General features: G+C 42.6%; 43 protein-coding genes, 3 tRNA genes and 2 rRNA genes (1 of these 48 running past the window's edge). 23 read left to right on the plus strand and 25 right to left on the minus strand.

The features are described from left to right. The 7 genes from ACZ41C_RS03875 to ACZ41C_RS03905 form a co-directional block, all read right to left on the minus strand. Positions 1–1,675 (minus strand): 23S ribosomal RNA (locus ACZ41C_RS03875) (it extends 2,587 nt beyond the left edge of the window). A gap of 143 nt (positions 1,676–1,818) precedes the next feature. Beyond that, a tRNA-Ala gene (locus ACZ41C_RS03880) sits at positions 1,819–1,892 on the minus strand. A 181-nt stretch (positions 1,893–2,073) separates the two neighbouring features. After that, positions 2,074–2,147, minus strand: a tRNA-Ile gene (locus ACZ41C_RS03885). 155 nt (positions 2,148–2,302) lie between these two features. After that, positions 2,303–3,827 (minus strand): 16S ribosomal RNA (locus ACZ41C_RS03890). Together the 16S and 23S rRNA genes with 2 tRNA genes alongside form the textbook arrangement of a ribosomal RNA operon. Before the next feature lie 423 nt (positions 3,828–4,250). Beyond that, complete coding sequence (locus ACZ41C_RS03895; RefSeq protein WP_464564467.1) at positions 4,251–6,257, minus strand: putative porin; 2,007 nt, start codon at positions 6,255–6,257, stop codon at positions 4,251–4,253. 111 nt (positions 6,258–6,368) lie between these two features. Beyond that, entirely contained in the window at positions 6,369–7,787 is a 1,419-nt protein-coding gene (locus ACZ41C_RS03900; RefSeq protein WP_464564469.1) for a hypothetical protein, read from the minus strand. A gap of 15 nt (positions 7,788–7,802) precedes the next feature. Continuing rightward, positions 7,803–10,616: a TonB-dependent receptor domain-containing protein gene (locus ACZ41C_RS03905; RefSeq protein ID WP_138257299.1), complete on the minus strand. Its 2,814-nt coding sequence runs from the start codon at positions 10,614–10,616 to the stop codon at positions 7,803–7,805. Between the two features lie 213 nt (positions 10,617–10,829). Here ACZ41C_RS03905 and ACZ41C_RS03910 point away from each other — a divergent pair, with 213 nt between their 5' ends. The 4 genes from ACZ41C_RS03910 (at position 10,830) to ACZ41C_RS03925 (ending at position 16,101) form a co-directional block, all read left to right on the plus strand. Further along, on the plus strand, positions 10,830–11,423 hold the full coding sequence (locus ACZ41C_RS03910; RefSeq protein ID WP_464564472.1) for a ribonuclease HII: 594 nt from the start codon (positions 10,830–10,832) through the stop codon (positions 11,421–11,423). 28 nt (positions 11,424–11,451) lie between these two features. Continuing rightward, a complete protein-coding gene (locus tag ACZ41C_RS03915) occupies positions 11,452–13,920 on the plus strand; it encodes a ribonuclease HII (protein ID WP_464564474.1) in 2,469 nt (822 codons plus the stop codon). 137 nt (positions 13,921–14,057) lie between these two features. Further along, a complete protein-coding gene (locus tag ACZ41C_RS03920) occupies positions 14,058–15,389 on the plus strand; it encodes an OmpA family protein (RefSeq protein ID WP_464564476.1) in 1,332 nt (443 codons plus the stop codon). 13 nt (positions 15,390–15,402) lie between these two features. Then, positions 15,403–16,101, plus strand: coding sequence for a TapB family protein (locus ACZ41C_RS03925; protein WP_464564478.1), 699 nt, complete (start codon positions 15,403–15,405; stop codon positions 16,099–16,101). 141 nt (positions 16,102–16,242) lie between these two features. Here ACZ41C_RS03925 and lipB read toward each other — a convergent pair whose 3' ends face one another. From lipB to ACZ41C_RS03940, 3 genes are read right to left on the minus strand one after another with little or no spacing between them, the layout of a single operon-like run. Next, positions 16,243–16,956, minus strand: a complete 714-nt coding sequence (gene lipB / locus ACZ41C_RS03930) for a lipoyl(octanoyl) transferase LipB (protein ID WP_272636626.1) — start codon at positions 16,954–16,956, stop codon at positions 16,243–16,245. Positions 16,957–16,989: 33 nt separating this feature from the next. Next, positions 16,990–17,727, minus strand: a complete 738-nt coding sequence (locus tag ACZ41C_RS03935; protein ID WP_464564480.1) for a hypothetical protein — start codon at positions 17,725–17,727, stop codon at positions 16,990–16,992. A 12-nt stretch (positions 17,728–17,739) separates the two neighbouring features. Continuing rightward, positions 17,740–17,895 carry a YqaE/Pmp3 family membrane protein gene (locus tag ACZ41C_RS03940; protein WP_138257293.1) on the minus strand — a complete coding sequence of 52 codons (156 nt, stop codon included), beginning with the start codon at positions 17,893–17,895 and terminating at the stop codon, positions 17,740–17,742. A gap of 187 nt (positions 17,896–18,082) precedes the next feature. Between ACZ41C_RS03940 and ACZ41C_RS03945 the strand changes: the two genes are divergently transcribed. From ACZ41C_RS03945 to ACZ41C_RS03990, 10 genes are all read left to right on the plus strand, one after another. Then, positions 18,083–18,793, plus strand: a complete 711-nt coding sequence (locus tag ACZ41C_RS03945) for an SGNH/GDSL hydrolase family protein (RefSeq protein WP_464564483.1) — start codon at positions 18,083–18,085, stop codon at positions 18,791–18,793. A 39-nt stretch (positions 18,794–18,832) separates the two neighbouring features. Further along, positions 18,833–20,524, plus strand: coding sequence for a lysine--tRNA ligase (gene lysS, locus ACZ41C_RS03950; RefSeq protein WP_464564485.1), 1,692 nt, complete (start codon positions 18,833–18,835; stop codon positions 20,522–20,524). A gap of 92 nt (positions 20,525–20,616) precedes the next feature. After that, positions 20,617–22,047, plus strand: coding sequence for an SLC13 family permease (locus ACZ41C_RS03955; protein ID WP_464564487.1), 1,431 nt, complete (start codon positions 20,617–20,619; stop codon positions 22,045–22,047). 402 nt (positions 22,048–22,449) lie between these two features. Beyond that, positions 22,450–24,939 carry a zinc-dependent metalloprotease gene (locus ACZ41C_RS03960; RefSeq protein ID WP_464564489.1) on the plus strand — a complete coding sequence of 830 codons (2,490 nt, stop codon included), beginning with the start codon at positions 22,450–22,452 and terminating at the stop codon, positions 24,937–24,939. Positions 24,940–25,112: 173 nt separating this feature from the next. Continuing rightward, the gene (locus ACZ41C_RS03965; protein ID WP_464564491.1) at positions 25,113–25,292 is read left to right on the plus strand and encodes a hypothetical protein; all 180 of its coding nucleotides are present in this window, start codon (positions 25,113–25,115) and stop codon (positions 25,290–25,292) included. Positions 25,293–25,451: 159 nt separating this feature from the next. Next, positions 25,452–25,892 (plus strand): hypothetical protein, encoded by a 441-nt coding sequence (locus ACZ41C_RS03970; protein ID WP_464564493.1) that lies wholly within the window; start codon positions 25,452–25,454, stop codon positions 25,890–25,892. A gap of 240 nt (positions 25,893–26,132) precedes the next feature. Continuing rightward, a complete protein-coding gene (locus ACZ41C_RS03975) occupies positions 26,133–26,642 on the plus strand; it encodes a hypothetical protein (RefSeq protein WP_464564495.1) in 510 nt (169 codons plus the stop codon). A 44-nt stretch (positions 26,643–26,686) separates the two neighbouring features. After that, positions 26,687–27,625 (plus strand): NAD(P)-dependent alcohol dehydrogenase, encoded by a 939-nt coding sequence (locus ACZ41C_RS03980; RefSeq protein ID WP_464564497.1) that lies wholly within the window; start codon positions 26,687–26,689, stop codon positions 27,623–27,625. Positions 27,626–27,713: 88 nt separating this feature from the next. Then, positions 27,714–28,823, plus strand: coding sequence for an adenylate/guanylate cyclase domain-containing protein (locus tag ACZ41C_RS03985; RefSeq protein WP_464564499.1), 1,110 nt, complete (start codon positions 27,714–27,716; stop codon positions 28,821–28,823). Positions 28,824–28,895: 72 nt separating this feature from the next. Continuing rightward, positions 28,896–29,666 (plus strand): DUF6090 family protein, encoded by a 771-nt coding sequence (locus tag ACZ41C_RS03990; protein ID WP_154918435.1) that lies wholly within the window; start codon positions 28,896–28,898, stop codon positions 29,664–29,666. A gap of 4 nt (positions 29,667–29,670) precedes the next feature. Here ACZ41C_RS03990 and hemL read toward each other — a convergent pair whose 3' ends face one another. From hemL to ACZ41C_RS04010, 4 genes are all read right to left on the minus strand, one after another. Next, positions 29,671–30,954 (minus strand): glutamate-1-semialdehyde 2,1-aminomutase, encoded by a 1,284-nt coding sequence (hemL, locus tag ACZ41C_RS03995; RefSeq protein WP_464564501.1) that lies wholly within the window; start codon positions 30,952–30,954, stop codon positions 29,671–29,673. 3 nt (positions 30,955–30,957) lie between these two features. Then, complete coding sequence (locus ACZ41C_RS04000; protein WP_464564503.1) at positions 30,958–31,734, minus strand: glucosaminidase domain-containing protein; 777 nt, start codon at positions 31,732–31,734, stop codon at positions 30,958–30,960. A gap of 155 nt (positions 31,735–31,889) precedes the next feature. Beyond that, positions 31,890–32,795: a 1-aminocyclopropane-1-carboxylate deaminase/D-cysteine desulfhydrase gene (locus ACZ41C_RS04005; protein ID WP_464564505.1), complete on the minus strand. Its 906-nt coding sequence runs from the start codon at positions 32,793–32,795 to the stop codon at positions 31,890–31,892. Between the two features lie 9 nt (positions 32,796–32,804). Further along, positions 32,805–33,137, minus strand: a complete 333-nt coding sequence (locus ACZ41C_RS04010) for a hypothetical protein (RefSeq protein WP_138257281.1) — start codon at positions 33,135–33,137, stop codon at positions 32,805–32,807. Positions 33,138–33,366: 229 nt separating this feature from the next. On the opposite strand from ACZ41C_RS04010, the gene ACZ41C_RS04015 reads away from it, so the two are divergent. Together ACZ41C_RS04015 and ACZ41C_RS04020 are read left to right on the plus strand one after the other, a co-directional pair. Next, positions 33,367–33,525 carry a DUF5522 domain-containing protein gene (locus tag ACZ41C_RS04015; protein ID WP_161595316.1) on the plus strand — a complete coding sequence of 53 codons (159 nt, stop codon included), beginning with the start codon at positions 33,367–33,369 and terminating at the stop codon, positions 33,523–33,525. A gap of 71 nt (positions 33,526–33,596) precedes the next feature. Further along, complete coding sequence (locus ACZ41C_RS04020) at positions 33,597–34,181, plus strand: DUF4136 domain-containing protein (protein ID WP_272636640.1); 585 nt, start codon at positions 33,597–33,599, stop codon at positions 34,179–34,181. Between the two features lie 112 nt (positions 34,182–34,293). Here the strand turns inward: ACZ41C_RS04020 and ACZ41C_RS04025 are convergent, their stop codons facing one another. Beyond that, complete coding sequence (locus ACZ41C_RS04025; RefSeq protein WP_240042661.1) at positions 34,294–34,758, minus strand: Lrp/AsnC family transcriptional regulator; 465 nt, start codon at positions 34,756–34,758, stop codon at positions 34,294–34,296. A gap of 172 nt (positions 34,759–34,930) precedes the next feature. Here ACZ41C_RS04025 and ACZ41C_RS04030 point away from each other — a divergent pair, with 172 nt between their 5' ends. Beyond that, positions 34,931–36,682 (plus strand): aromatic amino acid hydroxylase, encoded by a 1,752-nt coding sequence (locus tag ACZ41C_RS04030; RefSeq protein WP_464564509.1) that lies wholly within the window; start codon positions 34,931–34,933, stop codon positions 36,680–36,682. 147 nt (positions 36,683–36,829) lie between these two features. Here ACZ41C_RS04030 and ACZ41C_RS04035 read toward each other — a convergent pair whose 3' ends face one another. From ACZ41C_RS04035 to alaS, 6 genes are all read right to left on the minus strand, one after another. Beyond that, positions 36,830–37,720, minus strand: a complete 891-nt coding sequence (locus ACZ41C_RS04035) for a PorP/SprF family type IX secretion system membrane protein (RefSeq protein ID WP_138257277.1) — start codon at positions 37,718–37,720, stop codon at positions 36,830–36,832. Positions 37,721–37,738: 18 nt separating this feature from the next. Continuing rightward, entirely contained in the window at positions 37,739–43,054 is a 5,316-nt protein-coding gene (locus ACZ41C_RS04040; RefSeq protein ID WP_464564512.1) for a T9SS type B sorting domain-containing protein, read from the minus strand. Between the two features lie 850 nt (positions 43,055–43,904). Beyond that, positions 43,905–44,516, minus strand: coding sequence for a DUF4230 domain-containing protein (locus ACZ41C_RS04045; RefSeq protein WP_464564514.1), 612 nt, complete (start codon positions 44,514–44,516; stop codon positions 43,905–43,907). Continuing rightward, positions 44,513–45,484, minus strand: coding sequence for a GSCFA domain-containing protein (locus ACZ41C_RS04050; protein ID WP_464564516.1), 972 nt, complete (start codon positions 45,482–45,484; stop codon positions 44,513–44,515). Before ACZ41C_RS04050 ends, ACZ41C_RS04045 begins: the two co-directional genes overlap by 4 nt. A gap of 77 nt (positions 45,485–45,561) precedes the next feature. Beyond that, complete coding sequence (locus tag ACZ41C_RS04055; RefSeq protein ID WP_138257273.1) at positions 45,562–46,419, minus strand: tetratricopeptide repeat protein; 858 nt, start codon at positions 46,417–46,419, stop codon at positions 45,562–45,564. 161 nt (positions 46,420–46,580) lie between these two features. Continuing rightward, positions 46,581–49,196: an alanine--tRNA ligase gene (gene alaS / locus ACZ41C_RS04060; RefSeq protein WP_464564518.1), complete on the minus strand. Its 2,616-nt coding sequence runs from the start codon at positions 49,194–49,196 to the stop codon at positions 46,581–46,583. A 103-nt stretch (positions 49,197–49,299) separates the two neighbouring features. On the opposite strand from alaS, the gene ACZ41C_RS04065 reads away from it, so the two are divergent. The 5 genes from ACZ41C_RS04065 to ACZ41C_RS04085 all read left to right on the plus strand — a co-directional run bounded on the left by ACZ41C_RS04065 (position 49,300) and on the right by ACZ41C_RS04085 (position 52,568). Further along, positions 49,300–50,277 (plus strand): M23 family metallopeptidase, encoded by a 978-nt coding sequence (locus ACZ41C_RS04065; protein ID WP_138257271.1) that lies wholly within the window; start codon positions 49,300–49,302, stop codon positions 50,275–50,277. After that, positions 50,277–50,606 (plus strand): MerR family transcriptional regulator, encoded by a 330-nt coding sequence (locus ACZ41C_RS04070; protein ID WP_125222500.1) that lies wholly within the window; start codon positions 50,277–50,279, stop codon positions 50,604–50,606. Before ACZ41C_RS04065 ends, ACZ41C_RS04070 begins: the two co-directional genes overlap by 1 nt. Before the next feature lie 68 nt (positions 50,607–50,674). After that, a complete protein-coding gene (locus ACZ41C_RS04075) occupies positions 50,675–51,274 on the plus strand; it encodes a LemA family protein (protein WP_138257270.1) in 600 nt (199 codons plus the stop codon). Between the two features lie 6 nt (positions 51,275–51,280). After that, positions 51,281–51,718, plus strand: coding sequence for a TPM domain-containing protein (locus ACZ41C_RS04080; RefSeq protein WP_464564522.1), 438 nt, complete (start codon positions 51,281–51,283; stop codon positions 51,716–51,718). Next, entirely contained in the window at positions 51,699–52,568 is an 870-nt protein-coding gene (locus tag ACZ41C_RS04085; protein WP_464564524.1) for a TPM domain-containing protein, read from the plus strand. The genes ACZ41C_RS04080 and ACZ41C_RS04085 overlap by 20 nt, the downstream gene beginning before the upstream one ends. Before the next feature lie 254 nt (positions 52,569–52,822). Here the strand turns inward: ACZ41C_RS04085 and der are convergent, their stop codons facing one another. The 4 genes from der to ACZ41C_RS04105 all read right to left on the minus strand — a co-directional run bounded on the left by der (position 52,823) and on the right by ACZ41C_RS04105 (position 57,323). Next, positions 52,823–54,127: a ribosome biogenesis GTPase Der gene (gene der / locus ACZ41C_RS04090; protein WP_464564526.1), complete on the minus strand. Its 1,305-nt coding sequence runs from the start codon at positions 54,125–54,127 to the stop codon at positions 52,823–52,825. Between the two features lie 55 nt (positions 54,128–54,182). Beyond that, complete coding sequence (locus ACZ41C_RS04095; protein ID WP_154918418.1) at positions 54,183–54,896, minus strand: NeuD/PglB/VioB family sugar acetyltransferase; 714 nt, start codon at positions 54,894–54,896, stop codon at positions 54,183–54,185. Positions 54,897–55,087: 191 nt separating this feature from the next. Further along, positions 55,088–55,972 (minus strand): GTPase Era, encoded by an 885-nt coding sequence (era, locus tag ACZ41C_RS04100; RefSeq protein ID WP_464564528.1) that lies wholly within the window; start codon positions 55,970–55,972, stop codon positions 55,088–55,090. Next, a complete protein-coding gene (locus tag ACZ41C_RS04105; protein WP_154918417.1) occupies positions 55,959–57,323 on the minus strand; it encodes an alanine/glycine:cation symporter family protein in 1,365 nt (454 codons plus the stop codon). The genes era and ACZ41C_RS04105 overlap by 14 nt, the downstream gene beginning before the upstream one ends. A gap of 156 nt (positions 57,324–57,479) precedes the next feature. On the opposite strand from ACZ41C_RS04105, the gene ACZ41C_RS04110 reads away from it, so the two are divergent. After that, positions 57,480–57,552: transfer RNA gene (locus ACZ41C_RS04110), tRNA-Met, on the plus strand. The last annotated feature ends 119 nt before the right edge of the window (positions 57,553–57,671 follow it).

Raw genomic sequence — 57,671 nt, forward strand, 5'->3', positions numbered from 1 at the left:
TTCTCCCGAAGTTACGGGTCTATTTTGCCTAGTTCCTTAGCCATGAATCTCTCGAGCGCCTTAGAATACTCATCCCGACCACCTGTGTCGGTTTACGGTACGGGCCGCACATCTCGCTTTTCTTGGAAGTCGATACGCTGGATTATCGCCTTGGCCGTGGCCTCGGCGTACTATCGGGGCGTTGCCGCTCCCTTCAACGTGCAATTCCGTCTGCACGCACCAACTTCTCGCCTCCGTCGCTTTCGGCGATGTGCGGGTAGCGGAATATTAACCGCTTGTCCATCCACTGCCCCTTTCGGGTTCGCGTTAGGTCCCGACTGACCCCCAGCTGATTAGCATAGCTGGGGAAACCTTGGTCTTTCGGCGTGCGGGTTTCTCGCCCGCATTATCGTTACTTATGCCTACATTTTCTTTCGTGCACGCTCCAGCGCCCCTCACGGGTACACCTTCGGCGCGGGCACGATGCTCCCCTACCACTCCTATGGAGTCCATGGCTTCGGTAATATGCTTATGCCCGATCATTATCCATGCGGAACCGCTCGACCAGTGAGCTGTTACGCACTCTTTAAATGAATGGCTGCTTCCAAGCCAACATCCTGGCTGTCAATGCAGTTCCACCGCGTTTTGTCAACTTAGCATATATTTGGGGACCTTAGCCGATGGTCCGGGTTCTTTCCCTCTCGGACATGGACCTTAGCACCCATGCCCTCACTGCGTCACATCGTTTCATAGCATTCGGAGTTTGTCAGGAATTGGTAGGCGGTGAAGCCCCCGCATCCAATCAGTAGCTCTACCTCTATGAAACTAATAACACGCTGCACCTAAATGCATTTCGGGGAGTACGAGCTATTTCCGAGCTTGATTGGCCTTTCACCCCTACCCACAGGTCATCCCAAGACTTTTCAACGTCAACGGGTTCGGCCCTCCACTATGTGTTACCACAGCTTCAGCCTGCCCATGGGTAGATCGCACGGTTTCGCGTCTACTACTACCGACTAAAGCGCCCTATTAAGACTCGCTTTCGCTACGGCTCCGCCCCTGAAGGGCTTAACCTTGCCGGTAAAAGTAACTCGTAGGCTCATTATGCAAAAGGCACGCCGTCACCCCGAAGGGCTCCGACCGCTTGTAGGCGTATGGTTTCAGGATCTCTTTCACTCCCTTGTTCAGGGTTCTTTTCACCTTTCCCTCACGGTACTGGTCCACTATCGGTCTCTCAGGAGTATTTAGCCTTGGCGGATGGTCCCGCCGGATTCATACAGGGTTTCACGTGCCCCGCACTACTCAGGATACCACTATCTGAATGTTCTTTGCCTATACCGGGCTATCACCGTCTATGGCCGCTCTTTCCAAAGCGTTCTAGTTCATCACATCTCGAACAGCGTGGTCCTACAACCCCGTTATTGCCGAAACAACAACGGTTTGGGCTAATCCGGTTTCGCTCGCCGCTACTCCCGGAATCACTTTTGTTTTCTCTTCCTCCGGCTACTTAGATGTTTCAGTTCACCGGGTTCGCTTCCTTGCGGATGACATGTCTTCAACATGCCGGGTTGCCCCATTCGGATATCCGCGGATCATATCGTATGTGCCGATCCCCGCGGCTTTTCGCAGCTTATCACGTCCTTCGTCGCCTCTGAGAGCCTAGGCATTCCCCATACGCCCTTTTCCAGCTTGTCGCCTTTCCTTTTGTTCTATTCTACTTGTACTCTTTACTTTATAAAGATTCGTGTTTCTTTCTTTTTAGGTATATACAACAACATCACATGCCGTTGTATTCCCTGTTCCAATATGTCAATGAACCTGTCGCCCCTAAAGGGCATGTGGAGAATATCGGAGTCGAACCGATGACCTCCTGCGTGCAAGGCAGGCGCTCTAGCCAGCTGAGCTAATCCCCCATATACCAGTAGTTGGCACATAGTAGTTAGTAGTTAGACCATAACCACTACTCAACTTCCAGAATTTCCAATACTTCATACTCAATGAACGTTCCCCCAAAAAACGGGGCTCGTAGTCCCAGGCAGACTTGCTTCGACTGCGCTCAGCACAGGCTTCTCGTCGGACCTTTGGCCTACTTTGTAGTCCCAGGCAGACTCGAACTGCCGACCTCTACATTATCAGTGTAGCGCTCTAACCAGCTGAGCTATGGGACTGTCCCTACTTCAACGCCAGTTAAGGCGCTTCCGTATTTGTTATATATCATGATTGCGGAGATTTTTTTTTCAAAGAACATAAATAAATCGAAAAAACGGGACCGAAGGACCTTCGAAGGCCGCCGGGGACCGTCCCTTGAAGGGACAATCTCTAGAAAGGAGGTGTTCCAGCCGCACCTTCCGGTACGGCTACCTTGTTACGACTTAGCCCTAGTTACCGATCTTGCCCTAGGCCGCTCCTTGCGGTGACGGACTTCAGGCACTCCCGGCTTCCATGGCTTGACGGGCGGTGTGTACAAGGCCCGGGAACGTATTCACCGGATCATGGCTGATATCCGATTACTAGCGATTCCAGCTTCACGGGGTCGAGTTGCAGACCCCGATCCGAACTGTGACAGGTTTTATAGATTCGCTCCGCCTTGCGACGTGGCCGCTCTCTGTACCTGCCATTGTAGCACGTGTGTGGCCCAGGACGTAAGGGCCGTGATGATTTGACGTCATCCCCACCTTCCTCACGGTTTGCACCGGCAGTCCCGTTAGAGTCCCCATCATGACATGCTGGCAACTAACGGTAGGGGTTGCGCTCGTTATAGGACTTAACCTGACACCTCACGGCACGAGCTGACGACAACCATGCAGCACCTTGCAATCCGTCCGAAGAAAAGTCCATCTCTGGACCTGTCGAACTGCATTTAAGCCCTGGTAAGGTTCCTCGCGTATCATCGAATTAAACCACATGCTCCACCGCTTGTGCGGGCCCCCGTCAATTCCTTTGAGTTTCATTCTTGCGAACGTACTCCCCAGGTGGGATACTTATCACTTTCGCTTGGCCGCCCAGGCCTCAAGGGCCCGGACAGCTAGTATCCATCGTTTACGGCGTGGACTACCAGGGTATCTAATCCTGTTCGCTCCCCACGCTTTCGTCCATCAGCGTCAGTACATGGTTAGTCACCTGCCTTCGCAATCGGTGTTCTATGTGATATCTATGCATTTCACCGCTACACCACATATTCCGGCAACTTCACCATGACTCAAGACCGGCAGTATCAAAGGCAGTTCTATAGTTGAGCTACAGACTTTCACCCCTGACTTACCGGCCCGCCTACGGACCCTTTAAACCCAATAATTCCGGATAACGCTCGGACCCTCCGTATTACCGCGGCTGCTGGCACGGAGTTAGCCGGTCCTTATTCTTACGGTACCGTCAACAGGGCACACGTGCCCCTTTTTCTTCCCGTATAAAAGCAGTTTACTACCCATAGGGCATTCTTCCTGCACGCGGCATGGCTGGATCAGGCCCTCGCCCATTGTCCAATATTCCTCACTGCTGCCTCCCGTAGGAGTCTGGTCCGTGTCTCAGTACCAGTGTGGGGGATCCCCCTCTCAGGGCCCCTACCCATCGCGGTCTTGGTAGGCCGTTACCCTACCAACTAACTAATGGGACGCATGGCCATCCTCTACCGCCCGAAGGCTTTAACCATCAAACGATGCCGTTAAATGGTACCACGGGGCATTAATCCAAGTTTCCCTGGGCTATTCCCCTGTAGAGGGCAGGTTCCATACGCGGTGCGCACCCGTGCGCCGGTCGTCGGCGGAGCAAGCTCCCCGTTACCCCTCGACTTGCATGTGTTAGGCCTGCCGCTAGCGTTCATCCTGAGCCAGGATCAAACTCTTCATCGTTGTTCTTTGTTTACTCGTCCCAACGACCTCCGAAATATGACTCCCCGGCCCCGATTCTCTCGATCTAATTCTTTATATTCTCTACCATCGCATCCCCTTAAAAGGACGCGATTCTCTCCACAATATTTCAATGAACCAATTAATAAAAGCGCCGGTCGCCCGACCCCTTCATCGCCCAGTGCCTCACTAAGCGGGTGCAAATATACGCACCGTTTTCGTTTCTGCAATAGCTAAAGCAAAAAAAAGTGAAAAATTTTTATTTTATTTTTTAAGTATCTATTATTCAATCATTTAAATTAGAAATAATTTTCAAAACAATGGCCAAAAACAGTAAGGCACTGTATATCAAATAGCTATTGAAAAGGCCTCAAAACTGAAAAAAAGTCAAGTGCCTATCTAAGAGCTACTTAAAATTGTCGTTTTTTATGAAAAGAAGTTCCAAACGAGGCCAAATCGAATCACAAAATCGCGATAGGGATAATTTGGTGCCGCGTAAAAATTGTATCCACTAAAGGATGAATTGAAATGTTCAGCCTTTAAAAAAATCCTGGTCTGCTGGATCCGGGCATTTATAAAGAAATCCAATAACGGAAAACCACCGAGCTCCTCGGTATCCTGAACAAAAAATTCACCTAGAACAGGGTTGTAACCGTTCATGGTATATTTTGAAAAATACTTCAAGGTGATGCCGGTTTGCAAATACATGGCCTTCTTGAAAACATCTGAGGAAAAATAGAGACTGTTCCTGGTAACCAATTGGGGAAGGTTTAGGACATTGGATTCCTGGGATACGGTTTGATACATGACCGTATTGTTCAATGCAAACTTGCCAAGCCTAAATTCCTTGGTATACTTTAGCTTTATATAGGAAATGCCCGTGTCTTCCTGAAAGGGCCTGATGGTAGCTTGCTCCGCTCCTTCCGTCACTTCTAATAGGGGGTCTGCTGCGAAATATGCGTAATTGTCCAAGTTTGTGTATTTGGCCGATAAACTTCCTATCAATTCCGAATCAAAGCTTGCTTCCAAACTATTGACCCTTTCCTTTTTAAAACTGGCCGTATTCTGCCAGTTATAATTAAGGTATTCGCTTTGATACAAAAGAAAATTAAAATCGGGCATCCTAGAAGATGAATGCAAATGAACTTTGAACCGATTCTTATCGTTGAATCTGTAGCCCGCCGAAGCATCCAGAATATTACCCGATAATTCACCGGATAGATTGTATCTGAATGCACCTTCGAGTTCAAAACCACCGATTGTCTTTTCATAATCGGCACCCAAGGCCAATTCCGTTCCATTAAGTCGACTGACGATTTCCTGTCCGCTTTCGGTAAAAAAAACACTGTTAAAAAAATAGTTGTAATGGAAAATGTTCACATTGCCCTGCAACCTGCCCAAAGTCCTATTATAAAATTCAAGGCTCAACTGGTTGTAAGCTGTCTTTAAATTGGCCTTGTCATTTACCGGTGTCAGGATAAGATCACCAAAATAGGCATCCCCAGAGGTATGCAAAAACTGGTAGTATTTGGTCTCATATCCAAAAGTGTGGCCCAAGGACAGGGAAGTCTTTTCCACATAACTGGAATCCCTGTTCCTTCGGATCAATTTATAGGCGTGTTCCAAATAATAGCGCTTACCGAGTACGACGTTATCGGCATCGTCAAACCGAACGTCAACTTTTGGCCTATCACGAAATTCTGGATCACCGGCCTCAAACTGGAGCTCCTTTTCCAAAAGCCCACCGTTTTCTTGGGATTTGATATCCTGTGCGGCAATATGCGCCCTCAAAGTATACCTTCCGTTCCTAGATTGGTAATTTGTTGTGGTGGTAAAATTACCGGAACGAATCTGATTGGAGTTGTATTTGCCCAAGGAGCGATGTCCTTTGTATCCAATGGAGAAATTCAGTCTTCTAGAGGTATTGAAGGTAAGCATGGCATCCAATAACTGCCCCTGTTCCAAGGTTGTCTTAAACAGGATATCGGTCATGGGAGTGGCTACATTATAATAAGGTATATCCTCCACCTCCCAATAGTTAAAATGTTTTGCCTTGGCGCCTAGGTTTGGATACATAGTGGCCCTGTCAAAATCCATTCCGAGGCTATTGTAGGTTTGCCCAATATTCGAAAACGGCATCAACTCAAAATCATCCCTTCTTAAATAGTTGTATTTGTACTCCTTTTGAATTGTCAGGGTGGTATCCAAAAAGGTCGTGTCCCTTTCAAAGGATATGATTTTATAGTTCTTTATGGTAATTTCATTGATGCTATCCCTTTTGGGTTTTTCCTTCGGCAGGGGCTTTTCCTTTTTTTTTATCGAAAGGGAATCGGTTTGGGAAATGGAATCCTTGACTTTTACGGTGCTATCCTCTTGTTGGGCACGTAGGGAAAAGGTAAGACAGCCAAAGAATACTATGAGGAAATACTTCATGCGTACTTATATCAGGCACAAAGTTAATTTTTTTGTTCCTAACTAAATGTGAAAGTTTTGGGCAATAAAAAAGCCCCATTTCATGGGGCTTTTCCAAAAAGTTATTTTCCTTTATTCAAAAGGAACTACCTGATCGGAACTTTTGTTTGCTATTAAAACTTCATTTAAATCAATGACAGTTGTTGCAACACTCGAGCCAGGCTCATAATTAATGGCATCCAAATCACTAACTACAGCCGCTATAAAAGAAGGAATTACAGCAACCGTTCCAGGATCACCTTCATTGATGTTTTCGTTAAGCAAAATTTCATTTTCATCAATGACTAATTTTACTCCCATATCTACTAATCTGATTCCTTCTGCGATAAAGACCTCCTGACGTGTCCTATAAAGAAGTTCTAATCCTGCATCATCATCTTGCATAGCCGCAATGTCATCTGCCGTTAAAGAGGTTCCGGATACGGATGGAATATCAACATTGCCATCCTGACGGCTTAACACCAGTCCAGACCTACCATTAACAACGATTGAGGAATCATCGGGCCTAGATCCTTCATCCACCTGACTTCTCTGCTCAATTGAGTCATCAATACTACGTACCTCTCTTGTTGCAATCAAATCCAACAATGAAGTTAAATTAGTTCTTGCAGATGCGATATCATTATCCGCTAAAGCCGCTTCAGCCAGAATAAGATATGCCTCTTCCGCTTTCATATAATGTACGGGTGCATCTTCATTTGGACTCAAAAAAGAATATTTCGGATCTAAAAAATCCAAAGTTGGAAGCGGTTGTAAATCATCAAAAGTTGCCCTTTCATACAATGCATCTTCAAATGTATTACTCGGTCCATTAGATTCATCGAACCTTACAGTTCTATCAAAGGAATTATCCAAGGCCAGCGCCGCCGTGGCAGCAGTAACAGCACCCGATTGATTTCCTAAATAGTAATTTGCCCGTGCTTTTGCTAAATGATATTCCGGCTTAGCATTAATAGCAATGGCGGTATCAAAAGAGGATATTGCATTTAAATAATGCTGCTCAGACGTGACGGGTACACCTACAGGTTCAGCTGGAAGAGCGGAAAAATACATTCCAGAAAACAAATAGGCCAGACCCTCAAAGTAATTGAATTCTGCCTCAGTCTCCGCATCATAATTTGGATCACCAGGACCAACCTCATTGATACCAAAAATAGCTAATTCTCTTAATCTTTGAATATCACGTTGAGTATCCCTCATATCTGGATCGGTAATTTGAATTGCCAATCCATCCATAAATTGGTTGAAGAATGTTTGTGTATTCACATAATTATCAGAACCTAATTCAGCTAAAATCAAGGTTTCTTGAAAAACTAGAGCCAATTGCCTTTCAAGACCAGAAAGCCATATTGTGGCCGAGTTTGGTTGTCCCACAACCGAAGCTTCAGAAAGATTGGGGTTTTCCACTTCCTTGAAGTCAACAACGTCCCCAAAATCACCAGTACAGCCAAATATTAAGGCAGCCGTAAAAAATATTATAAGTTTTTTCATCTTTCTCATCTATTTTTAAAATTCAAACCTCATGGAGGCAATATATGTTCTTGGAGCCGATTCAGTACCATAGGCGAAGCCACCACTTGCAAAACCATTCTGAGCTGTAATACCAGACCCTGTAGTTTCTGGATCAAAAGAACCAGCAGTCCAGTTGAATGGATTTGTAACGTTAATACCCAAACGTATATTACTGAATAAAGGCTTGGCAATGTCTCCCAAATTATAGGATGCCCCAATGTTTCTAACCTTCAAGAAATCATTGTCAAATACAAAGAAGTTTACGTAATTAAATGGAGAAGTAGTTCCAATTAATTCCTCGGGAATTCCAGTATTATCCGTGCCTCTCAAGTGTCTTAACAAGAAAGACAAATCTGTAATCTGTCCACCAAACTGATAATCAGCAGTAGCAAAAAGGTTAAAGTCTCCCCATGTATAATTTATGCCCATTGAACCAAAATTTGGGGCAAAAGTATCCCCCAAGGCCGTGTTGGGCTCAAAAGCATAGGTCCCGTCGTCCTGCAATACAGCTGCAGTACCTCTTAAATAACCCAGACTTTGACCTTCTTCAACAACAGAACCTAAAACTGTAAATCCACCAACTACAAATGCAGGTGCACCACCAGAATCCGTAACTAGGTTTTCATTTGTATTATACGATAAGTTAATACTTAAGTTATGTTTTTCAGTTTGAATAGGGGTAGCTGTTAAAGCAAACTCATAACCTTTGTTCTCAACCTCACCAATATTTTGAATTTGATTGGCTTGACCTGAAGATGGTGGATCCTGTGGGGTAAACAAGGCATCTTCGGTAATTCCTATATATCTTGTACCGCTTAAGAACAATCGATTACTAAAAAAACCAAGTTCCACTCCAAATTCCGTTGTCTTAACACGTTCTGAAACCAATTCATCATTTCCTTGGTTATCAAACGTAAATGAAGGACCACCTAAAAAAGGGTTTTGGGCAAACGTTCTATCCTGAGAGAAAGGTTGTGCAAAATTAGTAGCTTCCCCGTAGTTCGCTCTCAACTTAATGGTAGAAAGAATATCCTTAAAGCCAGAGTTTATATAGAAATCATGGTCACTAAAGTTATAAGTTAAACCAACTTTAGGCAGCAATAAGGGATCGGTATTTGCTCCTGAAGCGGTATTTTGGTCCAATCTACCACCAAACTCTAAAAAGGCAACATCATAAATACCTATGTTCTCTAAAAAGTAAAGACCGTAATTGGCATTTTCCAAAACAAAATCAGAAAATGTTTGCTCTGAGAAATTATTCAAAGAACGTGTTCCATCAACACCTCCTGAACCATTCAACCTATTTTGTCTATCTGAAGTCCTAAAAAATTGACCTCCCAAAATAGAAACAAATGAAAAGTTCTCTGTATTCGCTCTATGGGTAATATTTACATCAGTTGTTAAGGTAAAGGCGGACCTTAATACCCTTGTCAATGCTCCTTGGTCCGTTGTACCCTCTGCAATAGACCCCAGTGCCACTTGTAACTCATTACTCAACAACTCTTCCTGTACGGTATTTCTATTGTCAATGCCAATAGTAGCATTTACTTGAAGTGCATCATCAATATCATAGATGAATTTGTTGGAAGCAGTTATACGGTTTGTTGTATTAGTGATATCCACTAATCGACCAATATTTCTGACTCTGGCCAATTCGCCTTGCCATTCCTCATCCGTAAATTCGTCTGTGGCTCCACGTGCCGAGCCCTCTAAGTTGGAAAATCTCGAGAAACTCGTATTTGCGTTATAATCAAGGTTTGATTCAAAATTCACGAAAGAAAAAGAACCTTGATATTTCAATTTATCGGTAACCTTGGCTGTAAGACCAAAAGTAAAAGTTCTTCTGATTTGTTCATTAATATCGTTAAAACTATCGTCTTTATAAAGACTACCTCCAAAGTTATAGGAAAACTTTTCCGAACCTCCATTTAAGCCCACACGATACTCTTGTGACCAACCTGGTTCAAAAATCGCCTCTGCAGTCCTATCGTAACGGAGAAAATCTGTAGTAGCTTTAATTACACCTACGTTACTTTCAAAATATGCTGAACTTTTTCCGTCTTTACCTTTTTTCGTAATAATTTGAATAATTCCATTTGCAGCATCCGCTCCATATAAAGTTGTAGCAGCACCCCCCTTTATATACTCAATTCTTTCAATTGACTCTACTGGAATATCAGCCAAAGCAGAAACGTTTGCCCCACCAGTAGCAATACCCAATTGAGGATTAGAGTTTAGATTATCAACACGTACACCATCGACAATAATTACAGGTGTCGCAGATGTAGCAGCTGAAATTGGACCCCTAGTCCTAATAATTGCCGATGTTCCTGGCTGTCCGGAACTCAAACGAACTTGAGCACTAGGTGTAGTAGACTGAAGAATTTGGTCAATTTGATTTGCCGGTAATTTGTCAATATCCTCTGAATCCAAAGCATCTACCGTAGTAGATAGTTTTCTTCGAGCAATACCAGAACCTTGACCTGTTACAACAACCTCTTCCAACGCCTGGGCATCCTCTTGCATTTTTACATCAATGGTATTTCCTGCACCAACAACCCTTGTTACTGTTTTTTGACCGATATAGGAAAATCTAAGCTCATTACCTTCTTCGATAGTAATGGAATAGTTTCCATCAAAATCTGTTTGGGTACCATTGGTCGTTCCCACTTCAACTACGGATACCCCCGGCAAGGGTAGCCCTGTTTGATCGGTCACGGTTCCCGTGATATTTTTTTCCTGTGCATAGGAAAATGTTATGCTTAAAACCAGTAATGGCAAAAGCATCCATTTAAACTTCTGTTTCATAGATTTAGTTTTTGAATTAGCAGACGCCAAAACTCTTTAAAAAAAGGAACTATTCCAAAGTGATTCTTAACTCAAAAACTAAAACTGTTAAAATTGAGAGGCAAAATTGTCATATTTTTATAACTTTTGCACTTTTTAACAATGAAATACCAAATATTTAACCTTTAAATTATTCTAATAAAACAACTAGTTTTGTTAACGAAATATTAATTATTGGAAAATTTTTATCTTTTTTTTAACGAATGTGGAGCTGATGAGGCGGGACGGGGTTGTTTGGCCGGACCAGTAACAGCGGCATCGGTGATTTTGCCTGAGGTTTTTGTCAATACATTATTGAACGACTCCAAGCTTTTATCGGGTAAAAATAGGGAACTTTTAAGGCCTATCATTGAAGCACAAAGCCTGGCCTACGGTGTTGCCCATATCCACCCCAAAAAAATAGATGAAATCAATATTCTGAACGCCTCCATCTTAGCCATGCACAAAGCCATCGGCCAACTAAGAGTGATACCACCGCATATAATTGTAGACGGTAATAGATTCAAACCTTATGAAAATATCCCACATACCTGTATCATAAAAGGGGACTCCAAGTATATGAGCATCGCCGCAGCATCGATTTTGGCAAAGACCTACAGGGACGACTATATGGATAAAATACACCAGGAATTTCCAATGTATAACTGGAAACAGAACAAAGGGTATCCAACAAAAGAGCATAGGGCTGCCATTAGGGAGTTTGGAGTGACCAAATACCATAGAAAAAGTTTTAGGCTATTACCGGAACAACTTACGCTGGATCTTTAAAAATCCTAAATTTGCCAAAAGGCATTTCATGAAGGTAAGGCTACTGCTTGCAATCCTAAGTTCCATTTTATTGATCAATTGTGCTACCGAATTGGATAACAATGCTACCTCTTTGGCACTTATTCCAGAGAATGTCCCCGTTATCCTAAAGATCAATGATTTGGATGTCTTCCTATCCGAAGTAAAAGGAAACGAAATACTTAAGCGTATTCAAGGTACGCAAGAAATAGGTTTGTTGGCAGACCGATTCAACCCTTTAAATTATGTCAATTCCCCAATGGGAGGGTATCTAGGCCTCATGGAAGCCAAGGACAAACCTTTGGATTTTGTATACATCCCATTTGATAGCGTTCCACAAATTTCTTTGGATAGCACCCTCAACAAAAGAGTGGAAAGTATTACCAAAGGGGACTTTAACTACAAGAAATATGAGATGGATGGATGCATTTTCTATGCATCGGTTCTTCAGAAAAAGGAAGTTGTGGCATCTTCCCAAGCCACCTTGGAAGCGGTTTGGAAACAAATCGAAAATCAAAAGCCCATAAAAGAACAGTTCCTTAAATTCGATGCAATGCCAAATCCGACAAAATCGGCACAAATATGGATCGATGTTAAAAACGCTCGAAATCTCTTCAATACGGCATTGGGAAGCAAAAATGACACGCTGGATAACAACTATTCCGATTGGCTTTCCTTGGATATATCCCTAAACAACGATGCCCTTTTACTTAATGGTATCGCCGTTGTGAACGACTCCCTAAAAAATTACCTTGGGCTCTTCTCCCGGACCAGCCCGATATCCAATAAAACGAAGCTATTGGCTCCCAACGGGACGGACTCCTATATTTCCTATACGTTTACGGATTACAAAAATTTCAGCAAGAACCAAAAACGTTTTTTTGATGATAGAGGAGAAAGGGATTCCATCTTTTCTGCTGTGGAGGAAATAGGAATCAGTCAAATGGGCGATGAAAAAGTTATCCTTTTGAATACGTATGGTACCGCCAATATTTTGGATTATATAAATGGGTTACAAACGAACTCTTTGGAATATCAGGGCAGTGAGATCAAGGAGTTAAAAAAAGATAGCCTTCTACTGCAAAGTTTCCATCCGTTGGTACAAGGTTTTGACCCCATTTTTGCCAATGTTCTAGAAAATACATTTGTTTTTTCCGCGTCCCAGGAAACCTTGGAAAGGTTTATAAACGCTAATAAATCTGGACAGACCTTTGACAAATCCTTATTGTTCCAAAATATCCAAGACCATATTACGGATGAATCTACCCTTTTATCGGTGGCGAGCGGTAAAGGTCTCGAGAACAATCTAGGTCAAACAGGGCTAGGTAGCCTAGCCCACCTCTTTAATAACATCGATTGGGGCGATTATTTATATGGCTCCCAAGTGGTCGCCGATGCCGGTTTTCTTCACACAAATTATTTTATAAAGAAAATAAATGCTTCCGGGAATACATCGGGCGCCGTGGAAATGTTCAAGGCACAACTGGACTCCGATATTTTTCTGAATCCCCAGTTTTTCACGAACCACAGAACCAATAGAAAGGATATCGTGGTGCAGGACCAGGACAACGTACTTTATTTAATCAATAATAAAGGGACGATTATTTGGAGAAAAGAACTGGAAAGTGCGATCCAGGGAAAAATCCACGAAGTGGATATTTACAGGAACGGCAAGTACCAATTGGCCTTTACGACCAATAATCGGTTTTACATCATTGATAGGAACGGAAAGGAAGTGGCGCCTTTCACCTTTAAATATGAAGGCGGCAACCTCAACCCATTGGCGGTTTTTGATTACGCCAACAATAAGAACTATCGTTTTGTAGTCACACAAGGTAGCAAGGTTTTGATGTACAATAACGAAGGGAAAATCGTAAGCGGATTTAAATATACCAAAGCGGAAGACAACATACTAGGGGCACCTCAACACTTTGTAATAGGGACAAAGGATTATCTGGTGTTCAAGTTGGCCAACGGCAATTTAAAAATATTGGACAGAGTTGGAAGGGAGCGGGTAAAAGTATCGGAGAAAATAACCTTTTCTGACAACGATGTAAAAGTTCATCAGAACAAATTTGTTGTGACCTCCACCGAAGGACTTATCTACGAAATCGATGCTCAGGGAAGAATACAGAAGTCGGACTTACAACTAAATACGGACCATGGTATGGACGCGACTTCCAGGACCTTGGTCCTGATGAACGATAATGTACTGTCCATAAGGGGAAAAGAAGTGACATTGGACCTGGGGGTCTACACCAAACCAACTATTTTCTATTTGAACGATAAGATTTATGTTTCGGTTACGGACATCCAAAATTTAAGGACTTATTTGTTCGATAGTCAGGCCGAAGCCATAGCCAGATTTCCCGTATACGGAGCCTCCTCTATTGATATGGCGGATATGGACAGCGACAACAAGCCAGAATTGGTACTTAAGGACCAAGACAACTCCTTAGTCGTTTACAAGATTCAGTGATACATTTACCTAAGTTGTCCGTACTTACTAAGCAACCAGTCATACATTTACAGTTGCTATTTACACCATTTTCCCATAATTTTAATTGAATCTCTCTAAGGGAGAATTCACTGTATAAGAAATTAATTAACACTATTATGAAAATCATGAATTTGTCCCAAAAGTTGGTTTTGGCGACGGGCATTTTATTTTTATGCACCGTTTCCTCCAACGCACAATTCCTTAAAAAGTTAGGAAAAACGGCAGAGCGGGCAGCAGAGAGGGCCGTTGAAAGAAGGGTCGACAGGGAGGCCACGGAAAAAACGGACCAGGCACTGGATAGCATCCTGGAACCGGGTTCCAAGAAAGGGGGAAATACCCCTGTTCCTAATGGCAGGAAACCCGAAGAAAGTACTTCTGAAAATGGCGATAGCTCAGAAAACGCCCCAATGGCTAGCTCAGAAGGGCCAAAGAGTCTGGAAGTTTATAGTAAGTTCGATTATGTTCCAGGCGACGAACAATTGTTCTTTGATGACTTTGCCAATGACTTTGTGGGCGACTTCCCATCAAAATGGGATACCAACGGAACAGGTGAAGTAGTTACAATTGGCAGTTCAAACGAAAAATGGTTTGAAGTAAAATCTAGCAGTGTCTACTTTCCCAACATATCCAATCTTCCCGAAGATTACACCATTGAATTTGACATATTGACCCTTGGATTGGATGACCAAACCTCAAGCACTGCAAAACTTAACATAAACCTTGAGGATGAAAAAACCTATGATTATTACAGGGCAGGAAAGAATGCGGTCAACGTCAAAATACCCTTTGCCCAGTATGCAGATATTGATATTAGTATTTGGAACAAGATCAATAATGAAACGTTAATCAATAACAACGTTCAAACTGATATAAGAAAAGCGGTCCTGAACAAACCGCATATTTCAATTGCGGTGAATGGGCAAAGGTTCAGATTGTGGGTCAACGAGACCAAATATGTGGATGTTCCCAAACTGGTCGCCCCAGGCGGGGTTCTCAACTATATCCGCTTTGAACCAGAGGGTCTCAAAGACGGTAAAGACCGTATTTTCATTGGAAATCTGAAAGTTGCCAAAGGCGGTAAGGACTTAAGGAGAAAGCTTTTGTCCGAAGGAAAAATATCGACCAATGCCATACTTTTCAATTCTGGTTCTGATCAATTAAAGCCGGAATCCATGGGCGTCATTCGGCAAATATTCCAGGTTTTGGAACAAGACTCCAGCATCAATCTTAAAATAGTGGGGCACACGGACAGCGATGGCGCCGAAGATACGAACATGAAGCTTTCAAAAAACCGTGCCGAGGCCGTAAAAAGTGCCCTTGTTTCCGTCTATGGGGTGGATGCCGGTAGGCTATCCACAGATGGCAAGGGAGAATCCGAACCCGTGGGAGACAATAGCACCAGTAATGGAAAATCACAGAACAGACGAGTAGAATTTATCAAACTTTAAACACGAGAATAAAATGAAAATCAAGTTTCTTTTTTGCTTTATCTTCCTTTACGGTACTTCACTTATGTTGGGCCAAAATGCCTGTAGTAAATACTATCCCATGGAAGAGGGCAGTACTTTTCAATACACCATGTACGACAAAAAGGATAAGGTAGAAGGTGTCACGGACTATGTTGTTTCCAACGTAGAAAATGATGGCGGCAATACCATGGCGACCATGAAACTGACCTATACGGATGACAAGGGTAAAAATGTTATTGAGTCCGATTATAATATCACCTGTACCGGTAACGGTGTCAAAATAGATTATGAAAGTCTGTTCCCTTCAGAAATGAAAAAACAATATGAGGATATGGGAATGGACATGGTGATTACCGGTACCGATATTGAAATACCCAATGATCTTTCCGCTGGGCAAACGCTTGATGATGCAAACCTAAGCGTTACCATGGATATGGGTGCCATGAAGATGAAAATCAACGTGGATACCTTTGACCGAAAAGTGGAGAAAATAGAATCCGTTACCACGCCCGCTGGTACTTTTGATTGTTATTTAATTACAGAAAAAAGTAAATCCAAAGTGATGATGGCCAATGTGGAAATGAGCAATAAAGTTTGGATTTCAGAAGGTGTGGGCATGATAAAACAGGAATCCTACGGTAAAAACGGCAAGCTTATGAGCAGGATGGAGCTGACCAAGTACAGTAAATAGATTGGGCGTATAGCATTAATAAGAGGCTATCTAAAAAGTAAATTCTGTTGTCAATTCGAGCGGAGTCGAGAATTATAGCTTATGGGTTTTAAATGCATCTCGACTGCGCTCGATGTGACTTATGAAGGGATTTGTGACTTTTTAGACAGCCTCTTTTTTCATTATCTGCGCCTCAAAAAGCTCTGCAAAGTGTATTAACAGCTTTTCCTTTACCTCATCCATATCCACAGTTGCTTTTCCCAATTCAACGTTCAAAGAGGTAACTGCCTTGTCCTTTATCCCACAGGGAATCATCAAATCAAAATAGCCTAGGTCCGCATTCACATTTAGAGCAAACCCATGCATGGTCACCCACCTACTGGCACGAACGCCCATGGCACAGATTTTTCGGGCGAAGGGCGTTCCAACATCCAACCATACCCCTGTTTCACCTTTGGAACGTTCGGCCTTCAAACCATACTCCGCCAAAGTGAGAATGACCATCTCCTCAAGAAGTCTTAGGTATTTGTGAATATCGGTAAAGAAATTATCCAAATCAAGAATGGGGTAACCTACGATCTGGCCAGGCCCGTGGTAAGTGATATCCCCGCCCCTATTGATTTTATAAAATTTGGCACCTTTTGCACTAAGCTCATCCTCGTTTACCAACAGGTTTTGGATATCCCCACTTTTGCCTAGGGTATAAACATGTGGATGCTCCACAAAAATAAGATGGTTGGGGGTTTCCAAAGCAGTCTCCTCCCTCCTGTTTCTGATTTTCAAATCCAATATTTGCTGAAACAAAAGTTCCTGATAGTCCCAGGTCTCCTTATAATCCTTGACGCCCAAGTCCTCCAAAAAAACGGTTTTGTTCATGGTGCAAAGATACGAATAGGAAAAGGTTCCTGCCTACTTTTCCAGTTCCACTTCAATATTGATGGACTCTGGATCCTTGAGCATGTCCAAAAAGTTCACCTCATAAATTAGGGTCTTCCCATCCATGGAAAAAGTGGCGTCCTCCACATTGGTAGATTTTACTCTTTTCGGAAAATGATATTTAAAGGTATAGGTGGAACCGCTCAAAAACATTTCAGTGCCTTGTAGGCTATCCAGGCTCTTTTGGAACAATTCCTGGTCCTTGATTTTAGCTTCCCTAACGAAACGGTCCCCGGAAAAGGAGTAGGAAACCTGGGTGGGATCTTCGGCGGAATTTTGGGGAATGGGCTGGTCTGCAGAGGAAGGACCAATTTTACCTGCCATCTGAAAGGCGTTGAATGCATTGTTGACATCGGATATATTCTTAAAATCCGAAAACATCTCAAAATTCATAGTACCATTAGACCCGTCCACGAGCATGTGTATGCTAAAAGGTTCCAATTTTTTCAATTTTTCCTGTTCTTCCAAGGGCAATTGGGCGATACTATCACGTTTTTCTCGCAAAAGGTCCTTGAAAACGATCGTGGAGTCCATAACCTCCTCCATTTTTAGGCTATCGTTATCGGGTAACATGGACATCATTTCGCTTCCATCAAAACCGATACTCATTTTCCCGGAGCCGTCCGCATTGAAATAAATTTCTTCGGTAAAATTACAGGCAACGAACAGGACCATTATCATAACTGACCACAATACCCTTCTTGCTCCCATATAAAGAAAGTTTTAGTTTGGATTGTTTAAGATAACCAATGCAGCGATAACCCCTGGTACCCAGCCACAAAAAGTTAATAACAGCACTATTAAAAAGGATCCGCAACCCTTTCCCAGAACGGCCAAGGGCGGAAAAAGAATGGCCAATAAAACCCTAATTAAACTCATTTTACTTTTTGATTTTTGATTGATGTACCTATTAGTTGCTAAATTATCAGAATTGTTACGATCGCGTACCCACCCTTTTGAATCAAAAAGGATGATACCTATTAGATTTAAATATTTGATTCCGATTTAAGTGAAACCATAACCCAAATATTTCGTAACTAGTATATTAAAAATACAAATTAGCAAAATGAATACTTTCAAGATTATAGCGCTCATTCTATTATTTTTCAATTGCACATCGAGCGAAAGTGAATTTCTTACGGGCTCCGAAGAAATACGCTCAGAGTATCAAAAAGAATTCAAATATTTGGCTTTGGGCGATAGCTATACGGTTGGAGAAAGTGTTGCGTCAAATCAAAACTTTCCTATGCAACTATCAGAAAGACTTGAAAGCGAATTAAATACAAGTGTCGAAACAAAGATAATTGCGAGAACCGGTTGGAGAACAGATGACCTTCAAAACGGTATTTCGAATACAAGAATAGACAAGCCTCAAGATCTGGTCACCCTCTTGATTGGCGTCAACAATCAATACCAAGGCAAACCTTTTGAACAATATAAAAAGGAACTTCCAGAACTTTTAATCAATGCCCTTGACTTTGTGGAAGGTGATGCCGAAAAGGTGTTGGTCATCTCCATCCCGGATTATGCGTTTACCCCATTTGGCCAATCTAGGGATGTGGACAAAATATCAAGGGAAATTGATATGTATAACGAGTTTGCCAGGTCCATTGCAGTTGAAAATAAGGTTCGCTTTGTTGAAATTACGGATATTACAAGAATGGGCTTGGAGCAGCCCCAACTTGTGGCCAGTGACGGTCTTCATCCCTCCGGGGAGGCATATAGTAAATTTGTAGATCGCATCCTGCCTTTGGTGGAGGAACGTTTTAAAGATTAGCGCATTCTTACCTATATTTGCGCCTTTAAATAAATCGAAATGCAATTATCCGAACAAGAGGTCATTCGAAGAGAGAAATTGGGGAAATTAAGGGAATTGGGCATCAATCCATATCCCGCCGAGTTATATCCTGTAGACAGCACATCCAAAGGAATCAAAAATGATTATGAGGAAGGCAAAAAGGTGACCATTGCGGGTAGATTGATGTCGCGCCGGATACAAGGAAAAGCTTCCTTTGCCGAAATTCAGGACAGTGAAGGTCGCATACAGGTCTACTTCAACAGGGATGAAATTTGTACCGGGGAGGATAAGACCCTATACAACGAGGTTTACAAGAAACTGTTGGACATAGGTGATATCATTGGTATAGAAGGGGAACTTTTTACCACCCAAGTGGGCGAGAAAACGGTCATGGTCAAGAACTTTAAAATGTTAAGCAAGGCCCTTAGACCCCTTCCCCTTCCAAAACAGGATTCCGAAGGAAAGGTGTACGACGAATTCAATGATCCCGAATTGCGCTACCGCCAGCGCTATGTGGATTTGGTGGTAAACCCAAAAGTCAAGGAAACCTTCATTAAACGGACAAAGATTACCAACAGCATTCGGGAGTTTTATAACAGTAGGGGTTATTTGGAGGTGGAAACGCCCATTTTACAGCCCATTCCGGGCGGTGCGGCCGCAAGGCCATTTTTGACCCACCACAATGCGCTGAACATACCGTTATATTTACGTATTGCCAACGAATTGTATTTAAAGCGACTGATCGTTGGTGGCTTTGATGGAGTGTACGAGTTTTCCAAGGATTTTAGGAACGAGGGGATGGACCGTACGCACAATCCGGAATTTACCGTGATGGAATTGTATGTGGCCTACAAGGATTACAATTGGATGATGGATACCACGGAGCAATTGCTGGAAAAAGTAGCCATGGATGCCAACGGGTCCACAAAAGTTACAGTGGGTAATCACGAAATCGAATTTAAGGCGCCGTATCCCAGAGTGCCTATTTTGGAAGCGATAAAAACCCACACAGGAGTCGATGTCTCCCAAATGGAGGAGAACGAATTGAGGGAAACTGCCAAAAGTTTGGGCATTGAAGTGGATGACACCATGGGTGTTGGTAAATTGATCGATGAGATTTTTGGGGAAAAATGTGAGCACCACTATATACAGCCCACTTTTATTACGGATTATCCCAAGGAAATGAGCCCTTTGACCAAGGAACATAGAACAAATCCAAGACTTACGGAGCGCTTTGAGCTGATGGTAAACGGTAAGGAATTGGCCAATGCATATTCTGAGCTGAACGATCCAATCGATCAGCGCGAACGCTTTGAAGATCAATTGCGACTCTCAGAAAAAGGGGACGATGAGGCGATGTTCATTGACCAGGATTTTCTAAGGGCTTTGGAGTACGGCATGCCACCGACTTCGGGTATAGGAATAGGTATTGATCGGTTGGTCATGTTGATGACCAATAATTCCTCCATACAAGAAGTACTGTTCTTTCCACAGATGCGGCCGGAGAAAAAGGCCGTTCAACTTTCCGATAATGAGAAGGCCATTTACTATATCCTTAAAAAGGAAAAAAGCATGTCCTTGGATAGCCTAAAGACCCAATCCGGGTTAAGCAACAAGGCATGGGACAAGGGAATCAAGGGTTTGACAAGTCAAAAATTGGCGAAGGTCCAAAAGGAAAACGACGCGCTATTGGTGTCCTTAATGGAATAAGAGTTTTTATTTTATAATGTAAATTCTTCGGAACAATTATTCTTAATAATTCACATAAAAAATCATAGTTTAGACCCAACTTGAGAAAACCCATGGGACTAAGCAAAAAATGGGGGCTTTTTCTAGGCCCCCTACTTTTTCTACTTCTGATCAACCTTCCCGTTATTTTGATTTCAGAACGGGCGGATGCTGTAATAGCCGTAGCCCTTTGGATGATCGTGTGGTGGATTACCGAAGCGGTTTCCATATCCGTCACGGCACTACTCCCATTGTTATTGTTCCCTATCCTTAAAATCATACCCATGGAGGATGTTGGCGCCAATTACGGGAGTCCGATCGTATTCCTATTTTTTGGGGGATTCGTCATGGCCCTGGCCCTGGAAAAAGTAAACCTTCATAAACGCATTGCTCTTTCCATCATCCGTATCACGGGAACCACACCCAACAAAGTCATTTTAGGTTTTATGATCGCCACGGCCACCTTGAGCATGTGGATTAGCAATACGGCCACTACCGTGGTCATGTTGCCCATTGCCATGTCCGTTATACAACTATTGATAGATGATGCCAACGGATTTACAAAAAGCGACCGCAATTTTGCCCTAAGCGTGATGTTGGGTATTGCATTCTCCGCAAATGCAGGCGGCATAGCCACGGTCATTGGAACCCCACCCAATTCGGTACTCATCGGGTTGTTGGAAAATGAATACCATATTGAAATATCTTTTTTGAAATGGATGGTCATCGGGCTACCCTTTTCGGTGATTATGATAACCCTTTGCTATTTGGTTTTGGTAAAATTCATGTTCCCCAATGGGGCCCTGAAATTCAATGCCTCCAAAAGCATTATTGATCAGGAACTGAAAAAACTGGGGCCTACTTCGGCAAAGGAAAAAATGGTTTTGGTCATTTTTGGCATTACGGTTTTCCTTTGGGTTTTTAGGACCGTCATCAATTCCATTTTTCCATTTTTAGGCCTGTCCGATGCCATGATCAGTATGTTCACCGCTATTTCACTTTTTGCGATCCCCTTCAATGTGAGAAAAGGCGATTTCATTTTGGAATGGAAGGATACCCAGAAACTGGCTTGGGGTATACTCATACTATTTGGTGGGGGATTGGCCCTGGCGGAGGCCATGTCCGTTACGGGGATTGTGGACCTTGTAGCGGGAACCATCGCCGAAAGTGAGATCAGTGCACTCTTTACTGCCGCCCTATTGATATTTTTGATGTTGTTCATGACGGAACTGATGAGCAACGTAGCCCTTGTTGCCGTCTTGGCACCTGTGGTTGCGGGCATTGCCCTTGGCTTGGGAATACCTATCGTACATTTATTGATACCCATTACCATAGCGAGCAGTTGCGCTTTCATGCTCCCCATGGCCACGCCTCCCAATGCCATTGTTTTTGCCAGTGGCTATATTAAAGTGCATGAAATGGCAAAGGCAGGCGTGATGCTAAATCTGCTTGCTGTGGTACTTTTAATAGGAATGTTCCAATTTATCCTCCCTTTACTTTTCTGATTTGCATCATAAAGTGGTGCATAGACCTGTAGAACAACACAAAAAGATAAAGCCTCTGCTGGCGCAGAGGCTTTATACCTAACTAATTCAGTCCCGATTGCTATTCGGGTAAAAATGATATTCCTACATAACAGACGCTGAAAAATCCAGAATGTTACAATTTATACCAATTCAATTTTCAAAACCATCTAAAGAAAATGAATTGTTTTCTTGGATTAAGAAAAAGAAAAAGATTGCGCAGCCGTTGTTGCGGAACTTTTTTATTTTGAGGTAAGGTGAGAAAAGAAACTTTTTATCCGAAGGGATTGAATGTTGAATTGGTATTCGGCTTATGATTTCGTTAACAAGTCGTTAAAATAATTTTTCGGTTCTTTGAAAAATTGACCAAATTCAAAAAAATAGATGCATAAAAAATTACTTTTCCCGCTACTAGCGATAGCATGTTTATTAAGTTACCAAACTACCGAAGCCCAAATTTTCAAAAAGAAAAAAAAGAAGACAGAAACCGCTGCGGAAAAACCCAATAAGGACAAAATTCAACCGTATGACAAAGTCATCACCAAGGAGGCAAAAACTGATGCTGGGCTCTTCGATGTCCATATAGTTGACGACAAGCATTACTATGAAATCCCGGATTCACTCTTCAATAGGGAAATGTTAATGGTGAGCCGCATTTCAAAAACAGCTTCTGAAATAGGTTTTGGTGGCGGAAAGATTAATACCCAAGTCCTAAGATGGGAGAAAAAGGACAAGAAAGTACTGCTACGCGTTGTATCCCACGATGTCGTCGCGGCCGATTCCCTTCCGGTACATGAAGCCGTCGTAAATTCAAATTTTGAGCCGGTCCTTTACGCATTTGACATCAAGGCCTTTAAAAAGGATTCGCTGAGTCCGGCTACGGTCATTGAAGTGGATGATATATTCACTAAGGACACCAAAGCCTTTGGAATGCCGGAAACCTACCGAAAACGATACAAGGTTTCACGTTTGGATGATGGCAGAAGCTTTATTGAAAGCATAAAAAGTTATCCCTTGAACGTTGAGGCCAGGCATGTAAAGACCTATTTGGCCGGGGAACCGCCCAGTAATGGTAGCCTGGGATCCATATCGATAGAAATCAACAATTCCATGGTACTCTTACCAAAGGAACCAATGAAAAGACGCTATTTTGACCGAAGGGTGGGGTGGTTCGCCAGGGGCCAGGTCGATTATGGCCTGGATGCCCAGGAAAGCAAAACGATTACCTTTTTGGACCGATGGAGACTGGAAGTGAAAGATGAGGATTTGGAAAAGTTCAAAAACGGGGAACTAGTAGAACCTAAAAAGCAGATTGTCTATTATGTGGATAGGGCAACGCCAAAACAATGGGTGCCGTACATAAAGCAAGGTATCGAAGATTGGCAAGTGGCCTTTGAAGAAGCAGGATTTAAAAATGCCATCATTGCCAAGGACCCTCCAACTCCGGAAGAGGATCCGGAATGGTCCCCGGAGGATGTTCGTTATTCCGTGGTCCGATACTTGGCATCTCCCATACCAAATGCCAATGGCCCGCACGTGAGCGATCCGCGCAGTGGAGAAATATTGGAATCGGACATCAACTGGTACCACAACGTTATGAGCCTTTTACGCAACTGGTTCTTTGTACAGACAGCGGCGATAAATCCGTCCGCACAAGGAGTGCAGTTTGATGAGGAAGTGATGGGTAGGTTGATCCGTTTTGTCTCTTCGCATGAAGTGGGTCATACATTAGGTTTGCCCCATAATATGGGTAGTAGTGTTGCCTATCCGGTGGATTCATTACGCTCGGCAAGTTTCACTAAAAAATTTGGTACGGCCCCTTCGATTATGGACTATGCCCGTTTTAATTATATCGCCCAACCCGGTGATGAGGGCGTTGCTTTGATGCCGGACATCGGTGTATATGACAAATATGCCATTAAATGGGGATACAGGCCCATTTTGGATAAATCAGCAACAGAAGAAAAACCCATCTTGGACCAATGGATTTTAGAGCGTGCGGGAGACCCACTGTACCGATTTGGCCATCAACAGGTGGGCGACATCGTAGACCCCAGCTCCCAAACGGAAGATTTGGGCGATAATGCCATAAAGGCAAGCGAATACGGCATTGCCAATTTGCAAAGAATCGTTCCTAAATTGATTGAATGGACCCAGGAAGACGGTAAAAACTACGATGACCTTGAAACCCTCTACCGACAAGTCGTTGCTCAGTACAACCGCTATATGGGCCATGTGTCGAACAACATAGGAGGGGTCTATGAATACCATAAAACCTATGATCAGCAAGGTGCCGTGTACACGCATGTAGATGCCGAACATCAGGAAAACTGTATGGAGTTTCTCCAGGAACAACTGTTCCAAACCCCGGAATGGTTATTGGATCAGGATATTTTTGGAAGAATCCAGTATTCCGGTTTTGTGGAGCGTATCCGTTCCATTCAGGAACGTACCTTGAACAATATCATGAGTCTTGGTAAAATGGCGCGTTTGGTCGAAAACGAGGTGGCCAATGGTACCGAGGCCTATACTTTAGTGGAAATGATGGACGATTTAAGGAAGGGAATTTGGTCCGAATTGTCCTCCGGAAGAAAGATCGATACGTACCGAAGAAACCTTCAAAAAGCCTATGTGGATCGTTTGGCCTATTTGATGACCGCGGAGGACCAGAAAAAACTACCGGACTTTGGCGGCTATAGAAAATCGACCGCGGTGAATACGAGTCAGTCAGACATTCGTTCCGTGGCCAGGGCAGAATTGAATCTATTAAAAAGGGATGTAAGAAATGCCATTGGCAGGATTTCCGATAGAATGAGCAGGTATCATCTACAGGATGTAGAGGAGCGAATTGACCACATTTTGAACCCTGAATAAAACATTGGGTTTTTCACCTTCATCGACGAAATACCAATAAATCCGATGAAATTATTCGTTTTACAACAATTAGATATAATTTGACATCAAATAAAGCCCATTTCACAACAATGGGCTTTTTCATACGTTACTATTTTATAGTTTAGACTCACAAATCTAAAAACCCCCAAATCATGAATAATAAAGTCAAAAGCCTAATCTACCTAAGTTGTTTTATCGTTGCAGCCGTATTCTATCATTTTCAGATCAATGGAAAATCCAGTCAATTGCTCCCAAAAAATGAAGAAATGGCCAAAGCGGATATTGTTGTAGAACCGTTTACCGAAAATATGGCAACGGAAGCCGTACAATAAGAACACCTCAAAATACTATAAAAGCGCGACTTTTCCGGTCGCGCTTTTTTTATGCCCGATCTGGACCCATGTAGTTAAATTCCTCTTAAATACCTTCTCCCGTTTAAACCTTTGCCACTCCCTTAGGTCCTAATACTAAAACCCATAAAATGTAACGTGATGAGAAAATTAGTATTGGCGGCCCTTTTATTGATTGGCATTACCGCAATGGCGCAGGAGAAAAATAGAAAAGAAGGCAGGAGACACATGGCCGATTTCACTCCAGAGCAAATGGCAACCTTGCAGACCAAAAGAATGACCTTGGCCTTGGACCTTACAGCAGATCAACAATCCAAGCTACAGGAAATGTTCACAAAAAATGCAGCGGAGAGAAAGGCCAAGATGGAAGCCCACAAAGCCCAAAGGGAAAGCGGGGAATCTTTATCAGACGATGAAAAGTTCGCCCTACAAAACGAACGTCTGGATAACCAGATTGCCCATAAGAAGGAAATGAAAGCGATCCTTGATGACACACAATATGCCAAATGGGAAAAAATGCGTGCGAAAAGGGGAAAACATGCAAAAGGAAAAGAACGTCAGCATAGAGCGCAAAAGAAATAGGTTGTTTAGTTAGTTGATTGTTAGGAAAAGACCTTGTTTTTACAGCAGGGTCTTTTTTTATGTGGATATTGAAAATCTATGGTTTGCGATAGTTCGAGACTGATTTAAAATCACTTTTAAAAAGAACTAGGTTTCTTATGGAAGCTAAAACTATGTCATAGGTTTTTAAAAAATGTAACAAAAGGGTTTAGTGTGCGTCCAATCATCAATTACATTCATCAATCAACCAATCGAACAATCATGATATTCACAAGAAAAAACAAGTCCAAGATAATTCTTGGAGCACTGATTTTTACTTCTTTATGTGTGCTATGGGAACACTTGAATGGTGGTGTGATCACGCACCATCTACTTGCACGGCAAGATATGCCGGGAATTTCCAATTGGTGGGGATTATTGACCCTTCCCACATTAACATGGATTTCCTTCTCCCTAATCCATAAACGACAGCGACAAAATCCAGAACTCGAAAAAACCATTATTAGGAGGTTTATTGCCGCATTCGTTTATGGGCTTATAGCATCCATATTATGGGAATTGAATTTAGATGAAATTCTCCCATTTTACATCCTTTTGCCTCTGCCCATTGCATTCTTCATACCACTTCATCGACCGGAATATCTACTGGGTTTTGTTCTTGGCATGCTTTTCACTTTTGGTGGTATACTTCCTATTTTGGTAGGCTTGGTCTTAACATTCCTGTGTTTTTTCCTTTTTACACTAGTGCGGATTTTAAAATCATTAATTTGAATTGAGGAAAGCCCAAAAATACGCGTATAAACAAAAAAGACAGAATGATGAAAGCAATAATCTGCCCTAAATATGGCACACCGGAGGTTCTGAAAATCTCGACCCTTGCCAAGCCGATCCCAAAGAAAAACGAAGTATTGGTCAAAATAATGGCAACTACCGTTAATTCCGCCGATGTAAGGATACGGGGTCTTAAAGTTGATGGTCTTATGAAGTTGGTCATGCGTCTGGTCCTTGGTTTCAACAAACCCAGAAAACCGATTCTGGGGACGGTTTTTTCAGGAATCATAGAACATATTGGCACAAACGTCAGTGATTTCAAGGTAGGCGATAACGTCTTTGGAATGACTGGATTAATGTTTGGAACCAATGCCGAGTATATCGCCATCAGTGAAAAAGACAATATAACTTTGGCCCCGATGAATGCGACGCATGAAGAGTCCGCTGCCATTGTTTTTGGCGGGCAATCTGCCATTTATTTTTTGGAGAAAGGGGGCATCGCGAAGAAACCGAATGTAAAAGTACTAATATATGGAGCCACGGGTTCCGTAGGTGCAGCGGCCGTTCAAATCGCAAAATCACATAATGCCCACATTACGGCGGTGTGTAGCACCAGAGGTTCCAAACTTATGGAAAGACTCGGTATTACCAATGTTCTTTTTTATGATCAAGGGCAATTCGAAGAACATCGATCCAAGTACGATATCGTCTTCGATGCCGTGGGCAAGGCTTCGAAAAAACAATGCAAATCCCTACTCAAAGAAGATGGGGTGTTCAAGACCGTTGAAGGTTTGGAAGTGGCATCAGAATCAAAAAGGCAACTGGAAATACTTAGGGAACTATTTGAAAACGGCTGCTATGATGCAACGATAGACAAGGTGTTTCCCATGGACCAAGTGGTGGCAGCCCACCACTATGTAGACCAGGGCGGCAAAAAGGGCAATGTGGTGTTGACCATTGGTACGAACGATACTAATCCTTAAATCACAAAATGGAGTATTCACTATTCGGAAAGAATCATTAAATTGAAAGGGATAACAGTTTTACCAAACACCTCCTAAATTACCCGATTTGCTTTCTCACAAAACCAAACGAAAATTTAGCAAAATTCTATCATTTGGTATTATTTGGACCCTTTTGGGGTTGCTCTTCATGTTCATTGAACAAACTGCGGTTCTTGGAGCAGGTATCACTCAAAAAGAAGCCATTAGTTTAAATTTTCAAGTTTTCCTATTTGCGACCGTAGCGGTTTTCTTGGTCGGTTGTTTTGTTGGATATCTGGAACTGACCTTCTTGAACAAGTTATTTATCAAAAAAACCTTTTACAAAAAGGTCTTGTTCAAACTTGTCTTTTATCTGGTGCTTTTTTCCGCAATAATGATGGTTCTGTATCCTATTGCCTCCAGTATCGAATTACGGATTCCACTATTTTCAGGTGAAATTTGGCAACGTTATTTGGATTTTTTGGTCAGCACAGTACATATGAGTACCATGGTCCAACTATCGGCCTCTTTATTTTTTTCCTTAATTTATACCGAAATAAGTGATAATTTGGGGCATAGTGTCCTACGAAACTTCATCATAGGCAAATATCATCGACCCAAGGAAGAGCATCGTATTTTCCTATTTACCGATATGAAAGACTCCACCGCCATAGCGGAACAGTTGGGAACCAAAATGTACTTTTTATTTTTAAGGGATTACTACAAATCCCTTGAAGATGCCATTATACAATTTGGTGGGGACGTTTATCAGTACATTGGCGACGAAATCGTCATCACTTGGGAATTCAATGTCGGCTTACAGAACAACAACTGTCTGCATACTTTTTTCGAAATGAAAAATGCCTTGCGACATAAGTCCGATTTTTTCCTGAAAACCTACGGATTTGCACCCAAATTTAAGGGAGGAATGCATTTTGGGGAGGTCACGACCGGGGAAATTGGGGCGTTAAAAAAGGAAATTGTCTTCTCTGGGGATGTTTTGAACACTACGGCCAGAATACAATCCGCCTGCAACACCTTTAAAACCGATTTCCTTGTTTCCGATAGTCTGATCAAAAAACTGAATATTGACGAAAATTTTGTTGTAACGGAAATTGGCGAGGTTACCTTACGGGGAAAGGATGCGTCCTTGTCCTTGGTGAAAGTTGAACAGGTTAAGCAGGAATTTTTATTATGAACAAACTTTTATTTGTTTCCTTTAAAACTACTTTAAAAACCTCCCCTCCCAAGAGGGAAAAAATAGGAGTATATGATAAAATTCTTTAGAAGAACAAGACAAAAACTATTGGCCGAAAAAAAAGTGGGTCGGTATTTAGCATATGCCTTGGGAGAGATCGTCCTGGTGGTCATTGGAATCCTGATTGCCCTTGCCATAAACAACCGAAACCAGCGGAACATTGACGCCAAAAATGAGCAAACCTATCTCTTGGGGCTACAGGAAGAATTCAATATTAGTAAGAACAAATTGACCGAACTCATAGCCGTGAACAGGGCGAATATAGAAAGTGCCGAAAAAATAATAGGGCTGATGAACCAAAAGGACTCCCTACCCCTAGAAGAGGATTTATCCCAATTGCTATTGAATACGTTCATTTCCGATGTTGCCTTTAACCCGAACAATTCCTTGTTATTGGAAATTATCAACTCCGGAAACCTAAAGAATATTTCCAATCCTGATTTAAGAATCATGCTCACAAACTGGATCGCCACCATGGAGGATATTTCCAGACAGGAAGAGGATTTGCGCCATGAACGCGAAAACCTCCTCGATATTTTTAGAACGGACCAGTATAGCATCAAGACCGTATTGCAACAAACAGGCGTCTTAACAAGCCTTAAGACATCTCCAGACGGTGAGAGGGTCAGTAATTTAGGGGTGCTGTCCTCACAGGAGTTCGAAAATAAGCTGCTTCTATTTATAGTGACCTGTCATGCAACGGAAGACAACCATTATTCGCCACTGATGGGGTATATAGACGACATCTTAGAATCCATATCGTCCGAAATTCAGGAGAAATGACCAATTAATCCAATTGTAATTTTTCCACCGCCTCTATGGTTTCGTCCAAGTCCTCATAGGACAAAGCATCGTTCAGGAAATAACTTTCAAATGCGGACGGTGGTAGATAGATTCCCTGATCCAACATTCCATGGAAATACTTTTTAAACGTTTCGTTGTTTCCAGTGGCCGAAGATGCAAAATCCATCACCGGGCGGTCCGTAAAATGTACAGAAATCATGCTGCCAAAACGATTGATCTGATAGGGAATTCCTTTTTTATCCAGCGCTTTGGAAAGGCCGATGTGCAAATGGGCCGTTTTTTCCTGAAGGCTGGTAAATATCGCTGGATTGTTATTAAGTTCGGTCAACATGGCCAAGCCGGCACTCATGGCCAACGGGTTTCCACTTAAGGTACCGGCCTGATATACCGGTCCTTCGGGGGCCAAATACCCCATGATTTCGTTGCTGGCAGCAAAGGCACCAACGGGAAGTCCACCACCAATTACCTTTCCAAAACACAAAATATCCGCCTTGATTCCCAAGGCTTCCTGGGCTCCTCCCCTTCCAAGCCTGAAACCGGTCATGACCTCATCAAAGATCAAAAGGATATCATTTTGGGTACAGAGTTCCCGCAATCCACGGATAAAACCATCGGTTGGGATAATGCAGCCCATATTTCCGGCCACGGGCTCAATGATGACCGCCGCTATTTCTCCTTTATTGGCCTCTATAAGCTGAGTAACACTTTCCAAGTCATTATATGAGGCCAATAGGGTATCCTTGGCCGTACCTTGGGTAACACCGGGACTATTAGGACTTCCAAAAGTAACCGCACCGCTCCCTGCCTGAATCAAAAAGGAATCGGAATGGCCGTGGTAGCAACCGGCGAATTTGATGATCTTGTCCTTGCCCGTATAACCCCTTGCCAAACGAACGGCGCTCATACAGGCCTCCGTTCCACTATTAACAAATCGGATTTTATCGATATTGGGAACCATGGAAACGGCCAACTTTGCCAGTTCGGTCTCAATTTCAGTAGGCATACCAAAGGAAGTCCCTTTTTTTGCCTTCTCAATGATGGCATTTAAAACAGGTTCATGCGCATGTCCCAAAATCAAGGGACCCCAAGATGCTATGTAATCTATGAGTCGGTTTCCATCTACATCATATAAATAGGCCCCTTTGGCCTCCTTCACAAAAATTGGGTCGCCGCCTACGGCCTTAAAAGCCCTCACCGGTGAGTTTACACCGCCAGGTATGAATTGTTTGGCCTCTGCAAAAAGGGCACTACTTCTTTTATAAATCATGTTCTATCTATTTACGGAGGTGGACTTGACCAAGAGCTTTTGGCCAATGGATAGACCGGAGTCCCTTAAATTGTTCATGCGCATCAACTCGTCCACGGAAACATAATATCTTTTTGAAAGGGAATACAGGGTGTCCCCTTTTTTCACAATATGAACGGCTTCACTTTCGGTAAGGACGACACGATCTTCGTCCTGGCCCGTATCCAAAACACCTCCGTCATATTTATATAGCTGATGTTTTTCTATCAAATAAATCAGTTTCTGAGGATAACGCTTATCCGTTGCATAACCCGCCTTTCTAAGACCGTGGGCCCACTTGCGATAGTCCGTTACCTTATAATCAAAAAGAAACGCGTACCGACTCCGAGTGGTCAAAAATATACTATGGTCCCTGAAGGAATACATGGGATGATTGTATTTTCTAAAACATTCGCCCTTGGCATCGTCATCGTGGAAATCATAGTCTCCCTGCCATCCGGTATGGCATTTTATACCAAAATGATTGTTGGTCTTCATGGCCAAATCCCCTTTACCATAGCCACTTTCCAAGAGCCCTTGGGCCAAGGTGATGCTGGCGGGAATTCCATAGGCCTTCATTTCCAGTTGGGCGATTTCCGAAAAAGTAGCGATGTATTCATCAATAGTTTCAATCCGAAACTTTACGAACTCACCCGAATCCTCAGGCATGCTGGGGTCCCTATCTTTAGCCGCGTTTGAAGGTTTCCCATGACTTCTCCTACTTTCGGCTTGCACCTGTTGGGTACGGTTTTTATCGGACAAAGATTTCTTGGATTTACACCCAACAACCCCAACGAGCAACAAAAAGAGTATTATTATTTTCCGTCTCAAAATAAAATTAAGTTCAATTTTATAAGGTTTAAACGTTGTTCTTCATAGAAGTAGTAAGCTTTCCATACAAAATCCCCCAAGGAGGGTCATATATCCAACAAAGGTAAATTTTTCTTACGCAACACAAGGTTAATTCCGAAAATGCCCTGCAAGCCTCCCGTATGTATGGCCAAGATTCGCGTTCCCGGTGCAAAATTATCATTCCTTACCATATCCAACAACCCATACATCATTTTTCCCGTATACACGGGGTCAAGAGGGATGCCCGTTTGTTGTTTAAACCGATTAATAAAATGTACCAATTCTTCATTTATCTTGGCATATCCGCCAAAGTGATATTTTTGGTTCAAGGTCCAATTCTCCTTTCCAGAAAGCTTTTTTATTTCGGCCGATAGAAATTCGCCATTTAAAACAGGGAACCCCAGAACTTGCTGATTATTGCCCGACGCATTTATCAACCCCGCCATAGTACCACCTGTACCCACGCAAACACAGATAAAATCGAATTCCGTATCCGATGGATTAAGGATTTCCTCACACCCCTTTATGGCCAAGTCGTTGGTTCCCCCTTCGGGTATTGGGTAGAAATCCCCAAATTCATTTCGCAAGGAAATTAAAAACTCCAGTTCGTCTCGCTGTCTGTAAATTTCCCTGGAAACGAATTTGAAACGCATTCCGTTTTCATGGGCCCGCTTTAGAGTAGGGTTTTCACGCCACGTATGTACCAGTTCCTCCCCTCGAATGATACCAATGGCTTTTAAATTAGTAATTTTGGCTGCTGCCGAAGTAGCAGCGATGTGATTGGAAAAAGCCCCGCCAAACGTCAAAATCTTTGTGTGTCCAGATTCTTGGGCCTTTAATATATTGTATTTGAGCTTTCTAAATTTATTTCCTGAAATGAACGGATGTATCAAATCCTCACGCTTTATGGCAAGAACAACCTGCTTTTCCCTTAGAATTGGGAGTTTTACGTATTGATTTTCAACCTGCAAATTGATGTATTACTTATAAAAAAAGTATTTCATAAAAGTATAGGGCCTTCTATTCTCCAAATAATCCGGTTTATGCTCGTTCCTATATGCTTCACGTTCAAAACTTAGATTTTGGTAGGCCTTGTAGGTATCCAAATAGTACAGTGATCGAATTGCCCATTCAAATACATATAGCACGTAAAACGGAATTATCAAAAGTTCCCGTTGTTGTCTTAAGTGAATTTTTTCATGATTGATCAAGTCCTTGTCGTTCTTGAGTGTATCATGTTTTAAAATAATGAATGGCCAAAGGGAGAGACCCACATAGTTTTTATAAAAGAAGTGTTTAAAAACCAATATCATAGACCTAATTGTTCTATTCCAATCAAAGATACTTGTAAAAAATAAGGATTAAAAGGATGTCCTTTGATGTTGCCAACAATTGTACCGTTTTCCCAACCTATGCTAAATCTCCGTTAAACAAGGACATTTAAATCGTAAAGGTCACAGGTTATCAACAGAATTATTTTAATTTTATTCTAGATTGGACAATAAATTTGGGAGTTTTGAGGGTTGCATTTTAACGCATTTGATGAAAAAAATTATTCCGATAGAAGATGGAGATTTTTATTGGTCGGACGAAGGTTATAGGGTTTTTACACGACAGTATCACCTAAAGCGGGGCTACTGCTGCGAGAGTGGTTGCAGACACTGTCCGTATGGATACGACCCCAAAACGAACCGGCAATAATCGGTTCTTCGGCATGATTTTTGAAGCTATTTTATAAAGAAATAATTCCATAAACAGATAAATCGATTGCTATGAAAAACTTAAAATTTCTATCGCTGATACTATTGGGATTGGTGTTCTTGAGCTCCTGTTCTTCGGTGCGAGTACTTTCGGACTACAACCAAGAAGCCAATTTTAACGAATATAAATCCTATGCCTTTTATAAAACAGGAATCGATAAGGCCCAAATATCCGATTTGGACAAAAAGAGAATCCTGTATGCCATTGAGGACGAAATGGCCTCAAGAGGTTTCGTAAAATCTGAAAATCCTGATTTATTGATCAGCATTTTTACAAAGGAAGAGGAACGCGTTGATGTCTACAACAACAACTTTGGTTGGGGTTGGGGCGGCGCCTGGGGCTGGGGACCTGCTTGGGCCTGGGGTCCAGGTTGGGGCTGGGGCTGGGGAGGCTGGGGCCCGAATGTTAGCACCCGAACCCAAGGTTCCCTCTACATAGACCTTATAGACACTAAAAACAGGGAACTGGTATGGCAAGGAAAAGGCGAAGGCACACTGGCCAATACGAAGAACATTGAAAAGAAAGAACAGCGCATCAAGGAGTTTGTTTCACAGATTTTGGAACAATATCCGCCCAACTCCGTGGCCGTTCGATAGGAATTATTTCTTTGGAAAATCCATGCCCTTTCCTGTAAGTGAAAGGGCTTTTTTTATGAAGTGATTTAAAATTTTTGGATTGAAGCGAAAATTGAAAAAGCTTAAACCACTTCTATAATAAAGGAAAGTGCTGACTATTCTTCGCCTCGTTCAGCACAAAGGCACTTTTTACAGCCCCGATATTCGGTAAGGTAGCAATCCTCGTTTTTGCAAAATCATAATAGGCATCCAAGCTTCTTACGGTTATCTTCAGCAAAAAATCAAATTCTCCACCCACCACATAACATTCCGTTACTTCATTAAAGAGTGAAACGTTTTCCAAAAAATCGTCCATAAGACTTCCTTTTTGGGCATCCAAGGAAACAAAACTGAAAACCGTAATGCTAGGTTCAATTTTAGAGGTATCCAACACGGCCTTGTAATTCTTTATAAAACCCTCGGATTCGAGCCTTTTTATACGCTCGTATACAGGAGTTTTTGTCATTCCCAATTGGTCGGCAATCGTTTTGGCCACGGTTTTGGCATCCTTTTCCAAGATTTTTAAAATCTGTCTGTCAATGGTATCCAGTTTTTCCATGATATTTTTTCCTTTTGTTGATGGTTCTCCATGCATCAAAAACCAACAATTTCCTATAATAATAACAAATAAAGGGAATATTCACGTAGATAATAAATTTTAACAGCTACTTAAACCTGTATATACTAATTTTATTAGTACCCGGTATAAGAACTCGTTAAGATAGAATACCATGAATTACGAAAGCAATCCCATACTGGACAAACTGCCCAAACATTTAAAGCAGTACATAAAACCACAACATTATGAGCACTACACGGCCATCAATCAGGCGGTTTGGCGGTACGTAATGCGAAAGAATGTGGATTATCTCAGTACCGTTGCCCATGAATCCTACACACAAGGTTTAAAGAGAACTGGGATTTCCATAGAAAGTATTCCCAATATGTACGGCATGAACCGTATTTTAAAAGACTTGGGCTGGGCAGCGGTCGCCGTGGATGGTTTTATTCCTCCGGCAGCCTTTATGGAATTTCAGGCATATAATGTTTTGGTGATTGCTTCGGACATCCGGCAACTGGAAAACATTGAATACACCCCCGCACCGGACATCATCCACGAAGGAGCGGGACATGCACCCATAATTGCCAATCCAGAATATGCCGCTTACCTAAGAAGATTTGGGGAAATTGGTAGCAAGGCCATCTCGAACGCCAAGGATTTTGAACTGTACCAAGCTGTTAGACGCTTGTCCATCATCAAGGAAGCCAAAGGATCGGCAAAGGAAGAAATAGAGAAAGCTGAAAAACGTGTGGACGAACTCCAACAAAATATGGGTGAACCCAGTGAAATGGCACTGATACGGAACCTGCATTGGTGGACCGTTGAATATGGCCTAATAGGTGCTCTAGAAAATCCGAAAATCTACGGGGCCGGGCTCCTATCGAGTATTGGGGAGAGTGCCTGGTGTATGACGGACAAGGTTAAAAAAGTACCTTACTCAATAGAAGCGGCACATACTCCCTTTGACATTACCCAACCACAACCACAACTTTATGTGACACCCGATTTCGCATTTTTAAGCCAAGTATTGGAAGATTTTGCCAACACGATGGCTCTTAGGACCGGAGGTCTGAGCGGAATTCAAAAGTTAATCGATTCCAAGGATTTGGGAACCATAGAGCTTAGTACGGGACTACAGGTATCCGGTAATTTTGTAAGTGTCATTTCACACAATGGCGAGCCTATTTATTTTCAGACCAAAGGAAAATCGGCCTTAGCATACAGGGAAAAGGAGTTGGTGGGTCAGGATACCATGCAGCATGAATCAGGGTTTGGATCTCCTGTTGGCAGGTTAAAAGGCATCAATATTGCCATTGAGGATATGAGCCCACGGGATTTAAAGGCCTACGCTATATATGAAGGAAATACGGTTACATTAGATTTTGAAGGCGGCATTAGTGTACATGGAAAAATCGTAACCGGCACCCGAAACCTGCAAGGACAAATTATCCTGATTACCTTTGAAAATTGTCAAGTCACGTATAACGGAAAGGTGTTGTTCGAGTCCAATGATTCTCTTTACAATATGGCCATTGGGGAAAGAATCGTTTCCGCTTTTCATGGCCCTGCGGATGTGAAGAGTTTCGACTTACTGGACCATCAATTGAGCAGTTCCATCTCCGAGACCGATAACAGCAAAGCTGATGAATTGGAAAGTCTATACCAGCAAATACGCGAATTTAGAAACGGAAAGAACACCACAATCTCCAGAAATAAGGTATTCCAGCAATTAAAGGAAAAATATCCTACTGACTGGTTGCTCTCCGTAGAACTCTATGAATTGGCGATGGGTAACCATGACCAGGGTTTTGCAAAGGAGATCAAGCAGTATTTGGAATCCATAAAAATGGAAAATCCCAAGCTGGGACATCTGATCGATGACGGCATTGCGCTGACGGACGCCCAATTCATTGAAAAATAAACTACCTCAGAACAAATTTACGAGACATTCGTAAGAAACGAACTTTTTGTTTCGAAGTAAGCTTCGGGTTATTAAACCTGTTGGCGGGGCCAATAGAAAAAGCCCTTGACCAAAGATCAAGGGCCTTTAAGGAAAACACCAAACTAATTATAACAAAAATCTCATAAAAACCTCATGTGTTCCCTGCTCAAGACCATCGATAGGTCGCTGCCAGGCGTTCTCATAGGCATAGCCCAATTGGAATCCGTTGGAAACCTTAAAGAGAAAAAGTCCGCTTATGCTTTCATTATACCGATATCCGGCACCAAGGGTAAATCTCTCTGCTAGGTCCAAAAGACCTGTAAGTTCATAGGAAAGCGGAGATGCATCTACATATCTAATCATACCCAAGGCCTGCAATTTGGTACTTCCACCCAAAAGGAAATCGTAACCACCTCCAAGATAAGCGTGCATCCTGTCGGCGCCAAGAAATGCATTTCCATTGGCTTCCTGAAGCCTATCAGGTGTCAAAATCTTTGGCGCGGAGAGAGATATAAAATACTTTTCATTTTTTAGATAGATACCAGCACCTACGTTCGGTGTAAAACGGCTTTCAAAGTTCATCAACGATCCGTCCTGACCAACGCCGTAGGTCAAAAGACCTTGGGTATTGGCATCGTAGGAGTTAGCGCTTGCCTTTAGTCCAAAATACAACTGGTTATCTTCATCAAGGTCGATGTGGTAGGAAAAGTCCACCGCCATCCATGTTTGGGTCTCAATAAAGGTTTTGTCATTTAGGATGCTAACGCCTAAACCGACCTTATTGCCCACGGGCATACCAAAAATGGCACTCTGGCTTTCTGGGGCACCTTCTATACCCGCCCATTGGCTCCTGAGCCCAAGAACAAACTCCACACCTTCTGAACTTCCTGCAAATGCGGGATTGTAAATGTTCATGTTATACCGATAAAAGGTGTAATTTGGATCCTGTTGACTCCAAGCCCTAACTGAAGAAAGCAGCACGAACAGGACAATAATTGAATTTATAATTCGTATCATTTTTACTTTTTTAATTTGTTAATAATTGATGAACAACCATCCTTGGATGGGTTTTGAACCATCGCCCAAGTCTATGACATACATATAGGACCCTGAAGGGAGTTTCTCACGGTTGTCCTTGTAAAAACCCTCCCAGTTATTTTTATAGGAGTGTATGGCGAATACTTCGTGTCCCCATCTGTTGAAGACTTTCACCACGTTGTTGGGGTAGTTGTCGATTCCTGGTATGATCCAAGCATCGTTGTTACCGTCGCCGTTGGGCGTAAAAGCCTGGGCAGGTACCAATAATGGTTCTTCGTCCGTTGGGAATGCGTCATCGAAATCGGAAACGTCGTCGTTCTTTTCATCTTCGTCCATGGTATCGGGAATACCATCACCATCGGTATCCAAGGGTTTACTTGACGCATCTGTTGGATCTGTTCCTTCAATAAGTTCTACCTCATCAGAATATCCATCGTCGTCATCATCTGTATCCGCATTGTCGCCAATACCGTCTCCATCGGTATCGGTATCTTCAGATGAATCTTTCGGGAAAGCATCCTCTGTATCTAGAGTGCCGTCGTTGTCATCATCATCATCGGCATTGTCGCCTGTTCCGTCACCATCGGTATCGGTATCCTCGGATGGATCTTTTGGGAAAGCATCCTCTGAATCCGGAGCACCGTCGTTGTCATCATCGTCATCGGCATTGTCACCTGTTCCGTCACCATCGGTATCGGTATCCTCGGATGGATCTTTTGGGAAGTCATCCTCTGAATCTGGAGTACCATCATTGTCGTCATCAGGATCGTTGGTATCACCAATACCATCGTTATCGGTATCCAAATCATAAAAAGTACCATTCACAAACCCTAGGGGCAAGGAAAGGTTTCCAGCAGCATCACGGGCAATACCATAATTCTCGTTAAAGAATACCAATTCTCCCGGAATCAATGGGGTAACTTGGATATTGTAGACCAAGCCCTGGCTTACTTCCTCAAGGGCTCCAATATCGGCCATGGGCTGTCCATTTCCGTTTGGAACTATTATGACTGGATTTGGTGCCAGGTCGTAAACTGGTTCCGAAAACTGGAGCTGCATGGTAAACGGACCAAAGTATAGGTTTTCAGCGATGGCCAAACTTGGTTCTGGCGCAGTAGTATCAATGGACACAGTGCTCCCGTCCGTGGTTGTCGTTGAAACGATTCGTTCCCTATTTGGATTTAGCGTAACGCTCAGGGTCACGGCTCCCTCATCATCATTACCGTCCACTGTTACCCATGCTCGATAGGTGTTGATATCCACCGCTGTTGCGGCGGTTACCATTATCGTACTACCCATAAACTGGATGGCAGCTTCTTCTATTTCGCGATTGGTGACTAGTTCCACATATACCCTGTCCCCCACTTTGGCCAAATGGTCACGTGGATTGTCCGAATATAGGGTCAAGGACTCTATTTCAATTGCTTCGAGTTCATGGTTGGTGTTGACCACTTGTGCTTCTGGGTTGCCCAAATTATCTTGATAAACCAAGGTAACATTATAGGCAACACCGTTGACAAGTTCGTTATGACTTGATGATACCACTTCTGCGACCGCTGCCAAATCCTGCACATCCAGGATAAAATTGTTCTGTTGTCCAGCAATCGGATCTGCCAATTGTAGGGTAATGGGCGTGTTCGGATCTTCCACAGCATCAAAAATCAAACGGACGCTATTGGCCAGTGGGGCCTCGGGAAGCGTATAGCTGAGCATCAGTTGGTCATAACTACTTCCATTATCCGCAGGAGAGGGCATTATGGGAGGCTCCGTCTTGGTATCCTTCTGTTTGGTATCCGTGGAAGCACTCCCCTGGTTTCCTGCAACATCGATCAACATAACCGATAAGGTTATGGTTCCGTCACCCAAACCGCTAAGATCAATACCAGTAACCTGTTCGGAGGCAGTAGCTATGATACCGGAACCTGTAATTGTTTCCCCACCCCCATCACTACTTATCGTATAATTGTAGCTAGAACCTACCTCTGCCATGGCAAAGGTAAATGATATAGCATCGTCATTATCTGAAATAATGGGGTCTTGATCTATGGAGACGGTATAGCCTTCGGGGGCCGTATCGTCAACATCCGTTACCGTAATGGCAATGGCCAGATGAGTCAGGTTATCGCTCATACCACCATCATCCGCAGTTACCGTAAGTTCATAGACATTATCCGAATTAACATCCATCGGGTTCTCAAAATCGGCCGCTACGTTAAAGTGCAACACCCCGGTATTGGCATCCATGGTGAACAAAGCGGCGTCGATTCCATTGATACTATAGGTAACATGGGTATCGGCTGCTCCTCCATCCCCATCCGTAGCATCAAAGTCGGCAACGGCCGTCGTGTTCTCAACAGTGCTATAAGCTGTAGGGGTACCTATACCATACGCATATATCATGTCGTTTTGGTTGCCTACCAGATAGAATGCGGTCCCGTTGGCATTAAATGCAAGACCCGTGGACCAGCTATCCTGTCCGCCTATAGGCAATGTGCTGCCCGAGGCGGAAGCCGTTGAAAGGTCATAGGGAGTCCCTAGGTTATATTCGTGCACCGCACTACTTCCGTAACCGACCACAAATAACTTGCTGCCGTCTTCGTTGAATACAACTCCACCAGGATTGGTTTCCTCTGCCGATACATTGAGTGAGGTGGTATAACTTGCTGTTGAAACATCAAAATTGGTGGCCAAAGCATATTCGTGGACCGAATCACTGACTTCACCAACCACGTAAAGCTTACTTCCTGTGGCATTGAAGGTAAGTCCACTAGGGGAAGTTTCTTGCCCGTTGACACTCAATCTTTCACCAAATCCTTGGTCCACGGCCGTACTCAGGTCGAATGCCGTACTTAGATGGTATTCATGAACCGCATCTATACTTGAACCAGTGACAAATAAACGGGTGCCGTCAGAGCTAAAGGCGAAACCTGTTCCATTGCCTGCAACTGTCAAGCTTTGTACCACACTGGCCGTAGCTACATCATATGGTATTGTTAAATCATATTCAAATAACTGGTCGCTGCCCGCATTGGTCATCACAAATAACTTTGTGCCAGTGGCATTAAAGGCCATATCCATCGGGGATGACATCTCGTTACTTACATCAAAGGTGGCAGTAACATCCAGATATTGCGCTATGGAAATATCATAGGCATCACCAAAACTAGGAGGATTATTCTCATAGATATCCGTCACTTGTAACCGTAACGGATGATTTGTGCTTCCATCCGAATCGGTGGCTATTACAGTCAGTTCGTACATATTATCGGCATTGGTGTCCAAAGGGTTCTCAAAATCAGGTGCGCTTTGAAACCGTAAAACCCCTGTAGCCGCATCGATACTGAATAGATCGTTATCCCCGCCACTAGCAAGGTCATAGGTAATCCCAATATCGGCAGCACCCCCGTCGCCATCATTGGCATCTGCATCAACAACTGGAGTTATTGCATTTTCCTCAAAGGTGAGCGGGGCCACTCCCAAATCGAATTCAAATACTTGGGACTGCCCATAATTCAATACAAATAATTTATCCCTATCCGTACTGAAAAAGATATCCGTCGGCCTATTGGGCTGAGCCAGCACTAGACCGTTATTAGGTTGTAATGTTGCCGTAGTGATATCATAAGGAACACCAAGATCGTAGCCTATGATATAGTTGGCATCATTATACCCTCCTATATACATTTGGTTACCATTGGAATTGAAGGAAATACCATAAATACTCTGACTGAACCTAGCTGACAAATCGATGCTACCTAAGCTGGAAGCACTTGAAACGAGAAAGGGCGTGCTCAACTCAAACTGTAAAAGGGTTTCATCATGATTGACTATGTACAATCTGGTACCGTCGGGATTAAAGTCCAATCCATATACGTATACATTTCCAAAAGTGGTAACATCGAGACTATCCATACCGATGGTCGCTGTGGATAGATCAAAAGCCTCGGCTAGATCATAGGCGTAAATTGTCCTAGTGGCGCCGCTGTAGACATATAATTTAGATCCATTATCATTAAATGCCAATCCCATGGGATATAGACCATTGCCCGAAACATCCAATTCAAAATGAAAGGATGCCGTGGTAATATCAAATGGGGTGGAGAGCACATATTCGGTAATTAGATTATCATCGAACCCCAATGAAAACATTCGTGTACCGTCCGTGGAAAATTCAAGACCTAATTTTCTAAAGGTGCTTGTATTGGCATTTAAGTTAAAACTCGCGGAACTGGTGGCCCCCGCTACATCTTCCAGGGGCTGGGGCGCAGTGAAGATAGGGGGATTGGGCGGCGCAGAAACCGTCAATTGGTATTCGGCCCCATAGCTTGTCCCTACGCCATTGGTGGCAAAAGTCCGCACGTAATAGGTACCGGGCTCCAAGGCAGGTGTATCTACTGAAAACGTACCAGCTCCACTGCCTTGGCTTACTTTGTTTTGGGCAAGGGTAGGCTCCGTAGCCGTTCCATATACCAAGCCCCTGTCCGTTACCGTACTGCCATTTTCATCGGTAACCTCACCTGCAACCGTAATCACACTTCCATTCAGCGAGGCATTCGTTGTAACCACAACAGGGTTGCCTTCAGTCACAACGGTTCCCCCTCCCTCCAGTTGAATGGAATAATTATCAAAATGTGATACGCGCTGCCCGGAAAAGCTGAAGTAACTATAGATAGCCGAAGCCGACGTAATACTGGTATTGGCCATTCCATTCAATTCAAAAATAGCATCCGCTTCCGTAGGTCGGATAAGGCTGCCATCTTGATTGGCCGACCATATCTCAACCCTAAGGTCGTACGCAGTAATGGATGACCTTTCGATAGTAAAGACAACCCTATACCAGTCATCAGGTGAACCGTTGTTCAATAGGTCATTTATGCCGCTCGACTTCACAGCGGTTATGGAACCAGAGCTTCCGCTTCCCCAGCTTCCGCTGTAATCTGTGGTACCATTATGAAATACAAAACCACCGCCATGAACGGAAATTCCAAGGGCATCATTTGGTCTGTATGGATGGGCACTACCGGGTGCCGGGGAGGCTGGCGCAAAGCCCAATCCACTGTAACCGCTATTGTAGACACTTTTCACAAAACTCTCAAAAGTATATCGGCTGCCGACCGGTCCAAGACTATAGCCATCCTTTGTAGTAAAAATCGCGTTGGTTGAAACACTCCCCACAGTTATCGAGCCAGAGTTCCCTATCCCTCCCGAAGTGGATTCGGATACGTTGGCGACATCTGGTCCAGATTCATTAAAAACTGTGTTTAGTTGACCAGCGGTATTAAAGTTATAGGTTACAGTGGTTTGTGCATTCAATGCACACGGAATCAATAAAATATAAAGTGCACTAACAGAAAAAATTATTTTTCTTCTAATTTCAAAGTTTTGTAAATCCAAAAACAATGATTCAAATACGAATGAAAATTTTTTAGATTTGGTTGTTTTTTTCATGATTTTTTAAGATTTCTTTAAGTCAATTTTACTCCTCTATAAATAGGCCAATTAGAATGACCCAAAAACGGCTCAGCCTTCCATTCTTTTAGGGGTAACATTTAGTATTGAGAAGGGTTTATTGATAATAGTTCTTGTTAGAAAAACCTTATGGTTGTTTTTTGTATTATCTTATCTAATGTAATCTTGGCCATAGTTAAATATTCCCCTCCAGTAATCCCCTAATGGGAGTAGAGCTACAAATCCAGACAATTTTCTCCTTTCAAGTGCATATTGATTAGATTCTAGATTTTGATTGTAGTGCTGTACTGTAAGCTATAATTGAATATTTTCACCAAATAAAATAAGGTATTAAGGTTTTGGTTCATAAAATTGCAGTGGGCACTTATGTGCGTTCAAATAGCACAAAAAAAGTATTGCAAATAGAAATTGTCTTGAATGGAATAGTTTGGTCACACATAATTATTTATTAAGAATTTTCTTATTTCAAAGAGAAAGTTTCTTAAATAATCAGAAAAATAAATGTTGTATAACCGTCTTTAATTATTGTAAATAATAAATATTTGTGGGTTTTTTCTTATTTATAAAATTGATTTGTCTTCAAATATGAATGATAAGACTCCTTTTCAAGTGAAGAAAAAAACCTGAACTACTGGAACGAGCAAAGTTGCCCCATGAAGCAACCTATACTCATGGTTAGACCTATACCGAAAATTTAGGGCAATATTGAGAAGTCACTGGGAGAATCAATGTTCCTATCTCCATAAACCAAATTCCAGCCCAAACTATTGGTAAGTACATACATTTTTTGAAGCTCGCTCAACAATCTGTTTTGGGCATTGGTCTTCAAAGTAGAAGCCTCCACTTTCCTTAAAAGGGAATTACGCACATTGTGTTTAATGGTGTTATAGTCTCCTGCGTCAAAGGGATTCAGATAATCTGCTGTGACATCGTAATATTCAAAATCTGGGTTCAGCTTGATTTCGGGTTCCGGGATACTGGTTATTTTGAGGGTTTTATTGGGTTCGTCCAGCTCAAAGGTAACCTTGCTCAAGTCATAGGAGATGCTCACAGCGGCATTTACTACCACCAATGCTTTCTTATCCGCTGTAAGCAAAGGGCCAAAAAGCTCTTTTGAATCCTTGTAATTATACACTTCTGCAAAGTGACCTTCGGTAACAATGAGCTTGGAAACATTTTCAATTTGGGTTTGTATAAGCATGGAATTCTCCTCCAAAATAGCTTTGGAGGTCTTTTCGTCCTTGCAGGACCTGATGATGAAAACTATCGCCAAAGTTATCAGCACGCCGGCTAAAAAACGTTTCATGAAGAAGAATTTTCAAAATTCATAAAGGGATATCTCTGTTTAATATACGCAATTTTTTGGTCGAGGGTTTTTAGGAATTTCTGATGCGCCTCCGATTGTTCATCGAAGGGTCTGTGCGCCAAGCCTTTTTGGATTTCTGCCACCTTCGCCATCGCACCGCCTACCTCCTTCGAAATCCAAACGCTTCTAAATTTCTCCCAGATATAGTCGATGGCCAACACATTGGGGTGTACCATATCCTCTTTATAAAAACGATAGTCCCTAAGTTCATCCATCATGATTTCGTAGCTGGGGAAATAAAGCTCCCTAGCCCCCAAAGGGGGAACTCCAACCGTTGCGTGTATGGCTGATATGAGTACCGATTTACTTCGTTGGTTTTCAATAAAACCATCCTTTAAATGGCGTACGGGGGAGATGGTAAAAATGATCTCTGCTTTTGGGTTTACGGCTTTGATACTGTTAACGGTAGCGGTTATGGAGGTAACTATCTCATTTTCTTTCAGCAGTGTTTTTTGAAATTCCCGTTGGGGCACCTTATGGCAGTTGGCCACTAAAATATTTTTTTCTAAATGCCGATAGACCCAAGCGGTGCCCAAGGTAATCGCAATGTGGGATGCTTCACTTACGTATTTGTTGGTCTCCAATACCGCCGAATTCAAACGCTCCAAAAGTACCTCCTTGTTACTTGAACTCAGTTCCGAATGTGCCTCAAAACATTGCCAACGTCCCTGGAACTGAAAAATATCCCTTTCCGTGTATTGATATTTGTCGACCGCTTTTTTGACAAGATTTTCAATGGCCAGGGGATGAAATAAAATACCAAAGGGGTTTTGCAAAACCGGAAACTTGAAATACGCCAATTTATCCCCCATATTCTGGGAAAAACAAGACCCTAACATCAATATCTTGCTGGAATAATCTATAGGATTATTTGCTTTTGATAAAGGTATTTGTGTCTGGAGTTTCATTTTCTATAGTTTGATTTCCAATAGTTTGATCAGTATTGGAGACTCCAAAGGTTTTAAAAACCTTTGGGGTCTTTTTACTACTTATTGTTACCGGCCAAAGGACTCAGTTTATGAAAGACCTGGTAGGGATATATTACATAATATACTTGATCCTCGTTTATAGTATTTTCCCTGTTTTCCTTTGCCATTCTTAAAGCAAGTTCCGCCTCGTCTTTATTTCCCATTTTATAGTGAGAAATTCCTTTATAGTAAAGTGCATCACCAAAATTTGTATATACTTTCAAACTCGTATCAAAAAATTCTACTGCTGATTCATACTCTTTTAACTCATAGGCAGCTACCCCTAAATAAAACCAATCCAGATAATGGCATGCCTCTTCGGGAGGTTCGTTCGGAAAATCTTTAAACTGCTGGTCCCTACTTCGAATTAGAAAGTCTTTTGCTTTTATAAATTGGTTCAATTGTAGGTAGCTAATCCCAATATAGAAATTGTATGTGTGGTCCATTACATAGCGGTCACCAAATTTATTCTTAGCCTCCAAAAACTCTAGAATGGATTCCTCATACTCTTTTGAGAACAAACATTTCACGAATGCGCTGTAATCCAAATACTTGACCGAATCATATAGGACGGCCTTCGCTAAGAAAGGTTTGCCCAATGAATATTTTCTTTCCTTATATAGGGGCATTGCCTTTTGCTGCCAGATGTAGGCGGTATCTGGCTTAATCAACAAAATGGAATCAAGATATTTTTGTCTTTCTTGGGAATATACCCCTGATTGATTCGCTTTTGACCAATAGTCCTGAATTCTTAGTGAATCTTCATTAGAAATAGGTGGTGATTTCTCGTAAACGGATTTTTCTTTGTTTTTGGAAATAGGCTCTGAACAAGATGAAAGCAGCAGAAGAAAAACAATCAGAATCTCATATTTCATTTATTTATTTTTTATAGGAAGATTATACTGAGCATTCTATTATTATTTTCCAATCTTTTCCATGCCCCCAAAGGTTTTAAAAACCTTTGGGGTCTTACTATCTGGGCTTGCGACTTATAAAAAATATTCCAACTGGGACCTATTGGTTTCAGAACTTCACATTAGCCCAAGTATTCCAAAGCCTTCTCCATGGCGTCGGGAATTCCTGCCGGATTTTTCCCTCCCGCCGTTGCAAAGAAGGGCTGGCCGCCGCCACCTCCTTGAATGTATTTGCCCAATTCCCGAACAATGGTACCTGCATTCAGATTTTTGCTTGCAACCAATTCTTTGGAAATATAACAGGAAAGTAAGGCCTTTCCATCCTGCTCCGTGGCAAAAAGTAAAAATAGGTCGGATTGGTTTTGTCCCATTTCAAAACTGAGGTCCTTGATGCCCGCGGCATCCAGATCAAGCTTCTTGATTAGATATCGCACCCCGTTTTTCTCCTGTAGTTCACTCTGCAAATCGCCTTTAAGGTTTTTTGCCTTGTCTTTTAAAAGCGCAGCGATCTGCTTCCTTAAATCGGAATTCTCGTCCTGCAGACTTTTTACTGCTTTCACGGCATCCTGCGGATTTCCTAGTGCTTCGGTTATTTCGGTCAATGATTTATTGCTTTCGGCATAGAAATCCTTTACGGCGTCACTGGTAATCGCTTCTATCCTGCGTATTCCTGCGGCCACCGCTCCTTCCGACTTAATTTTAAAATGCCAGATATCAGAGGTGTTCTTCACATGGGTCCCCCCGCACAATTCAATGGATTTCCCAAAACGGATGGTACGTACAGCATCGCCATATTTTTCCCCGAACAGGGCCATCGCCCCATTTTCCAAGGCTTCCTTTATAGGTACGTTCCGCTGTTCCTCCAGCGGCAATTGGCCCGTTATCCTCGCATTGACAAAGGATTCCACAGCCTCCAATTCCTCCTTGGTCATTTTGGAAAAATGGGAGAAATCAAATCGCAGGTATTTGGAATGTACGGCGGAACCTTTCTGTTCCACATGTGTTCCCAAGATTTCGCGCAATGCCTGATGCAGCAAATGGGTCGCTGTATGATTGGCTTCGGTGCGCTGACGTTGTTTGCTGTCCACGACCGCTTTAAAGGTTCCTTCCAATTTTTTGGGAAGGTTTTTGGCAAAATGTACGATTTCGTTGTTTTCCCTTTTAGTGTCAACGATATACACTACATCGCCATCGGGGGATTCCAAATAGCCCTTGTCCCCTACTTGACCGCCACCCTCTGCGTAAAAGGGTGTCAGATTAAAGACAATTTGATACTGCAACCCTTGTTTTTTGGACTCCAACTTTCTATATTTTACTATTTTTACATCGGCCTCCAACCTATCGTACCCTACAAACTCCTGCTCAGCATCGGACTGTAAATTCTCCCAATCACCCTTAGAAGTTTCCGAAGCCGTTTTGGAACGGGTTTTCTGTTCCTGCATGGCAACATTAAAACCATCTTCGTCCAAGGAAAAACCTCTCTCACTTAAGATCAAGGCGGTAAGGTCTATTGGAAACCCATAGGTATCGTAAAGTTCAAAAGCCTTTCTACCGTCCACTGTTTTACCCTTGGTTTTTTCAATGATGGTATCCAACAGCACCAATCCCTGATCTAAGGTTTTTAAAAAACTATGTTCCTCTTCCTTGATAACATTTTCAATGAGCTGCTTTTGTTCTGACAGTTCTGGAAATGCCTCGCCCATACTTTGGGTAAGTACATTTACCAAGCGGTACATAAAAGGTTCCTTGGTCCCTAAAAAGGTAAAACCGTACCGCACTGCACGGCGTAAAATACGTCTAATGACATAGCCTGCACCTGTATTGCTGGGCAATTGCCCATCGGCAATGGAAAAGGAAACCGCCCGAATATGGTCGGCAATGACTCGAATGGCAATATCCGTAGGTTCGTCCCTTCCATATTTGGCATCGGTGATAATCTCTATTTCCCGTATCAGGGGTGTAAAAACATCCGTATCGTAGTTGGATTTTTTGCCTTGCAAGGCCATACAGAGTCGCTCGAACCCCATGCCCGTATCCACATGCTTGGCCGGTAACGGTTCCAGGGAACCATCGGCCTTACGGTTGTATTGCATGAAAACCAGGTTCCAGATTTCCACGACCAAAGGGTGGTCCTTATTTACCAAACTTGCTCCGGATACTTTCTTTTTTTCTTCATCGGAACGCAGATCGACATGAATTTCGGAACATGGGCCACACGGACCTTGGTCGCCCATTTCCCAAAAGTTGTCCTTTTTATTGCCCATGATGATCCTATTGGCAGGAACAATCTTGTTCCAAATGGCATAGGCCTCAGCGTCCTTTTCCAGTCTATCGGCATCCTGGCTTCCCTCAAAAACGGAAACATACAGACTGTCCTTGTCCATTTTGAAGACTTCAGTCAACAATTCCCAGGCCCAGGTAATGGCCTCCTCCTTAAAGTAATCCCCAAAACTCCAATTGCCCAACATTTCGAACATGGTATGGTGGTAGGTATCCTTGCCCACCTCTTCCAGGTCGTTGTGTTTTCCACTCACGCGAAGGCACTTTTGCGTATCCACCACCCGGGTGTTTTTGGGTTCGTTGATTCCCAAGAAAAACTCCTTGAACTGGTTCATTCCCGCATTGGTAAAAAGGAGGGTTGGATCGTCCTTTATGACCATGGGCGCAGAGGGTACAACTTTGTGTTTTTTACCTTCAAAAAATGTTAGGAACTGGGTTCGTATATCCTTGGAATTCATCTAAAATGCTAAGCTTTTACAAATTTTAACTGTTTGTAGAAAACAATTTTTATATTTGTTTGTTATGTTAAAATAAACTACAAAAATAGGATAAAATAGCTTCATGTCTAAAGTAAAGTACTATTACGATCCGGATACGCTTTCCTACAGAAAGATCGAGCCTGAAAAATCGAAGCGATACAGAAATATCGCGTTTTTCTTTTTAGGTTCCTTCCTTTTTGGAATGCTCGGGTTGATTTTACTCTTGAACACGAATGTTATCAATACCCCTCGCGAACTTTCCTTGCAACGGGAGGTTAAGAACTACGAACTTCAGTTTGAGCTCCTGAATAAAAAAATGGAACAGATCGAAGATGTTCTGGCCAATATTGAGGATAGGGACAATAACATATACCGATTGTATTTTGAAGCGAATCCGATTCCAGAGGAGCAACGACGAGCGGGCTTTGGAGGTGTAAACCGATACAAATCCTTGGAGGGATTCAACAACTCCGAAATGGTCATTGCCACCACTCAGCGATTGGACATCATTAAAAAGCAGATGGCCATCCAGTCCAAATCTTTGGACGAGATTACCAAACTAGCCGAAGAAAAAGAAAAACTTTTAATGTCCATCCCTGCCATACAGCCCATTAACAATGAGGACCTTACCCGTATGGCCTCTGGTTTTGGATGGCGCTCTGACCCATTTACCAAAGCCCGAAAAATGCATTACGGAATGGACTTTACCGCTCCTAAGGGGACCCCTATCTATGCGTCGGGCAATGGAGAAGTGACTCGGGCAGACAACAATTCGTCCGGGTACGGAAAGCATATCCGTATTGACCATGGCTATGGATACCTAAGTCTTTATGGGCACTTGAGCCAGTATAACGTAAAAGTTGGACAAAAGGTAAAAAGAGGGGACCTCATTGGTTTCGTTGGTAGCACCGGTCGTTCAGAAGCCCCACATCTGCATTACGAGGTTTGGAAGGACGGCGACCGTATCAACCCAATTAATTTCTACTACGGAAGCTTGTCTCCGGAGGAATTTGAAAACATGTTGAAATACGCCAACCAAGAAAACCAATCCCTGGATTAATGCAAGTAGAACTTCCTGAAAAAAGATATTACGGGATTGGCGAAGTGGCCAGGGCATTTGGTGTAAACACTTCTTTGATTCGGTTTTGGGAGAAGGAGTTTGACGTGCTACAGCCCAAAAAAAATGCCAAGGGTAACAGGAAATTCACCCCCCAGGACATTAAAAACCTGCAATTGATCTACCACTTGGTAAAGGAAAGGGGCTTCACTTTGGACGGTGCCAAAATACACCTAAAGGAAGAAAAACAAAAGACCCTGTCCAATTTTGAAATCATTCAAAAACTGGAGCGCGTAAAGGCGGAGCTAATCAAAATAAAGGAACAGCTCTAAAAGCTGTAACAAAAGCTTTCTTTGGCATACTAACTGGATAACCATTATAAACACTAATACTATTGACAATGAAAAAAGGATTAATTGCCCTAATTGTGCTTGCCGTACTTGCCTTTGGAATCTACCAATGGGCGGTTGGTTTTAACAACACGGCCATTGCACTCAAAGAAACCTCCACCAAAACGTGGGCGAACGTGGAGAGCGCCTATCAACGAAGAAACGACCTTATTGGAAATTTGGTAAAGACCGTACAGGGAGCTGCAGACTTTGAACGCGGTACCTTGACGGACGTAATCGAAGCACGTGCAAAAGCAACCTCCGTGAACATTGACCCTACCAATATTACCCCAGAACAATTGGCGAATTTCAATGAGGCACAAAGTGGACTTAGCGGTGCCTTAAGTAGATTATTGGTCACCGTGGAACGATATCCGGACCTTAAGGCCAATCAAAATTTTCTGGAGCTTCAGTCCCAATTGGAAGGAACGGAAAATAGGATCAATGTGGCCAGGGACCGTTTTAACGCCACGGTTGAACCCTACAATTTGCACATCAAGAAATTTCCAAATTCGATTTTGGCAGGAATTTTCAATTTTGATGAATTGGCTTATTTCAAGGCCGAAGCAGGATCGGAACAAGCACCCGATGTGAATTTTGAATTTGAATAAAAGCCGATGTCCAAAGTAGAGGATTTTTTGACCCAGGCCGAAGAACAGGAAATTGTAGCGGCCATCTTGGAAGCGGAAAAAGATACTTCTGGAGAAATTAGGGTGCACATAGAGGCACACACAAGGGAAAACCATTACGAACGTGCCAAGGAAATTTTCCACCTATTGAAGATGGACAATACCAAGGAAGGCAACGGTGTGTTGTTCTATGTTGCCGTACACGACAGAAAATTTGTCATCTGCGGGGACAAGGGCATTAACGATGTTGTACGCAAAGGCTTCTGGGACTCTACCAAGGACATCATTGAAACACACTTTAAAAAAGGGCAATTTAAACAAGGGTTGGTTGCAGGAATTTTGGAGGCAGGAAAGGAGCTAAAGGTACATTTTCCTTGGCATGCCAATGACACAAACGAACTGAGCAATGAGGTTTCAAAAGGATAAAAAGCCTCCCCTAACCCCTCCAAAGGAGGGAAATTCCGTTAAGTGCACGGGTGCGTTAAGTTTTTTAAAAAGCTTTCCCCAAAAATTACTAGCAGTCTTCTTAATTTTTGTTTCCTGTCTTGCATATGGACAGTTCGAGATACCGCCGAAACCTTCCCTGCAAACCAGTGTTTACGATTATGTGAACCTGTTGCCCGAAGGGCAAAAAAAGGCATTGGAACAGAAATTGATTCGGTATTCGGACAGTACGTCCACCCAAATTGTTATGGCCATCATTGCCAGCACCGAGGGTGAAAACATTAACTACTTGGGGGCGCAATGGGGTCAAAAATGGGGCATCGGGCAAAGTAGTAAGGATAATGGAATATTGGTCATTCTTGCGAGGGACGATCGTAAAATTGCCATAAACACAGGATATGGCGTAGAAGGCTCCCTGACGGATGCCATGTCGCGCCGCATAATTCAGAATATCATTATCCCTGAATTCAAGAAAGGAGACTATTATCAAGGACTAAATTTAGGTGCAGATGCCATTTTTCAAGTCCTCAATGGCGAGTTCAAGGAGGATAGAACTTTTAACGAAACAAATGCACCTCCACTTTCCTCCTTTTTGCCATTCATCATTTTTCTGGTCATACTTTTCATTCTATGGAGTCGCAAAGGTGGAAATAATGGTCGTGGAGGTGGAAGGCGTGGATTAAGCCCATGGGATGTAATCATATTGAGCAATATGGGAAGAAGCGGGTCTTCCGGCGGAGGATTTGGTGGTGGAAGCTTTGGTGGAGGAGGTTTTGGCGGTGGGTTTGGCGGCGGCGGATTTGGCGGTGGAGGTGCCTCTGGAGGTTGGTAAGTTGGTTGTTTGAATTCGCTAGAAGCTATTCGCTACACGCTGTACCCTTTACATGAAATTGTTCACGGGTTAATAATCGATACAAAAAGGTACTTGTCCATTGTTGAGATAAACTCAAAAATACTCTACTTATTGACAACTGGACTACTGCTAATGACTTATGAACAATAACTTTCAATCATTTGGTGTTTAGCTTTTAGCAAAAAAAAAAACACTTTTCACTTTTCATTTCCTTGCTCCTAACTCCTAGTAAATCATTTCTTCCTCATAAAAACGGTAATGGGAACACCCGTAAAATCAAATTCTTCACGAATCTTATTTTCCAAGTATCTTTTATAGGGATCCTTCACATACTGTGGTAGATTACAAAAAAAGGCAAATTGCGGATAAGGCGTAGGTAGCTGGGTACAGAACTTAATCTTAACATACTTGCCTTTATGGGCAGGTGGTGGATAATTCTCGATCAAGGGAAGCATGACATCATTAAATTCCCGCGTCTTGATCTTTTTGCTTCGATTCTGATATACCTCGACGGCTGTTTCGATGGCCTTAAAAATACGTTGTTTGGTCAATACGGAAATGAACAAAATTGGGACATCCGTAAAAGGCTCAATAGCCTTTTTGATAGCTTTTGTGTATTCCTTTATCGAATTGGTTTCCTTATCGGCCACCAAGTCCCATTTATTGACCAGAATCACAATTCCCTTATTGTTCCTGGCGGCCAACCAAAATATATTTTCAACTTGACCGTCAAATCCACGCGTGGCATCCAATAGTAACAAACACACATCGCAATGTTCAATGGCTCTTACGGAGCGCATCACGGAATAAAATTCCAGATCTTCCTTAACCTTCGATTTCTTTCGAATACCGGCCGTATCCACCAAATTGAATTCAAACCCGAATCGGTTATACTTTGTATCGATACTGTCCCGGGTAGTTCCAGCAATATCGGTAACGATGTATCGTTCTTCACCAATTAGGGCATTGATAAATGAAGATTTTCCTGCATTGGGCCTTCCAACAACGGCAAATCTTGGAAGTTCACTTTCTTCCTTTACGGATTCAGGCAGTTTTTCTACCAAGGCATCCAGCAATTCTCCTGTGCCGCTTCCATTTATACTGGATAATGTATAGAAGTCGCCAAGCCCCAAAGAATAAAACTCGACGGCATCCTCTTCGCGCATGGCATTGTCCACTTTATTGACGGCCAAGAAAACAGGCTTGTTTACGCGTCTCAATAATTTTGCTACATCCTCGTCCATTCCGGTCACACCGGTTTCCACATCGACCATAAAAATGATGGCATCCGCTTCTTGTATGGCCAATTCTACCTGCTTATCGATTTCCTGCTCGAAAACATCATCGCTTCCCAGCACGTAACCCCCTGTATCAATAACAGAAAATTCCTTTCCGTTCCAGTCGCTTTTCCCGTAATGACGATCTCGGGTCACCCCGCTTACGGCATCCACGATAGCCTCCCTGCGCTGAATTAATCGATTAAAAAAAGTCGACTTACCCACATTAGGCCTTCCTACAATAGCGACTATAGCACCCATAACATTTATTTGGGGGCAAAGGTAGTAATTAAAGTACTGAGAAAATTATAAGAAATTATTCCTCCCACTTGTAAAGAGGGATGACGTCCAATCTGCCTTTTCTGCCGGACATGTAAGGTTCGCCTATGCCCCTTACCCTTATTTTCTTTGCCGGGGAACCAAATGCCAGAATGTTACTTTCCAAATTTCCCACCACCAAAGAGCCCGCACCAACTACGGTATGATGTCCAATAGAAATAGAATCGATAACATTGGCTCCCAGACAAATGGCGGAATACTTACCCAAAATGAGATTTCCTCCCGTACACGTTTTTGGGGCCAAACTGGAAAAATCCTGCATGAAACCATCATGTCCTAAAGAACTATTGGTATTTAAAAGACAAAAATTACCTATGATGGCATTTGCATTTACAATGACTCCGGGCATTATCACGGTTCCTACTCCAATCTGTACTTCCTTACCCACCTCAGCACTAGGGTGAATAACTGTGACGTATGAAAAATTGGGTGAAATTTTATTGATTCGTTCTACCATGGAATTACGAATCCAATTGTCTCCAATTGCCACGATACCTCCACGGATCGTATACTTATCGATTAAAAATGGTAGATCAAATTCGGTTCCTAGTATCGGATATCCGTTCACCATGGCACCTTTTTTCTTGAAGGAATCGATGAAACCAACCACCTTGTACTTACCTTCCTTTTCAATGCAATCCAAGACAACACTACCATGGCCAGAAGCACCAAATATGACTATATTTTGCATTTTATCGGTTTTTTTTGCGTTTCATCGATATCAAAGATATGTAAAGATCTACACCATCTGGCAGAAAAAGCAATTTTTTCGATAAAAGTTTTAATGCAGAAAGGAAGTATTATTGCTTCAATTAGAGTATGAAAGATGTAAAGAACTCCAGGATAGTGGGTTAGAAAAAATAAACTTTTTATGTCACCAAATTAATTATTATAGCCAAATCTTCTTAGCTGTCTGCTATCATTTCGCCAGTTCTTGTTCACTTTCACAAAAAGTTCAATATGGACCTGTTTGTCAAAGAATTTTTCCAAATCCTTACGGGCCTCCATGCCTACTTTCTTTAAGGCACTTCCTTTATGACCAATAATAATTCCTTTCTGGGAGTCACGCTCTACCATAATCACCGATCGAATTCTAATAATTTCCTCGTCCTCCAGAAATTCTTCGGTTTCTACCTCTACCGCATACGGAATTTCCTTTTTGTAGTTTATAAGTATTTTTTCACGAATGGTCTCATTCACAAAAAAACGCTCAGGCTTATCGGTCAACTGGTCTTTTGGATAGTATGGGGGCGAAGCTGGCAACAATTCCAAAATCCGTTCGAATACACCTTGAACATTAAAGTTTTGAAGCGCGGAAATAGGATGGATTTCAACCGAGGTAAGTTCTTGCTGCCAATACTGTACCTGTTCCTCCAATAGTTCCTGACTCGCTTTATCGACCTTGTTCAATAGCAGTAAAACCGGTATTTTGGAATTTTTAATCTTGTTAAAAAATTGCTCATCCTTCAATGCTTTTTCACCAATTTCCACCATGTACAAAAGTAAATCGGCATCCTCAAAGGCCGATTTCACAAAATCCATCATAGAAGTCTGTAGGTCATATGCAGGCTTTATGATTCCCGGTGTATCGGAAAGAATTACCTGAAAATCGTCCCCATTAACGATACCTAAAATCCTGTGTCTGGTAGTCTGTGCCTTCGATGTAATTATAGAGAGTTTTTCCCCAACGAAAGCATTCATTAGGGTCGACTTGCCCACATTTGGATTACCGATAATATTTACAAAACCTGCCTTATGTTCGTTCATTCTTTAATTTTTCAAAATAAATCCTAGAAGCTGCATTTACCTTGGGTGCCAACAAAAGTACCGCTATCATATTGGGAATCACCATAAGGGCGTATGATAAATCAATAAGATTTTTCACCAGTTCCAAGGAGGCCACGGCCGCAAAAACGATCATGACCACAAAATAGACATTGTACAAACGACCGATTCTGGCATTGGTCAAATAGGAAAGACATTTTACCCCATAATAAGAATATGTAAAAAGGGTGGAAAGTGCAAACGCAGAAACTATGACCATTAATAGTTCATCCCCAAAACCGAAAAGGGTCTTTTGGAAGGCGTTCAAGGTCATTACGATACCGCTGCCTTCCTCCAAGTAAGCACCGCTAAGAATAATGACGACCGCCGTAAAGGTGCATACAAGAATGGTATCTATAAACGGACCCAACATGGCCACCAAACCTTCCCTAATGGGCTCATCGTTTTTGGATTGCCCATGGTACATGGGAGCACTACCCAAGCCTGCTTCATTAGAAAACATGGCCCTTCGGACCCCTATAATTACAAGTCCCCAAAAACCTCCTGTAAATACCGATTTAAAATTCCAAGCCTCTGATAGTATCATTTTTAGTGAGGGCAACACCTGTGAGGCATTCATAACCATAACAATGATTACCGCCACCAAATACACCATGACCATAAAAGGAACTATAGCGGTCGCCACTTTCGCAATCTTTTCCAACCCTCCAAAAATGACAAAGGAACTTACAATGGCAAGTACAAAACCAATAGTCAACTTCCAGTTGAATTCACTCATTTGGGCTATGGTATCCGAAGGATTCACCACGCTCATAAAAGTTTCCGTAAACTGGTTGGCCGTAAAAACACCTAAAAATCCAAAAAGACCGGCAAGTGCAAAAAATACGGCCAGCGGCTTATATTTCTTTCCCAGACCTTTTATAATGTAAAACATGGGACCTCCCTGTAATTTACCTTCGGAATCCTCTCCCCTGAACATGATGGATAAACTACAGGAATAGAATTTGATACACATACCAATTAGTGCGGTCATCCATATCCAAAATACAACGCCAGGACCCCCATCGTGAATGGCTATGGCAACCCCAGAAATATTTCCAAGACCTACAGTGGCCGCCACAGCAGCAGACAGGGCTTGAAGGGAACTTACATCCCCCTTTGCATTGACATCGTCATACTTGCCCCTGGTTATGGCCAAAGCATGCCCAAAATAACGATAGGGCATCAGTTTGGAATAGAGCATTAAAAACAATCCCCCTCCAATCAATAAAACAAACATGGGCCATTCTGTTCCAGAAATTGCCTTGACCAAAAACTCGTTTAATTGCTCCATAGTTTCGAATGTAGCTATTTATGACGAAAATATCATTTTGAAATCTAAAAACGGTGTAACCTCTGACAATTAAAACTTTCTTTTTGATATTCTTCAAATCTAATCGGTTCTTATTTGGAATTTACCTGAAAACAATTGTATCTTTGTCGTCCACATCGCGGGATAGAGCAGTAGGTAGCTCGTCGGGCTCATAACCCGAAGGTCACTGGTTCGAGTCCAGTTCCCGCTACTAGCGAACAAAGGGCTTTCAAGACATTGAAGGCCCTTTTTGATTTTCCACCTAAAACATACCTAAAACAATTCTGTTAAATTTCCCTTATGAAATCTACACTGGAAAAAGTCAAATCA

Source organism: Maribacter sp. C-4077, from assembly GCF_055378385.1.

What these genes read in the sequence shown, in the direction of transcription:
- ACZ41C_RS04075 (WP_138257270.1), top strand. Translation starts at nt 50,675, where the DNA reads ATGAAAAAAGGATTAATTGCCCTAATTGTGCTTGCCGTACTTGCCTTT.
- ACZ41C_RS03940 (WP_138257293.1), bottom strand. Translation starts at nt 17,895, where the DNA reads ATGAGTTTAATTAGGGTTTTATTGGCCATTCTTTTTCCGCCCTTGGCC.
- ACZ41C_RS03955 (WP_464564487.1), top strand. Translation starts at nt 20,617, where the DNA reads ATGGGACTAAGCAAAAAATGGGGGCTTTTTCTAGGCCCCCTACTTTTT.
- ACZ41C_RS03980 (WP_464564497.1), top strand. Translation starts at nt 26,687, where the DNA reads ATGATGAAAGCAATAATCTGCCCTAAATATGGCACACCGGAGGTTCTG.
- ACZ41C_RS03990 (WP_154918435.1), top strand. Translation starts at nt 28,896, where the DNA reads ATGATAAAATTCTTTAGAAGAACAAGACAAAAACTATTGGCCGAAAAA.
- ACZ41C_RS04045 (WP_464564514.1), bottom strand. Translation starts at nt 44,516, where the DNA reads ATGAAACGTTTTTTAGCCGGCGTGCTGATAACTTTGGCGATAGTTTTC.
- ACZ41C_RS04085 (WP_464564524.1), top strand. Translation starts at nt 51,699, where the DNA reads ATGAGGTTTCAAAAGGATAAAAAGCCTCCCCTAACCCCTCCAAAGGAG.
- ACZ41C_RS03900 (WP_464564469.1), bottom strand. Translation starts at nt 7,787, where the DNA reads ATGAAAAAACTTATAATATTTTTTACGGCTGCCTTAATATTTGGCTGT.
- ACZ41C_RS03915 (WP_464564474.1), top strand. Translation starts at nt 11,452, where the DNA reads ATGAAGGTAAGGCTACTGCTTGCAATCCTAAGTTCCATTTTATTGATC.
- ACZ41C_RS03895 (WP_464564467.1), bottom strand. Translation starts at nt 6,257, where the DNA reads ATGAAGTATTTCCTCATAGTATTCTTTGGCTGTCTTACCTTTTCCCTA.
- ACZ41C_RS04020 (WP_272636640.1), top strand. Translation starts at nt 33,597, where the DNA reads ATGAAAAACTTAAAATTTCTATCGCTGATACTATTGGGATTGGTGTTC.
- ACZ41C_RS03905 (WP_138257299.1), bottom strand. Translation starts at nt 10,616, where the DNA reads ATGAAACAGAAGTTTAAATGGATGCTTTTGCCATTACTGGTTTTAAGC.
- ACZ41C_RS03945 (WP_464564483.1), top strand. Translation starts at nt 18,083, where the DNA reads ATGAATACTTTCAAGATTATAGCGCTCATTCTATTATTTTTCAATTGC.
- ACZ41C_RS03925 (WP_464564478.1), top strand. Translation starts at nt 15,403, where the DNA reads ATGAAAATCAAGTTTCTTTTTTGCTTTATCTTCCTTTACGGTACTTCA.
- ACZ41C_RS03975 (WP_464564495.1), top strand. Translation starts at nt 26,133, where the DNA reads ATGATATTCACAAGAAAAAACAAGTCCAAGATAATTCTTGGAGCACTG.
- ACZ41C_RS04055 (WP_138257273.1), bottom strand. Translation starts at nt 46,419, where the DNA reads ATGAAATATGAGATTCTGATTGTTTTTCTTCTGCTGCTTTCATCTTGT.
- era (WP_464564528.1), bottom strand. Translation starts at nt 55,972, where the DNA reads ATGAACGAACATAAGGCAGGTTTTGTAAATATTATCGGTAATCCAAAT.
- ACZ41C_RS04015 (WP_161595316.1), top strand. Translation starts at nt 33,367, where the DNA reads ATGAAAAAAATTATTCCGATAGAAGATGGAGATTTTTATTGGTCGGAC.
- ACZ41C_RS04105 (WP_154918417.1), bottom strand. Translation starts at nt 57,323, where the DNA reads ATGGAGCAATTAAACGAGTTTTTGGTCAAGGCAATTTCTGGAACAGAA.
- lipB (WP_272636626.1), bottom strand. Translation starts at nt 16,956, where the DNA reads ATGAACAAAACCGTTTTTTTGGAGGACTTGGGCGTCAAGGATTATAAG.
- ACZ41C_RS04080 (WP_464564522.1), top strand. Translation starts at nt 51,281, where the DNA reads ATGTCCAAAGTAGAGGATTTTTTGACCCAGGCCGAAGAACAGGAAATT.
- alaS (WP_464564518.1), bottom strand. Translation starts at nt 49,196, where the DNA reads ATGAATTCCAAGGATATACGAACCCAGTTCCTAACATTTTTTGAAGGT.
- lysS (WP_464564485.1), top strand. Translation starts at nt 18,833, where the DNA reads ATGCAATTATCCGAACAAGAGGTCATTCGAAGAGAGAAATTGGGGAAA.
- ACZ41C_RS03965 (WP_464564491.1), top strand. Translation starts at nt 25,113, where the DNA reads ATGAATAATAAAGTCAAAAGCCTAATCTACCTAAGTTGTTTTATCGTT.
- ACZ41C_RS04035 (WP_138257277.1), bottom strand. Translation starts at nt 37,720, where the DNA reads ATGATACGAATTATAAATTCAATTATTGTCCTGTTCGTGCTGCTTTCT.
- ACZ41C_RS03935 (WP_464564480.1), bottom strand. Translation starts at nt 17,727, where the DNA reads ATGGGAGCAAGAAGGGTATTGTGGTCAGTTATGATAATGGTCCTGTTC.
- ACZ41C_RS04095 (WP_154918418.1), bottom strand. Translation starts at nt 54,896, where the DNA reads ATGCAAAATATAGTCATATTTGGTGCTTCTGGCCATGGTAGTGTTGTC.
- ACZ41C_RS04065 (WP_138257271.1), top strand. Translation starts at nt 49,300, where the DNA reads ATGTCTAAAGTAAAGTACTATTACGATCCGGATACGCTTTCCTACAGA.
- ACZ41C_RS03920 (WP_464564476.1), top strand. Translation starts at nt 14,058, where the DNA reads ATGAAAATCATGAATTTGTCCCAAAAGTTGGTTTTGGCGACGGGCATT.
- ACZ41C_RS04030 (WP_464564509.1), top strand. Translation starts at nt 34,931, where the DNA reads ATGAATTACGAAAGCAATCCCATACTGGACAAACTGCCCAAACATTTA.
- ACZ41C_RS03970 (WP_464564493.1), top strand. Translation starts at nt 25,452, where the DNA reads ATGAGAAAATTAGTATTGGCGGCCCTTTTATTGATTGGCATTACCGCA.
- ACZ41C_RS04010 (WP_138257281.1), bottom strand. Translation starts at nt 33,137, where the DNA reads ATGATATTGGTTTTTAAACACTTCTTTTATAAAAACTATGTGGGTCTC.
- ACZ41C_RS04070 (WP_125222500.1), top strand. Translation starts at nt 50,277, where the DNA reads ATGCAAGTAGAACTTCCTGAAAAAAGATATTACGGGATTGGCGAAGTG.
- ACZ41C_RS03960 (WP_464564489.1), top strand. Translation starts at nt 22,450, where the DNA reads ATGCATAAAAAATTACTTTTCCCGCTACTAGCGATAGCATGTTTATTA.
- ACZ41C_RS04025 (WP_240042661.1), bottom strand. Translation starts at nt 34,758, where the DNA reads ATGGAAAAACTGGATACCATTGACAGACAGATTTTAAAAATCTTGGAA.
- ACZ41C_RS04050 (WP_464564516.1), bottom strand. Translation starts at nt 45,484, where the DNA reads ATGAAACTCCAGACACAAATACCTTTATCAAAAGCAAATAATCCTATA.
- hemL (WP_464564501.1), bottom strand. Translation starts at nt 30,954, where the DNA reads ATGATTTATAAAAGAAGTAGTGCCCTTTTTGCAGAGGCCAAACAATTC.
- der (WP_464564526.1), bottom strand. Translation starts at nt 54,127, where the DNA reads ATGGGTGCTATAGTCGCTATTGTAGGAAGGCCTAATGTGGGTAAGTCG.